General features: G+C 71.1%; 51 protein-coding genes, 2 tRNA genes and 2 pseudogenes (1 of these 55 only partly in view). 24 read left to right on the top strand and 31 right to left on the bottom strand.

Annotated elements, in window-relative coordinates; genetic code table 11:
• From K4G64_RS09695 to pdhA, 4 genes are all read right to left on the bottom strand, one after another.
• Positions 1–801, bottom strand: partial view of an NTP transferase domain-containing protein gene (locus K4G64_RS09695; RefSeq protein WP_221755612.1) — the 5' portion only. The gene continues 246 nt to the left of window position 1, outside the view; only the first 801 of its 1,047 coding nucleotides appear in the window; its start codon is at positions 799–801; the stop codon falls past the left edge of the window.
• A 347-nt stretch (positions 802–1,148) separates the two neighbouring features.
• Complete coding sequence (locus K4G64_RS09690; RefSeq protein WP_221755611.1) at positions 1,149–2,615, bottom strand: dihydrolipoamide acetyltransferase family protein; 1,467 nt, start codon at positions 2,613–2,615, stop codon at positions 1,149–1,151.
• Positions 2,615–3,619 (bottom strand): alpha-ketoacid dehydrogenase subunit beta, encoded by a 1,005-nt coding sequence (locus tag K4G64_RS09685; RefSeq protein ID WP_221755610.1) that lies wholly within the window; start codon positions 3,617–3,619, stop codon positions 2,615–2,617. Before K4G64_RS09685 ends, K4G64_RS09690 begins: the two co-directional genes overlap by 1 nt.
• Positions 3,616–4,761, bottom strand: coding sequence for a pyruvate dehydrogenase (acetyl-transferring) E1 component subunit alpha (pdhA, locus tag K4G64_RS09680; protein ID WP_221755609.1), 1,146 nt, complete (start codon positions 4,759–4,761; stop codon positions 3,616–3,618). Before pdhA ends, K4G64_RS09685 begins: the two co-directional genes overlap by 4 nt.
• Before the next feature lie 190 nt (positions 4,762–4,951).
• Here pdhA and K4G64_RS09675 point away from each other — a divergent pair, with 190 nt between their 5' ends.
• The gene (locus K4G64_RS09675) at positions 4,952–5,437 is read left to right on the top strand and encodes an Lrp/AsnC family transcriptional regulator (RefSeq protein WP_221755608.1); all 486 of its coding nucleotides are present in this window, start codon (positions 4,952–4,954) and stop codon (positions 5,435–5,437) included.
• Between the two features lie 21 nt (positions 5,438–5,458).
• Here K4G64_RS09675 and K4G64_RS09670 read toward each other — a convergent pair whose 3' ends face one another.
• Both K4G64_RS09670 and K4G64_RS09665 read right to left on the bottom strand, forming a co-directional pair.
• Complete coding sequence (locus K4G64_RS09670; RefSeq protein WP_221755607.1) at positions 5,459–6,049, bottom strand: TetR/AcrR family transcriptional regulator; 591 nt, start codon at positions 6,047–6,049, stop codon at positions 5,459–5,461.
• The gene (locus tag K4G64_RS09665; protein WP_221755606.1) at positions 6,046–7,566 is read right to left on the bottom strand and encodes a 3-hydroxyacyl-CoA dehydrogenase; all 1,521 of its coding nucleotides are present in this window, start codon (positions 7,564–7,566) and stop codon (positions 6,046–6,048) included. Before K4G64_RS09665 ends, K4G64_RS09670 begins: the two co-directional genes overlap by 4 nt.
• 160 nt (positions 7,567–7,726) lie before the next feature.
• Between K4G64_RS09665 and paaN the strand changes: the two genes are divergently transcribed.
• Positions 7,727–9,418, top strand: coding sequence for a phenylacetic acid degradation protein PaaN (gene paaN / locus K4G64_RS09660; protein WP_221755605.1), 1,692 nt, complete (start codon positions 7,727–7,729; stop codon positions 9,416–9,418).
• A gap of 96 nt (positions 9,419–9,514) precedes the next feature.
• On the opposite strand, the gene K4G64_RS09655 is transcribed toward paaN, so the two are convergent.
• From K4G64_RS09655 to K4G64_RS09645, 3 genes are read right to left on the bottom strand one after another with little or no spacing between them, the layout of a single operon-like run.
• Positions 9,515–10,264, bottom strand: a complete 750-nt coding sequence (locus K4G64_RS09655; protein ID WP_221755604.1) for an RNA methyltransferase — start codon at positions 10,262–10,264, stop codon at positions 9,515–9,517.
• A complete protein-coding gene (locus K4G64_RS09650) occupies positions 10,261–11,472 on the bottom strand; it encodes an HTTM domain-containing protein (protein ID WP_221755603.1) in 1,212 nt (403 codons plus the stop codon). The genes K4G64_RS09655 and K4G64_RS09650 overlap by 4 nt, the downstream gene beginning before the upstream one ends.
• Positions 11,469–12,398 (bottom strand): DUF5819 family protein, encoded by a 930-nt coding sequence (locus K4G64_RS09645; protein ID WP_221755618.1) that lies wholly within the window; start codon positions 12,396–12,398, stop codon positions 11,469–11,471. Before K4G64_RS09645 ends, K4G64_RS09650 begins: the two co-directional genes overlap by 4 nt.
• Positions 12,399–12,776: 378 nt before the next feature.
• Here K4G64_RS09645 and K4G64_RS09640 point away from each other — a divergent pair, with 378 nt between their 5' ends.
• Positions 12,777–13,910 (top strand): acyl-CoA dehydrogenase family protein, encoded by a 1,134-nt coding sequence (locus K4G64_RS09640; RefSeq protein ID WP_221755602.1) that lies wholly within the window; start codon positions 12,777–12,779, stop codon positions 13,908–13,910.
• A gap of 38 nt (positions 13,911–13,948) precedes the next feature.
• Here the strand turns inward: K4G64_RS09640 and K4G64_RS09635 are convergent, their stop codons facing one another.
• The 4 genes from K4G64_RS09635 to K4G64_RS09620 form a co-directional block, all read right to left on the bottom strand.
• Positions 13,949–14,278, bottom strand: a complete 330-nt coding sequence (locus K4G64_RS09635; protein WP_030846909.1) for a rhodanese-like domain-containing protein — start codon at positions 14,276–14,278, stop codon at positions 13,949–13,951.
• 66 nt (positions 14,279–14,344) lie between these two features.
• The gene (locus tag K4G64_RS09630; protein WP_221755601.1) at positions 14,345–15,196 is read right to left on the bottom strand and encodes a hypothetical protein; all 852 of its coding nucleotides are present in this window, start codon (positions 15,194–15,196) and stop codon (positions 14,345–14,347) included.
• A 95-nt stretch (positions 15,197–15,291) separates the two neighbouring features.
• Positions 15,292–16,713, bottom strand: a complete 1,422-nt coding sequence (locus tag K4G64_RS09625; protein ID WP_221755600.1) for a DUF2252 domain-containing protein — start codon at positions 16,711–16,713, stop codon at positions 15,292–15,294.
• Between the two features lie 188 nt (positions 16,714–16,901).
• A complete protein-coding gene (locus tag K4G64_RS09620; RefSeq protein ID WP_221755599.1) occupies positions 16,902–17,585 on the bottom strand; it encodes a ScbR family autoregulator-binding transcription factor in 684 nt (227 codons plus the stop codon).
• A 177-nt stretch (positions 17,586–17,762) separates the two neighbouring features.
• Here K4G64_RS09620 and K4G64_RS09615 point away from each other — a divergent pair, with 177 nt between their 5' ends.
• Positions 17,763–18,779: a ScbA/BarX family gamma-butyrolactone biosynthesis protein gene (locus K4G64_RS09615; protein WP_260460232.1), complete on the top strand. Its 1,017-nt coding sequence runs from the start codon at positions 17,763–17,765 to the stop codon at positions 18,777–18,779.
• The gene (locus K4G64_RS09610) at positions 18,776–19,711 is read left to right on the top strand and encodes an NAD(P)-dependent oxidoreductase (protein WP_221755597.1); all 936 of its coding nucleotides are present in this window, start codon (positions 18,776–18,778) and stop codon (positions 19,709–19,711) included. The genes K4G64_RS09615 and K4G64_RS09610 overlap by 4 nt, the downstream gene beginning before the upstream one ends.
• On the opposite strand, the gene K4G64_RS09605 is transcribed toward K4G64_RS09610, so the two are convergent.
• The 4 genes from K4G64_RS09605 to K4G64_RS09590 all read right to left on the bottom strand — a co-directional run bounded on the left by K4G64_RS09605 (position 19,708) and on the right by K4G64_RS09590 (position 23,922).
• Positions 19,708–20,988, bottom strand: coding sequence for a cytochrome P450 (locus K4G64_RS09605; RefSeq protein ID WP_221755596.1), 1,281 nt, complete (start codon positions 20,986–20,988; stop codon positions 19,708–19,710). The genes K4G64_RS09610 and K4G64_RS09605 overlap by 4 nt on opposite strands.
• 174 nt (positions 20,989–21,162) lie before the next feature.
• Positions 21,163–21,876: a ScbR family autoregulator-binding transcription factor gene (locus K4G64_RS09600; protein WP_221755595.1), complete on the bottom strand. Its 714-nt coding sequence runs from the start codon at positions 21,874–21,876 to the stop codon at positions 21,163–21,165.
• 125 nt (positions 21,877–22,001) lie between these two features.
• Complete coding sequence (locus K4G64_RS09595; RefSeq protein ID WP_221755617.1) at positions 22,002–22,661, bottom strand: response regulator transcription factor; 660 nt, start codon at positions 22,659–22,661, stop codon at positions 22,002–22,004.
• Positions 22,651–23,922 (bottom strand): sensor histidine kinase, encoded by a 1,272-nt coding sequence (locus tag K4G64_RS09590; RefSeq protein WP_221755594.1) that lies wholly within the window; start codon positions 23,920–23,922, stop codon positions 22,651–22,653. The genes K4G64_RS09595 and K4G64_RS09590 overlap by 11 nt, the downstream gene beginning before the upstream one ends.
• Positions 23,923–24,092: 170 nt before the next feature.
• Between K4G64_RS09590 and K4G64_RS09585 the strand changes: the two genes are divergently transcribed.
• From K4G64_RS09585 to K4G64_RS09575, 3 genes are all read left to right on the top strand, one after another.
• Positions 24,093–24,818 (top strand): ABC transporter ATP-binding protein, encoded by a 726-nt coding sequence (locus tag K4G64_RS09585; protein WP_221755593.1) that lies wholly within the window; start codon positions 24,093–24,095, stop codon positions 24,816–24,818.
• Entirely contained in the window at positions 24,812–27,250 is a 2,439-nt protein-coding gene (locus K4G64_RS09580) for an FtsX-like permease family protein (protein ID WP_221755592.1), read from the top strand. Before K4G64_RS09585 ends, K4G64_RS09580 begins: the two co-directional genes overlap by 7 nt.
• A gap of 62 nt (positions 27,251–27,312) precedes the next feature.
• Positions 27,313–27,846 (top strand): helix-turn-helix domain-containing protein, encoded by a 534-nt coding sequence (locus tag K4G64_RS09575; protein WP_221755591.1) that lies wholly within the window; start codon positions 27,313–27,315, stop codon positions 27,844–27,846.
• 244 nt (positions 27,847–28,090) lie between these two features.
• On the opposite strand, the gene K4G64_RS09570 is transcribed toward K4G64_RS09575, so the two are convergent.
• Positions 28,091–29,671 carry an alpha/beta hydrolase gene (locus K4G64_RS09570; RefSeq protein ID WP_221755590.1) on the bottom strand — a complete coding sequence of 527 codons (1,581 nt, stop codon included), beginning with the start codon at positions 29,669–29,671 and terminating at the stop codon, positions 28,091–28,093.
• Positions 29,672–30,140: 469 nt separating this feature from the next.
• Between K4G64_RS09570 and K4G64_RS09565 the strand changes: the two genes are divergently transcribed.
• A complete protein-coding gene (locus K4G64_RS09565) occupies positions 30,141–30,647 on the top strand; it encodes a hypothetical protein (RefSeq protein WP_221755589.1) in 507 nt (168 codons plus the stop codon).
• A gap of 34 nt (positions 30,648–30,681) precedes the next feature.
• Positions 30,682–31,047: a hypothetical protein gene (locus tag K4G64_RS09560; protein WP_221755588.1), complete on the top strand. Its 366-nt coding sequence runs from the start codon at positions 30,682–30,684 to the stop codon at positions 31,045–31,047.
• A 271-nt stretch (positions 31,048–31,318) separates the two neighbouring features.
• Here the strand turns inward: K4G64_RS09560 and K4G64_RS09555 are convergent, their stop codons facing one another.
• The 3 genes and pseudogenes from K4G64_RS09555 to K4G64_RS09545 all read right to left on the bottom strand — a co-directional run.
• Complete coding sequence (locus K4G64_RS09555) at positions 31,319–32,314, bottom strand: hypothetical protein (RefSeq protein ID WP_221755587.1); 996 nt, start codon at positions 32,312–32,314, stop codon at positions 31,319–31,321.
• A gap of 290 nt (positions 32,315–32,604) precedes the next feature.
• Entirely contained in the window at positions 32,605–32,943 is a 339-nt protein-coding gene (locus K4G64_RS41355; protein ID WP_374206392.1) for a hypothetical protein, read from the bottom strand.
• A pseudogene (locus K4G64_RS09545) lies at positions 32,919–34,234 on the bottom strand (NAD-binding protein); the annotation flags it as partial. The gene K4G64_RS41355 and the pseudogene K4G64_RS09545, both read right to left, overlap by 25 nt.
• Positions 34,235–34,351: 117 nt before the next feature.
• Between K4G64_RS09545 and K4G64_RS09540 the strand changes: the two are divergent.
• The 3 genes and pseudogenes from K4G64_RS09540 to K4G64_RS09530 all read left to right on the top strand — a co-directional run.
• A complete protein-coding gene (locus K4G64_RS09540) occupies positions 34,352–34,867 on the top strand; it encodes a hypothetical protein (protein WP_221755586.1) in 516 nt (171 codons plus the stop codon).
• A 104-nt stretch (positions 34,868–34,971) separates the two neighbouring features.
• On the top strand, positions 34,972–36,504 hold the full coding sequence (locus K4G64_RS09535; RefSeq protein ID WP_221755585.1) for a flotillin family protein: 1,533 nt from the start codon (positions 34,972–34,974) through the stop codon (positions 36,502–36,504).
• A 156-nt stretch (positions 36,505–36,660) separates the two neighbouring features.
• Positions 36,661–36,843 (top strand): annotated as a pseudogene (locus tag K4G64_RS09530) (sensor histidine kinase KdpD); the annotation flags it as partial.
• Between the two features lie 389 nt (positions 36,844–37,232).
• Here K4G64_RS09530 and K4G64_RS09525 read toward each other — a convergent pair.
• Positions 37,233–37,319: transfer RNA gene (locus K4G64_RS09525), tRNA-Leu, on the bottom strand.
• Between the two features lie 480 nt (positions 37,320–37,799).
• Here K4G64_RS09525 and K4G64_RS09520 point away from each other — a divergent pair.
• The 7 genes from K4G64_RS09520 (at position 37,800) to K4G64_RS09490 (ending at position 47,237) form a co-directional block, all read left to right on the top strand.
• The gene (locus tag K4G64_RS09520; RefSeq protein WP_221755584.1) at positions 37,800–38,660 is read left to right on the top strand and encodes a DUF3662 and FHA domain-containing protein; all 861 of its coding nucleotides are present in this window, start codon (positions 37,800–37,802) and stop codon (positions 38,658–38,660) included.
• Positions 38,661–38,670: 10 nt separating this feature from the next.
• Positions 38,671–39,186, top strand: coding sequence for an FHA domain-containing protein (locus K4G64_RS09515; protein WP_142161889.1), 516 nt, complete (start codon positions 38,671–38,673; stop codon positions 39,184–39,186).
• A 140-nt stretch (positions 39,187–39,326) separates the two neighbouring features.
• Entirely contained in the window at positions 39,327–40,880 is a 1,554-nt protein-coding gene (locus K4G64_RS09510; protein WP_260460231.1) for a Stp1/IreP family PP2C-type Ser/Thr phosphatase, read from the top strand.
• 22 nt (positions 40,881–40,902) lie between these two features.
• On the top strand, positions 40,903–42,351 hold the full coding sequence (locus K4G64_RS09505) for an FtsW/RodA/SpoVE family cell cycle protein (RefSeq protein WP_221755582.1): 1,449 nt from the start codon (positions 40,903–40,905) through the stop codon (positions 42,349–42,351).
• Entirely contained in the window at positions 42,348–43,826 is a 1,479-nt protein-coding gene (locus tag K4G64_RS09500) for a penicillin-binding protein 2 (protein ID WP_221755581.1), read from the top strand. The genes K4G64_RS09505 and K4G64_RS09500 overlap by 4 nt, the downstream gene beginning before the upstream one ends.
• A gap of 169 nt (positions 43,827–43,995) precedes the next feature.
• On the top strand, positions 43,996–46,014 hold the full coding sequence (gene pknB, locus K4G64_RS09495; RefSeq protein ID WP_221755580.1) for a Stk1 family PASTA domain-containing Ser/Thr kinase: 2,019 nt from the start codon (positions 43,996–43,998) through the stop codon (positions 46,012–46,014).
• Positions 46,015–46,205: 191 nt separating this feature from the next.
• Positions 46,206–47,237: a restriction endonuclease gene (locus K4G64_RS09490; protein WP_221755579.1), complete on the top strand. Its 1,032-nt coding sequence runs from the start codon at positions 46,206–46,208 to the stop codon at positions 47,235–47,237.
• 94 nt (positions 47,238–47,331) lie between these two features.
• Here the strand turns inward: K4G64_RS09490 and K4G64_RS09485 are convergent, their stop codons facing one another.
• The 6 genes from K4G64_RS09485 to K4G64_RS09460 are packed head-to-tail and all read right to left on the bottom strand — an operon-like array spanning position 47,332 to position 51,552.
• Positions 47,332–48,081, bottom strand: a complete 750-nt coding sequence (locus K4G64_RS09485; RefSeq protein WP_221755578.1) for a class E sortase — start codon at positions 48,079–48,081, stop codon at positions 47,332–47,334.
• 13 nt (positions 48,082–48,094) lie between these two features.
• On the bottom strand, positions 48,095–49,225 hold the full coding sequence (locus K4G64_RS09480) for a class E sortase (protein ID WP_221755577.1): 1,131 nt from the start codon (positions 49,223–49,225) through the stop codon (positions 48,095–48,097).
• Positions 49,222–49,860, bottom strand: coding sequence for an aminodeoxychorismate/anthranilate synthase component II (locus K4G64_RS09475; protein WP_221755576.1), 639 nt, complete (start codon positions 49,858–49,860; stop codon positions 49,222–49,224). Before K4G64_RS09475 ends, K4G64_RS09480 begins: the two co-directional genes overlap by 4 nt.
• Positions 49,857–50,054, bottom strand: a complete 198-nt coding sequence (locus K4G64_RS09470) for a hypothetical protein (protein ID WP_033309918.1) — start codon at positions 50,052–50,054, stop codon at positions 49,857–49,859. The genes K4G64_RS09475 and K4G64_RS09470 overlap by 4 nt, the downstream gene beginning before the upstream one ends.
• Before the next feature lie 17 nt (positions 50,055–50,071).
• The gene (locus K4G64_RS09465; RefSeq protein WP_221755575.1) at positions 50,072–50,749 is read right to left on the bottom strand and encodes a class E sortase; all 678 of its coding nucleotides are present in this window, start codon (positions 50,747–50,749) and stop codon (positions 50,072–50,074) included.
• Positions 50,750–50,769: 20 nt separating this feature from the next.
• On the bottom strand, positions 50,770–51,552 hold the full coding sequence (locus K4G64_RS09460; protein ID WP_221755574.1) for a DUF881 domain-containing protein: 783 nt from the start codon (positions 51,550–51,552) through the stop codon (positions 50,770–50,772).
• A gap of 139 nt (positions 51,553–51,691) precedes the next feature.
• Between K4G64_RS09460 and crgA the strand changes: the two genes are divergently transcribed.
• Positions 51,692–51,946 carry a cell division protein CrgA gene (gene crgA, locus K4G64_RS09455; protein ID WP_221755573.1) on the top strand — a complete coding sequence of 85 codons (255 nt, stop codon included), beginning with the start codon at positions 51,692–51,694 and terminating at the stop codon, positions 51,944–51,946.
• 254 nt (positions 51,947–52,200) lie between these two features.
• Here crgA and K4G64_RS09450 read toward each other — a convergent pair whose 3' ends face one another.
• Together K4G64_RS09450 and K4G64_RS09445 are read right to left on the bottom strand one after the other, a co-directional pair.
• Entirely contained in the window at positions 52,201–53,091 is an 891-nt protein-coding gene (locus K4G64_RS09450) for a rhomboid family intramembrane serine protease (protein WP_221755572.1), read from the bottom strand.
• Positions 53,092–53,179: 88 nt separating this feature from the next.
• Positions 53,180–53,707: a peptidylprolyl isomerase gene (locus K4G64_RS09445; RefSeq protein ID WP_221755571.1), complete on the bottom strand. Its 528-nt coding sequence runs from the start codon at positions 53,705–53,707 to the stop codon at positions 53,180–53,182.
• Between the two features lie 337 nt (positions 53,708–54,044).
• Between K4G64_RS09445 and K4G64_RS09440 the strand changes: the two genes are divergently transcribed.
• Positions 54,045–54,746 carry a DUF5324 family protein gene (locus K4G64_RS09440; protein ID WP_221755570.1) on the top strand — a complete coding sequence of 234 codons (702 nt, stop codon included), beginning with the start codon at positions 54,045–54,047 and terminating at the stop codon, positions 54,744–54,746.
• A 160-nt stretch (positions 54,747–54,906) separates the two neighbouring features.
• Here the strand turns inward: K4G64_RS09440 and K4G64_RS09435 are convergent.
• Positions 54,907–54,979, bottom strand: a tRNA-Ala gene (locus K4G64_RS09435).
• 181 nt (positions 54,980–55,160) lie between these two features.
• On the opposite strand from K4G64_RS09435, the gene K4G64_RS09430 reads away from it, so the two are divergent.
• Together K4G64_RS09430 and K4G64_RS09425 are read left to right on the top strand one after the other, a co-directional pair.
• Complete coding sequence (locus K4G64_RS09430; RefSeq protein ID WP_190900819.1) at positions 55,161–55,709, top strand: DNA-binding protein; 549 nt, start codon at positions 55,161–55,163, stop codon at positions 55,707–55,709.
• A 299-nt stretch (positions 55,710–56,008) separates the two neighbouring features.
• Positions 56,009–56,937: serine/threonine-protein kinase (locus K4G64_RS09425; protein ID WP_221755569.1), on the top strand; the 929-nt coding region annotated here is incomplete at its 3' end.

Raw genomic sequence — 56,937 nt, 5'->3', positions numbered from 1 at the left:
CGCGTAGCCGACGAGGAAGGTGGTCAGCGGCGCCGCGGGCCGGGCCACTCCGTGGGCGGCGTCGCGGGCGAGGTCGAGCAGGCCGCGGGTGTCGACATCGAGGTCGATCCCCAGTTCGTCCTTGACGGCGGAAATCCATTCATCCAACACGTGCCCATGCTCCCTGATACGTGCCCTGGCGGTGGCGATGTCGTCCCAGGTGTCGCAGTCGAAGGACGCGACGGGGTCGGAGATGCGGGTGAGGTCCAGCTCGGCGGTGAGACGCCGCAGGGGGAGACCGGCGAGAGCGCCGTGCGCTCCGGCGAGGAGCGCGAGCTCCTCACGCAGCCGCGGCGCGCGGTAGGCGGCCACGAGCGGCTGGTCACGGCCACCGGGGTCGGTCAGCAGCACGCCGTCACGGCCACTCGCCCGCAGCGCGCCCAGCAGGCGGCCCACGGTCGGCTCCTGAAGGAACGGCAGGTCGGCGGAGAGCACCACGACGTGCTCGGCCGTGGTGTGGCGGAGCCCGGCGTCGAGCGCGGCGAGCGGTCCGCCGCCGGGCGGGTCCTCGCGGGCCCAGGTCACGGGCCGTGCGGTCGGCCGGGGCGCGGCGACGACGACGGTGCTGCGGGCACCGCCGCAGGCGGCGAGGACACGGTCGAGCAGGGCCCGGCCGCCCACGCGCACCCCGGGCTTGTCCGTGCCGCCGAGGCGCCGGGAGGCACCACCGGCGAGCACGACGGCGTCGTATCCGGCGGGGTCCGCGCCCTGTGCGGGGCCGGCGCCGGTGCGGGATACGCCGGTGGGCTCGTAGGCGGTCACCCCCCGAGTATGCGTGCCCCCGCGATCACAGGGAACGTGGGGGAACCGATGCGATCACGGGGTCCGGTGCGCGGGACGAAAGGCAATCACGGCGTCCGCGGGGTGCCGGGGCGGCGGCTGCCCGATCCGCGCGGCGGCGGAGAGACAGCCGCCGGGCCCGCGGGCGGCGGAGACCACCAAGCCCGCACGACGGCAGGGAAGCGACCGCCAAGCCCGCACGACGACCGAGAAGTGACCACCAAGCCCGCACGACGGCAGGGAAGCGACCGCCAAGCCCGCACGACGACCGAGAAGTGACCACCAAGCCCGCACGACGGCAGAGCGGCTGCCACCGGGCCGGTGCGGGATCAGAGCGTCCGCAGCAGCACCGCCGGTTGTTCCACGCAGTCCGCCACGTACCGCAGGAAGCCGCCCGCCACGCCCCCGTCGCACACCCGGTGGTCGAAGGTGAGCGAGAGCTGCACGACCTGGCGCACCGCCAGCTCGCCCTCGTGCACCCACGGCTTGGGGACGATGCGGCCGACGCCGAGCATGGCGGCCTCGGGGTGGTTGATGATCGGTGTGGAGCCGTCGACGCCGAAGACGCCGTAGTTGTTCAACGTGAAGGTCCCGCCGGTGAGTTCGCCCGGTGTCAGCGTCCCCGTGCGGCCCGCCTCGGTCAGCCGGGCGAACTCGGCGGTCAGCGACTCGGCGTCCCGCGCGTGCGCGTCCCGTACGACCGGGACGACCAGGCCCCGGTCGGTCTGCGCCGCGAAGCCCAGGTGCACATGGTCGAACCGGACGATCTCCCTGGCCTGCGTGTCGACCGTGGAGTTGAGCTCGGGGAAGCGGGCGAGGGCCGCGGTGCAGATCCGGGCCAGCAGGGCCAGGAGGGAGATCTTCGGACCGCCGGCCGCGTTCATGGCCGTGCGCGCCCGCATCAGCTCCGTGGCGTCGGCGTCCACCCAGCAGGTGGCGTCCGGGATCTCGCGGCGGCTGCGCGCCAGCTTGTCGGCGACGGCGCCCCGGATGCCCTTGAGCGGGGTGCGGATCTCGCCGGGGACCGCCGGCGCCGAGGACCGGGACGCGAGGTCCAGGGCCGGTGCCTGCGGTACGCGCGGGTGCTGCTCGGCCGCCGGTGCCTCCGTGGCGCCCTGGTCCGCGGCGCGCAGGGCGTACTCGACGTCCGCCCGCAGGATCAGCCCGTCGGGGCCGGACCCGGTCAGCTCCCGCAGGTCCAGGCCGTTCTGCCGGGCCAGGCGGCGCACCAGGGGTGAGATCACGGGGACGGGGCCGTCGTCCGCCCCGAGGCCGGTGGCCTGCCCGTTCACCCGCGCCGAGGGCTCGCCCGCCTGCGTGGTCACCGCGGCAGCGGGGCCCGCGGCCGGCGCGTGCTCCGGAGGCGCGGCGGCACCGGTCGGGCCGGCAGTCTCGAAAGCGCCGGTCGGCCCGGCTGTCGCGGACGCGCCGGACACTGGCCGCTCCTGCCGCACCCGGCGGCGCCGCGCGGGCGCCTCGGAGGTGCCGTATCCGACCAGGACGTTGCCCGACCCCTCGGAGGCGGTGTCGTCGGCGCCGGAGGCCGGCCGCTCCCCCACCGCCACCGTGATCAGCGGTGCCCCGACGGGCAGTTCCGTGCCCTCCTCGCCGAAGCGGGCCGTGACCACACCACCGTAGGGGCACGGCACCTCGACCATCGCCTTGGCCGTCTCGACCTCGACGACCGGCTGGTCGATCGCGACCACGTCGCCGACCTCGACCAGCCAGCGCACGATCTCCGCCTCGGTGAGGCCCTCACCGAGGTCGGGCAGCTTGAACTCCAACACCTGTGCCATCAGCTCTCGGCCTCCCACTGCAGGCGCCCCACGGCGTCCAGGATCCGGTCCACACCGGGCAGGTGGTGGCGCTCCAGCATCGGCGGCGGGTACGGGACGTCGAACCCGGCCACACGCAGCACCGGCGCCTCCAGGTGGTGGAAGCAGCGCTCCGTGACCCGGGCCGCGATCTCCCCGCCCGGGCCCCCGAAGGAACCCGACTCGTGGACGACGACCGCGCGTCCCGTCCGGCGCACCGAGGCGCACACCGTCTCGTCGTCGAACGGCACCAGGGAGCGCAGGTCGACGACTTCGAGGTCCCAGCCCTCGGCCCGGGCCGCCTCGGCCGCCTCCATGCAGACGGGTACCGACGGTCCGTACGTGATGAGCGTGGCGCTCCGGCCGGGGCGCCGCACCACCGCGCGGCCTATCGGCTCAACGGGCGTCGGCTCCTCGGGGTTCCAGGAGTCCTTCGACCAGTACAGCCGCTTCGGCTCCAGGACGACCACCGGGTCGTCGGAGGCGATGGCGGCGCGCAGCAGCCCGTAGGCGTCGGCGACCGTGGCGGGCGTGACGACATGGAGCCCCGGAGTCGCCATGTAGTACGCCTCGGAGGAGTCGCTGTGGTGCTCGACGCCGCCGATGCCGCCGCCGTAGGGGACCCGGATGGTGATCGGCAGGGGCATCTTGCCGCGGGTGCGGTTGCGGGTGCGGGCCACGTGCGAGATGAGCTGCTCGAACGCCGGGTAGGCGAACGCGTCGAACTGCATCTCCACGACCGGGCGCAGGCCGTACATGGCCATGCCGACGGCGGCGCCGAGGATGCCGGCCTCGGCGAGGGGGGTGTCCGTGCAGCGGTCCTCGCCGAACTCCTTGGCGAGGCCGTCGGTGACGCGGAAGACGCCGCCGAGGGTGCCGACGTCCTCGCCCATGACGTGCACGGCGGGGTCGGCGGCCATGGCGTCGCGCAGCGCGCGCGTGAAGGCCTGCGCCATGGTGGCCGGCTTGACGGCGACGGTGCTCATCGGTGCGTGCCCCCCTCGGTGTCTGCCTCGGCCTCCAGCTCGGCCCGCAGCTGGTCCTGCTGTTCGCGCAGCTGCGGGGTGGGCTCGGCGTAGACGTGGGTGAACAGGTCCATCGGGTCCAGGACCGGGTCCTGGTTCATCTGCTCGCGCAGCGCCGCCGCCATGGTCTCGGCGTCCTGGCGGGCGGCCTCGATGCCCGCCTCGTCGAGCAGGCCGCGCCCGGTCAGCTCGCGCTCCAGCAGCCGGATCGGGTCGTGCTCGCGCCAGGTCTCGACCTCGGCGTCGCCGCGGTAGCGCGTCGCGTCGTCGGCGTTGGTGTGGGCGTCGACGCGGTAGGTGATCGCCTCGACCAGGGTGGGGCCGCCGCCCGCGCGGGCGTGGCGTACGGCGTCGGAGAGCACCTCGTGCACGGCGGCCGCGTCGTTGCCGTCGACCAGGCGGCCGGGCATGCCGTAACCGACGGCCTTGTGGGCCAGCGACGGGGCCGCGGTCTGCTTGGCCAGCGGGACGGAGATCGCGAAGCCGTTGTTCTGCACGAAGAAGACGACCGGGGCCTGCCAGACGGCGGCGAAGTTCAGCGCCTCGTGGAAGTCGCCCTCGCTGGTGCCGCCGTCGCCGACCATGGCCAGCGCGACCACGTCGTCGCCCTTGAGGCGGGCGGCGTGCGCGAGACCGACGGCGTGCGGCAGCTGGGTGGCGAGCGGGGTGCACAGGGGGGCGACCCGGTGCTCGTGCGGGTCGTAGCCGGTGTGCCAGTCGCCGCGCAGCAGGGTGAGCGCCTCGACGGGGTCCACGCCCCGGGCCACCACGGCGAGGGTGTCGCGGTAGCTCGGGAAGAGCCAGTCCCGCTCCTCCAGCACGAGCGCGGCGGCGACCTCGCACGCCTCCTGGCCGGTGGTGGAGGGGTAGACCGCGAGACGGCCCTGCTTGGTGAGGGCGGTGGCCTGCGCGTTGTAGCGGCGGCCCTTCACCAGCTGTGCGTACAGCGTCCTCAGCAGCTCGGGGTCGACCTTCGCGGCCGCCTCGGTGCCGAGGACGCGGTACGGCTCGGCGTCGGGCAGCAACGGCGCGGGATCCGTCCGGGGCTGCCAGGCGGGCGGCGGGGTCGGCTTGTACGCGCCCCGCTGCTCCATGACCGTCATGACGGCACCTCCTCGTGGGAGCGGCTCGAAGAGGCGCGTCGGCTGTGACCCGCCTCACCTACCGATTGTTCGGTCGACGGCACAATTTGGCTATGGGTGGCCTCAGGCTGTGGACAAACGGTTCTCCACAGCCTGAGATGGACGCAGTACGTCCATGGCAGAGAGGCGGGGGCGGGTGGCATCTGAACAAATGGCCGAGAGCCAGGACGACAGCGGTGTGCTTCCGGCGCCGCGGCCCCTGGACGCCATCGATCAGGACATCCTGCGCATGCTGCAGGCGGACGGCCGCGCCTCGATACGGTCCGTCGCCGACCGGGTGCACGTCTCGCGCGCCAACGCCTACGCCCGCATCAACCGGCTCGTCGAGGACGGCGTCATCCGCGGCTTCGGCGCCCGGGTCAACCACGAGAGGGCAGGTCAGGGCACCTCCGCGTACATCACGCTGAAGATCGTGCAGAACTCCTGGCGCACGGTGCGCGAGGAGCTCAGACAGCTGCCCGGCGCCTCGCACATCGCCCTGGTGGGCGGCGACTTCGACGTGCTGCTGCTGGTGCACGTGTCCGACAACCGGTCGCTGCGGGAGCTGGTGCTGACCCGGCTCCAGGCGATCCCGCAGGTGCTCAGCACGCGCACGCTGCTGGTGTTCGAGGAGGAGGACCTGGAGCCGCAGGGCTAGGGAGTGGGGGGCCGGCCCTGGTCAGGAGGCCTTGCGCAGCCCGCCAAAGGCGAGCTGGACCACCGCGTCGGCCACCTCGCGCTCGTTCATACCGCGGCCGTCCGGCCGGTACCACTCGACGATCGAGTTGATCATTCCGAAGACCAGCCGGGTCACCAGCCGCACCTCTATGTCGGCGCGCACGTCCCCGTCCGCCGAGGCCGCCTTGAGCAGGTCGGCGACCCGGTGGTCGAAGTCGCGGCGCCGCTCCAGGGCCCACCGCTCGGTGTCGGTGTTGCCGCGCACCCGCAGCAGCAGCGTCACGTAGGGCAGTTCGGCGATGAGCACCTCGACCATGCGCCGCACGACGTACTCCAGGCGGTCCGAGGCGCGCCCCACGCGCGCGTGCTCCTCGTCGAGGATCCCGAAGAGGCCGTCCAGGGCCCGGCTCACGGCCCGGCGCAGCAGCTCCTCCTTGCCGGCGACGTGGTGGTAGATCGACGACTTGGAGATGCCGGCCGCCTTGGAGAGGTGCTCCATGGAGGTGCCGTCGTAGCCACGCTCGTTGAACACCTGGACGGCGACGGACAGCAGCGTGTCCGGGGTGTAGGTGTCGCGCTTGGCGGTGGTCATGAGGTGCCCTCCCGCGAGTCGGAGGCGTGGGCGTGGCGGTACAGGGCCAGGGACGGCGCGTAGCGGCCCGAGGGGTCGCGCCGGTGCAGGTCGTCCAGGAGCACGTAGGCCCAGGTGCGGCCGAGGCGGCGGCTCCACTCGAAGGGGCCCAGGGGGTAGTTGACGCCGAGGCGCATCGCGGTGTCGATGTCCTCCTCGGTGGCCACGCCCTTGGCGACCGCGTCGTGCGCCAGGTCGATGATCCGCGCGACCGTGCGCGCGACGATCATGCCGGGGACGTCGCCGATGACACTGACCCGCTTGCCGAGCGCCTGGAAGAGGCCGATGGCCTCGGCGAGGACCTGCGGGGAGGTGTCCTGGGAGGCTGACAGGGCGATCCGGCCGGCCACGCGGTAGTCCAGGGCGAGGTCGAAGTAGACGAAGTCCCGGTACTCCCCGGCGGTCTGCCCGTCGGCGAGGACGAGCCGGCCGCCGCTCGGGAGGAGCAAACACGCGCCCTGGTCCTCGTCGTCGCCGTCGTCACGGACCGGGATGCCCGCCTCGCGGATCAGCTCGAGCAGGTCGGACGCCGGGCCCAGGTCACCCTCGGCGACGACGTACGCGGGTGGCTGCCGCTTCTCGGCGGTGTCCGGCTCGGGGCGCTCGGCGTCCTCCCCGTGGTCGTACCAGCCGTGGCCCGTCTTGCGGCCGAGCCGGCCGGACTCGACCAGGCGCCGCTGGGCGAGGGACGGCGTGAAGCGCACGTCCTGGAAGAAGGACTGCCAGACCGACTGCGTGACGGACTCGTTGACGTCCTGGCCGATCAGGTCGGTCAGCTCGAAGGCGCCCATCCGGAAGCCGCCCGACTCGCGCAGCACGGCGTCGATGGTGGCCGGGTCGGCGACCTGCGCCTCGTGGACCGCGAAGGCCTCGGCGTAGAAGGGCCGGGCGATGCGGTTGACGATGAAGCCGGGGGTGTCCGCGCAGGCGACGGGTGTCTTGCCCCAGGCGCGGGCGGTCTCGTACGCGCGCGTGGCCGACGAGACGTCCGTGGCGAAGCCGGAGACGACCTCGACCAGCGGCAGCAGCGGCGCGGGGTTGAAGAAGTGCAGGCCGACGAACCGGCCGGGGTTGCGCAGGGCGCCGCCGATGGCGGTGACGGACAGCGACGAGGTGTTGGTGGCGAGCAGGCAGTCGTCGGCGACGATGCCCTCCAGCGCGCGGAACAGGTCCTGTTTGACGTCCAGCCGCTCCAGGACGGCCTCGACGACGAGGGCGCAGTCGGCGAGCTCGGGGAGGTCCTCGGCGGGCAGCAGCCGGGCGCGGGCGGCGTCCCGCTCGGCGTCGCTGAGCCGCTCCTTCTCGACGAGCCGGTCCAGGCGGGCACCGATCGCGTCGGCCGCCTCCCGGGCCCGCCCGGGGAGCGTGTCGTACAGCCGTACGGGATGGCCCGCGACCAGCGCGACCTGGGCGATTCCCTGGCCCATGGTGCCGGTGCCGACGACGGCCACGGGGCTGCTGAGGTCGAGTGCTGTCATGTGCGCGATCCTCCCGCACGGGGTTTTCCACAGATGCGGCGGACCCCCTTGAACCGACCGATCGTTCGGTTACTCTAGCTCTGTCCGAGTGTTCCTGCCCAGGTTTCTGCCCAGGTCATGAACTCGACGAAGAGTTCTTGAGACGAGGAGATGGTCACCCATGACCGCCGCACTCTCGGCGCACGAGCTGATCGCCCGGCACCGGTCCACCCTCGACCAGGCGCTGGAAGCGATCCGCACGCGCGCCTACTGGTCCCCGCACCCCGAGCACCCCAAGGCCTACGGGGAGAACGGCAGCCTGGACATGGCGGCGGGCAAGGCCGCCTTCGACGCCCTGCTCGGCTCCCGCCTGGACCTCGGCCAGCCGGGCACGGACGACTGGGTGGGCGGCGAGACGTCCCCGTACGGCATCGACCTGGGCGTGACGTACCCGCACGCGGACCTCGACGTGCTGCTGCCCGCCATGAAGGCCGGCCAGCGCGCCTGGCGGGACGCGGGCGCCGAACAGCGCGCCGTGGTCTGCCTGGAGATCCTCAAGCGCATCAGCGACCGGACGCACGAGTTCGCGCACGCGGTCATGCACACCTCCGGCCAGGCGTTCATGATGGCGTTCCAGGCGGGCGGGCCGCACGCGCAGGACCGCGGCCTGGAGGCGGTGGCCTACGCCTACGTCGAGCAGGTGCGCACGCCCGACAACGCCGAGTGGACCAAGCCCCAGGGCAAGCGCGACCCGCTGGCCATGAACAAGCAGTTCACGCCGGTCCCGCGGGGCATCGCCCTGATGATCGGCTGCAACACCTTCCCGACGTGGAACGGCTACCCGGGCCTGTTCGCCTCCCTCGCCACCGGCAACGCGGTCCTGGTCAAGCCCCACCCGCGCGCGGTGCTGCCGCTCGCCCTCACCGTGCAGGTCGCGCGCGAGGTGCTCGCGGAGACCGGCTTCGACCCGAACCTGGTCGCGCTCGCCGCCGAACGCCCCGGCGAGGGCATCGCCAAGACCCTCGCGCTGCGCCCCGAGATCCGGATCATCGACTACACGGGCTCGACCGAGTTCGGCGACTGGCTGGAGGCCAACGCCCGCCAGGCGCAGGTCTACACGGAGAAGGCCGGCGTCAACACGGTCGTCGTCCACTCCACGTCCGACTACAAGGGCATGCTCGCCAACCTGGCGTTCTCGCTGTCCCTGTACAGCGGCCAGATGTGCACCACCCCGCAGAACCTGCTCGTCCCCCGCGAGGGCATCTCCACGGACCAGGGCCCCAAGTCCTACGACGAGGTCGTCGCGGACCTCGCCCAGTCCGTCGACGGGCTGCTCGGCGACGACGCCCGGGCCAACGCGCTGCTCGGCGCGATCGTCAACCCGGACGTGAAGGCCCGGCTGGAGGCCGCGGCGGGTCTCGGCGAAGTCGCCCTGGCCTCCCGCGAGATCACCAACCCGGACTTCCCGGGGGCGGTCGTCCGTACGCCGGTGATCGTGAAGCTGGACGGCGCCAAGCCGGACGACGAGGCCGCCTACATGAGCGAGTGCTTCGGCCCGGTGTCCTTCGCCGTCGCGGTCGACTCGGCCGAGGACGCGGCGGAGCTGCTGCGGCGGACCGTCCGCGAGAAGGGCGCGATGACCGTCGGGGCGTACACGACCGACCCGGAGGTCGAGCAGGCCGTGCAGGAGGTCTGCCTGGAGGAGGCGGCGCAGCTGTCGCTGAACCTCACGGGCGGGGTGTACGTGAACCAGACGGCCGCGTTCTCCGACTTCCACGGGTCCGGTGGCAATCCGGCGGCCAGTGCGGCGCTGTGCGACGGGGCGTTCGTGGCCAACCGGTTCCGGGTGGTCGAGGTGCGGCGGGACGCGTAGCCGGGACTCGGGGGCGCCCACGAGTTCGGGGGTTCTCGTCGGCGCGCGGGTGCCGGCCGGTTGCCGGTTGTGGTTGTCCGGCTGTTCCCCGCGCCGCTATCGGGGCGCTCCAGAACCCGCGCTCCAGTGGTACAGGGTCATCGCCACGCTCGTCGCCAGGTTGTAGCTGCTGACCTGGGGGCGCATCGGCAGAGACAGCAAGTGGTCGGCCCGGGCGCGCAGTCCGGCCGACAGGCCGGTGCGCTCGGAGCCGAAAGCGAGGACGGCGTCGTCCGGGAGCTTGACGCCCCGGATGTCGTCGCCCTCCGGGTCCAGGGCGAACAGCGGGCCCGGCGGCAGCTCCTCGACGGCCAGCCGCTCCACCGTCGTCGCGTAGTGCAGCCCCGCCCCGCCCCGCACGACCGTCGGGTGCCAGGGGTCCATCGTCCCGGTCGTCACCACGCCGGTCGCCCCGAAACCGGCGGCCAGGCGGATCACCGCCCCCGCGTTGCCCAGATTGCGCGGGTGGTCGAGGACCACGACCGGGGCCGTTCGGGGCACGCGCGCCAGCTTCTCCAGGTGGGAGGCGCGGGCCGGCCGTACGGCCAGGGCGGCCACGGCGGTGGGGTGCGGGCGCGGCACGAACGACGCGTACGTCGCCTGCGGCACCTCCGTCAGCAGCCCGGCCAGCGCGTCCCGTACGTCCGGGGCCAGCTCGTCGGCGAGGGCGAGGGCGGCCGCCCGGTCGGCCGTGACCGCCACCGGCACCTCGGCGCCGAAACGCAGCGCGTGCTTGAGCGCGTGGAACCCGTCGAGCAGGACGGTGTCGCCGGCGAGCCGGTGCCAGACGGTCAGGGGGTCGGTCATGTCCCGAAGCCTACGTGCGTGGTCTCGGAGCTCCCCTCGGTGCGCTGCCCGGGCAGGGGCGTACGCCCGCCCCCGCGCCGGAGCCGGTCGCGCGCGCGTGCCGCCAGGTCGCCCAGGCGGCGCAGGAAGCCCGTCGGCAGGAACACCGCGTCCGCCGCGATCATCGCCAGCGAGAAGAACGGCAGCCCCAGGACCACGGCGATCACCGCGTGCTCGGTCATCATCACCGCCAGCAGGACGTTCTTCACCCGCCGGTTGAACAGGGTGAACGGGAAGGCGACCTGTACCAGGACCGTCCCGTAGGTCACCAGCATCACCATCGTGCCGCTGGCCGACAGCAGGTCGGCGAGCGCCGGCCAGGGCGAGAAGTACTCCAGGTGGAGCGGATAGTAGACCGCGGTGCCGTCCTGCCAGCGCGATCCCTGGATCTTGTACCAGCCGGCCGTCGCGTAGATCAGACACGCCTCGGCCATGATCACGAGCAGGGCGCCGTTGTGCACGACGTTGGCGATCACGTCCAGCATGATCCGCGGCTCACCGGTCCCGGCCCGGCGCCCGACCAGCCACCACAGGGCCTGCACGACCCACACCGTCCACAGCAGGGCCGGTATCAGCCAGTCGCCCTGCATCCGGCCGACCAGGGTGACCGCGACCAGCACGAACCCGAGCACGCCCCACAGGGCCGGGCCGGTCCGGTCGGTGACCCGCTCGCCCCGCGCGCGGGCCGCCCTCTGCCGCACAGCCCGCCGGGCGTCCAGCGACCACCCCTGGGCGCACCGCGTGAACACCAGGTAGATCGACATCAGGTGCAGCACGTTGTCGCCGCCGTCGCCCATGAAGACGCTGCGGTTCTGCAGCGACAGCACGCCGACCATGAACAGCACCGACATGGTGCGGGTGCGCCAGCCCAGCATCAGCAGGGCAGCGGAGAGCACCGCCAGCGCGTAGACGATCTCGAACCAGATCCGGCCGTCCGACCACATCAGGACGGTGAAGGAGCCGTTGGACCCGACCAGCTGCTGGGCGAGATCCCAGCTCCAGGGGCCGTCGGGACCGTAGAGCTCGTGGCGGTGGGGGAGCTCGCGGAGCAGGAACAGCAGCCAGGTGGCGCTGAACCCGATGCGGATGACGGCCGTCTGGCAGGGGCCGAGGGCGGCCTCGGTGACGCGGGCGATGGCGCCCGAGACGGCCAGCGAGAAGCGGTTCACCGCACGCCTCCCCGGGCCTCGTCCCGCGGGACCCTCCACCACGGCAGCTCCCGGTAGGACGGTGTCGTGGAGACCTTCTCCCGGCTCCACTCGGGCGGCGGCACGTTGCTGGTCCGGGAGCGCACCTGCACCCGCTCGATCACCCCGGAACTCCCGGTCGCGGCCCGCACCGCGTCGTCACGGTCGAGGCGCAGCACCATGATCCGGCGCAGATACGACTCCGACAGCGAGCCGCGCAGGCCCACCGGGCGGTTCTCGCTGTCGTGCGTGGCGACGAAGAAGTCCCAGGCGCGGCGCAGCTCGTTCTGCTGGGTGTGGCTGGGCAGCAGGTTGCCGTCGATGGCACGGCCGTCCTCGGCGGACAGGTCGTACCAGCCGGTGGTCACTGTCATGCCGTCCGGCCCGCGGACCCCGGCGCGGACCTGGATCGAGATGTTCTGCTGGAGCGGGTTCGGAGCGAACAGCTTCCAGTTCTGCTCGAACTCCGGGTAGATCCAGTCGTCCACGGCCTCGCCGTGCTCCCGGGTGACCGTGTTCGCCGGCGCGACGTGCAGGAACGTCATCCCGATGTGCACACACACGCCGATGGCGACGACCGCGAGCGCCAGGGCGACCCCGACCTGATAGCGGGGGGAGAGCGCGGCGATGCCGGTACGGGGTTCGCCGGGCGGGTACGGCCCGGGCGGTGCGAGTGACGCGACCGGCTCGGGCTCACGTCTGGGGGGCACGACGGGCTCGGGCTCACGTCTGGGGGGCACGACCGGCTCGGACTCAAGCCCTGGGGGCACGACGGGCTCGGACTCAGGCCCCGGGGGAACCTCCGGCTCGGCCGGGCCCGCCGGGGCGCTTCGCTGCGCGGGCGGGGCCGGGCGGCTCGGCGCGTGCGGGCCGTGCCGGGCGTTCGAGCCCTCGTCGTACGCGTCCATTCCGCCCCGTTCCACGATCCCGGTCCGTCGTTCCGTCCGCCCGGCCGCGAGGGCGTCGTACCGCCCGCGCGGCCTGCGCGGCGTCGGCACGGGCACGGTACTCAGGACACCCACCCGGGCACAGCCCCTGTCCGTACCTCCCGCCGTGGCCGTCGCCACACCACGAAGGCCGACCGTACGGCGAGTGCGACCGTCCGGGAGCCGCGGTCCCCCTGGTCCACAGGGGACCCCCGCAGGTTATCCACAGGGCGCCCCGGCCGGTCATCCACCGGAGTGACACCCTACGGCGCCCGCCCGTACACCCATTCCCTTCTTCTAGAACCTGTTCTATCTTGACGCCCCGTCAGCTCAACGGGATCCGCCGGAAGGACAGGCACCGTGGACTTCACCTTCAGCGAGGAGCAGCAGGCGGCGGCCGAGGCGGCGAAGGGCGTGTTCGCCGGCGTCGCGCCCGACGCCGTGCCCAGCCCTGCCATGACTTCGGGCGCCGTCGCCGAGACCTGCGACCGCGCCCTGTGGGCCAGGCTCGCCGACGCGGACCTGCTGAGCCTGCTGCTCGACGCCCGCTACGGCGGGGCCGGTCTGGACGCCGTCGCGCTCTGCCTGGTGCTGCGGGAATCGGCGAAGGTCCTGGCCAGGGTGCCCCTGCTGGAGAGCTGCGCGGCAGCGGCGGCCGTCCAGGCCCACGGCGGGGAAGAGGCGAAGGCGGACCTGCTCGCCCGGGCCGGCCGGGGCGAGATCGTCCTGACCGTCGCCGCGCACGGCCGCACCGGCCACGACCCGGCCGAGCAGTCCGTGACCGCCCGGCAGGACGGCGACACCTGGGTGCTGGACGGGGTGCAGACGGCCGTGCCCTGGGCCTACGACGCCGACATCACCGTCGTCCCCGCGCACACCGCGACCGGCCGGACCGTGCTCGCCCTGGTGCCGCGCGGGCACGAGGGCGCCGTCCTCGCGGAGCAGTTCTCCACCAGCGGCGAGCGCCTCGGAGAGCTGCGGCTGGAGTCGGTCCGGCTGCCCGCCCGGGACGTCATCGACACCGACGGGGCGTGGGAGTGGCTGCGGGACCTGCTGGCCACCGGGACATGTGCGCTGGCCCTCGGGCTGGGCGAGCGCGTGCTGCGGATGACCGGGGAGTACACGGGCAAGCGGGAGCAGTTCGGCTTCCCGGTCGCGACCTTCCAGGCCGTCGCCGTCCAGGCCGCCGACCGCTACATCGACCTGCGCGCGATGGAGGCCACGCTGTGGCAGGCCGCGTGGCGGATCGCCTCCGGGGCACCGGGCCCGCTGCCCGCCGCCGGGGACGTGGCCGTCGCCAAGATCTGGGCGGCGGAGGGCGTACGCCGGGTCGTGCAGACCGCGCAGCACCTGCACGGCGGGTTCGGCGCCGACGTCGACTACCCCCTGCACCGCTACCACGCCTGGGCCAAGCACCTGGAACTGTCACTCGGCCCGGCCGCGGCCCACGAAGAGGCCCTGGGCGACCTGCTGGCGGCCCACCCACTGGCCTGACCGCGCGGGCCGGGGGCCGGCTGACGACCGACCGGGTGCTAGAGGACGAACCCCTGCTGCCCGTCGTCCGTCACCACGGGACGGCCCACCGCCTCCCACACCTGCATGCCGCCGTCGACGTTCACGGCGTCGACGCCCTGCTGGGCCAGGTACATCGTGACCTGGGCGGACCGGCCGCCGGAACGGCAGATCACGTGGACCCGGCCGTCCTGCGGGGCCGCCTCGGTCAGCTCGCCGTACCGGGCGACGAACTCGCTGATGGGGATGTGCAGCGCCCCTTCGGCGTGACCGGCCTTCCACTCGTCGTCCTCCCGGACGTCCAGCAGGAAGTCACCGTCCTTGAGGTCCGCGACCGCGACCGTGGGCACACCAGCTCCGAAAGTCATGCGTCCGACGCTACCCGAACCGGCCGGAGCACCGGCCGGCTACGCGGCTCAGCCGTGGCCCCCGCCGTTACCCCGGCTCTGGCCCTCGCCCTCGCCGACCAGCGCGGCCAGCTCCGTCTCCCGCTCGGAGACCTGGGCGAGCAGGCCCTGCCCGATCTCGTCCAGGAGCCGGTCCGGGTCGTCCGGGGCGAGCTGGAGCATATGGCCGATGGCGCTGTCCTCCAGTTCCCTGGCGAGCAGGGCGAGCAGCTCCTTGCGCTGGGCGAGCCATTCGAGGCGGGCGTAGAGCTCCTCGGCGCGGCTCGGGCCCCGCTTCAGCTCGGGCCCCTTCGCCCACTCCGCGGCGAGCTCGCGCAGCTCCGCCTCGTCGCCCCGGGCGTAGGCGGCGTTGACGCGCGTGATGAACTCCTCGCGCCGCCCGCGCTCCTTCTCCTCCTGCGCCAGGTCCGGGTGGGCCTTGCGGGCGAGGTCGCGGTAGAGCTTGCGGGCCTCCTCGCTGGGGCGGACCCGCTGCGGGGGCCGCACCGGCTGGTCGGTGAGCATCGCGGAGGCCTCCGGGAAGAGACCGTCACCGTCCATCCAGCCGTGCAGCAGTTCCTCCACGCCCGGGATGGGGGCGAGCCGCGCCCGGGCCTCGTCCGCCCGCTGCCGGTCCGCCGGGTCGCCGCTGCGAGCCGCTCTGGCCTCCAGGATGCGGGCGTCCAGCTCCTCGAGCCGGGCGTAGATGGGGCCGAGTTTCTGTTCGTGCAGCCGGGAGAAGTTCTCGACCTCGACGCGGAAGGTCTCCACCGCGATCTCGTACTCGATCAACGCCTGCTCGGCGGCCCGCACGGCCCGCTCCAGCCGCGCCTCGGGCCGTGCGGCGTCGTCGCCGTCCTGCTCAGCTTCCGGGGTCGTCACCCGACCAGCCTAGGCGACGAACCGACGGCACCCGGCCCCCGGAGGCCAGGACCGGGGAGCGGCCCGTCCGGGGCTGCCGGACGGCCCGAGTAGCCCTACACCCCCATCTCCGCCGCGATTTTCCCCGCCTTCACCCCCGCCAACAGCTCCGCGTGATCCGCCTCGGTCCGGTCCGCGTAGGCCACGGCGAAGTCCGCGATCGCCTCGTCCAGCTCCTCGTTCTTCCCGCAGTACCCGGCGATGAGCCGCGGATCGGCGCTGTGGGAGTGCGCGCGGGCCAGGAGCGCGCCGGTCATGCGGCCGTAGTCGTCCAACTGGTCGGAGGCCAGGGCGGCCGGATCGACGCTGCCCTTGCGGTTGCGGAACTGGCGGACCTGGTAGGGGAGCCCGTCGACCGTCGTCCAGCCCAGCAGGCTGTCGCTCACGACCTGCATCCGCTTCTGCCCCAGCACGACCCGACGGCCCTCGTGACCGGCGCGAGGCGCCTCGAAACCGGCCGTCACCAGATGCGGCACCAGGGAGGACGCCCGGGCCTCCTTCACCTGGAGCACCAGCGGCTCGCCCTGGTGGTCCAGGAGCAGCACGACGTAGGAGCGGGTGCCGACACTGCCGGTGCCGACGACGCGGAAGGCGACGTCCAGCACTGCGTGCCGGGCGAGGAGCGGCAGGCGGTCCTCCTGGAGGGTGCCGATGTACTCCTCCAGGGACACGGCCACCGCGGCGGCCTCCGCGTCCGGGACGCGCCGCAGAACCGGAGGAGCGTCGACGAACCGGCGTCCACCGTCCTCGGTGACCTCGGTCGACTTGGCCGCGAAGCGGCCGCTGGTGTTGCGGCGGGCCTTCTCGGAGACGCGCTTGAGCGTGCCGCGCAGATCATGGGCGTCCGTGTGGGAGACGAGCTCCTCGTCCGCGATGGCGTTCCACGCGTCCAGCACCGGGAGTTTGGAAAGGAGCCGCAGGGTCCTGCGGTACGCGCCCGCCGCGTCGTACGCCGCCTTGCGGCACCGGTCCTCGTCGGCACCGGCCACCCGGCCCGCGAGCACAAGGGAAGCCGCGAGACGCTTCAGGTCCCACTCCCAGGGGCCGACCACGGTTTCGTCGAAGTCGTTCAGGTCGATGACCAGGCCGCCGCGCAGGTCCCCGTACAGGCCGAAATTGGCCGCGTGGGCGTCGCCGCAGAGCTGGGCCCGGATCCTGGTCATGGGCGTGCGCGCCAGGTCGTAGGCCATGAGGCCCGCCGAGCCGCGCAGGAAGGCGAACGGGGTGGCGGCCATGCGGCCGACCCGGATGGGGGTCAGCTCGGCCAGCCGTCCGCGGCCGGACTCCTCGACGGCGCTCAACGCGTCGGGCCGGGACGCGTCCAAGTCGAGCGTGGCGTGCGCGCTGCGCGGGATCCGCTTGCGCAGGGCCCTGCCCTCGTCCTTGGGCGAGCCCTCGCTCGGCCACTCGGCGAAGCCACGCACCCGGGGCAGCCGGCGCGACGCCCCCTTCTTCGCCGTGGCCCCGTCCTGCGTCATGGCACCGTCCCTCCCCATGGCTCCGCCCTCGTCCTGAGCTCCAGCCCTGGTCATCCCGGCCGCCTCCCCCGCACGCGCACGAACATCACTCGTGCCGACCGTACAACCGGCGGCCGAAACGCGTCAGACCCTGTGGACAACTCCACGGCTGTGGACAATGCCTGCCGGGGCCGCAGGACGGTGGCGGCCTACGCCCCCGAGGGCACGGTGGCCCTCTCCGGCACCGGCGCCGCGGCCTCCTCCGTCCGCACCTGCGCCAGCAGCCGCTCGGCCCGGCCCACGGAGACGTCGAGCCGGGCCAGTACCGCCGGAACGGTGATGCTGGGCAGGAAGTGCTCGAACAGCACGACGACCCGGCGCTCCAGATCCTGCCGCTGGCAGCGCAGCTGGGACAGCAGCTGCACCCCGGAGAAGCTGCCGACCAGCAGCTCCGCCGTCTCGGCCACGTCGACGTGCTGCAACAGCTCGCCCCGCGTCTTCGCCTCGCCCAGCATCTGCGTGTTCTGGTCGATCCACATCCGGAAGGCCGGGGTGCGGTCGAGGTCCATGGCTCCCTGGTCGAGGGCGAGCCCCACACTGGCGCGCACCAGCGGTTCGGACCGCAGCCGGCGGGCCATCACCAGACCGGAGTCGACGAGTTCCTGGAGCTTGGTGGACTGCGGCGGGAGCGTGATCGCGAGCTGCTCCTCGAAGACCCCCACCGCCAGCTCCTCCTTGGAGCCGAAGTGGAAGTACAGCGCGCCCTTGGTGACGCCCGCCCGGTCCAGGATCTCGCCGATGGTCGCCGAGGTGTAGCCGCGTTCGTCGAAGACGGCCGCCGCCGCCTCCAGGATGGTCCGCCGGGTGCGGATCGCGCGCTCCTGTCGCGCCATCGGGTGCCTCCTGATCTCCGTCGATCCCTGTGAAGTCGCTGTGTGACGAGGGCGCGAGGGTCAGTCCAAGCGGTTTGGCTCACCCTTTGAAAAAAACCGGTTCGTCCGTATCTTAGTCAGGCGTCGATCTCGGCCAGACAGCCGATCCTGGGGGTTCTCATGCCGCAGACAGGGCCTTTGAGCGCACTCACGGACGATCAGACCGGACGCGGGGGCCGTCCGGCAAACGGAACCGCTACGACCGTCGAGAACCCGCCACAGACCGCCCTCACCGGATCCCCCGCCCCCCACTCCCACAGCACCGTCACCAAGGAACTCGCCCATCGCACCACAGAGACGGACGTCTTCCCCGCCCGGTGGGTCCGAATCTCCGGCACCCGTTTCCGCTTCACCGCGCACTGGCCGGCCACCCACCCCTTCTTCGGCCCCGTGGACGACCGCCACCAGGACCCGATGGTCGTAGGCGAAACGTTGCGGCAGGCCTCCATGGTGCTGGCGCACGCCGAGTTCGGCGCCCCGGCCGACACACACTTCGTCATGTGGGACCTGACGGTCCACGTCGACCCGTCCGCGCTCCTGCTGGCGGAAGCCGCCGAGCCGGTCGAGTTCGACGTCGTGTGCTCCGAGGTGCGCCGCCGCGGCCGCGGCCTGCACAGCATGCGGACCACGATGGAGTTCCGCCGCGCCGGGCGGCTCGTCGCACGCGGCACCGGCAGCACCGCCTGCACCTCCCCGCGCGCCTACCGCCGCCTGCGGGCAGACAGGCTGAACGCCCTGGACACCCCGGTCCCACTGCTGCCCGGCATATCCCCGCGGACCGCGGGGCGGACCCGTGCCGACGACGTCGTCCTCGCACCCGCGGACCGCCCCGGCGTCTGGCACCTGCGCGTCGACATCGGCCACCCGGTGTTCTTCCCACGGCCCAACGACCACGTCCCCGGCATGGTCCTGTTCGAGGCGGCCCGCCAGGCCGCGACCGCCGCGTCCGGCCTGCACCCCTTCCTGCCGATCACGATGACGGCCGGCTTCAACCGGTACGCCGAACTGCACAGCCCCTGCCGGATCGAGACCGAGATCCTCGACGAGCACCCCGGGGAGGTGACCGTAGGGGTGTCGGGGCGGCAGGACGGCGAGCCGGTCTTCACCGCCGCCCTGACCGCCGCCCGGCCGCCGCGGGTACGGTCCCTGTCGTGACGGTCAAGATTCTGGTCACGGGCGCGAGCGGCTTCGTCGGCAGCCGGGTCGCCGCCACGGCACAACGGCAACCGGACGCCCACGTACGCCTGTTGTCCCGGCACGCACCGCACGGCCCCGAGTACGTCCACGGCGACCTCTGCACCCCGCCCTCCCTGCGCGGCGTCTGCGCCGACACCGATGTCCTGGTGCACTGCGCCGCGCGGATCGGCGGCGACGCCGAGACCGCCGAGGCGGTCAACGACCACGGCACCCGTGCCCTGGTCGAGGAGGCCGTGCGCGCCGGAGTGCGCCGGATCGTGTACGTCAGCACGGCCGCCGTCCACGGCCGGGGCCCCTTCCGCGGCGTGGGCCCCGGGGAGGTGCCGATCGCGCCCGCCTCGCCCACCAGCCGCACCCGGGCCGCCGCCGAACGGTACGTCCTCGACGCCGGCGGCCTGGTGCTGCGCCCGCACCTCGTGTACGGCGAGGGCGATCGCTGGGTGATCCCCGGGCTGGTGTGGCTGATGAAGGAGCTGCCGGCCACCACCCTGACCGGCTGCGAGGCGCTCCAGTCGATGATCGACGTCGACACCCTGGGCCGTGCGGTGGTGGCCGCCGCGCTCTCCCCGGCGCCCGGCGGCGGTGTGCACCAGGTCAACCACCCCGAGCCGGTGCCGGTCCCGGACCTGCTGGCGTCCGTGGGCCGGGAGTTGGAGGAGCCCGGCGGCGGGACGGCCGTGGACGTCGCCACCGCTCTGGACCGGGCCGCCGGCTCTCCCCTCGCCCTCCATCACCTCGGCATGCTCACGGTCGACCACTGGTTCGTGGACGACGCGTTCTGGAAGGACTACGACTGCTCGCCCGGCGAGGGGTTCGCGGCCGCGTTCCGCCGCGCGGCGCCCTGGTACCGCGCGTTCCTCCAGGGCCCGGAGAGTCTCCTGACGGCCTAGGCCTGTGCCGCCGCTGGGCATGGGCCGCTGCCCGGATCCCGGCCGTGCAAGAGCACCGGAAGTTCCTCGTGCCCGGTGGAGATGATGGACCGCAGCCGCTCCGGCGGACGCGACGGGTCGGCCAGGGCCAGCCGCGGGAAGCGCGCGAACAGGGACGTCAGGGCCACGGTGGCCTCGGCCATGGCCAGGGGCCGGCCCAGGCAGTGGTGCACGCCGTGGCCGAAGGACACGTGGTCGCGGCTGGTGACACGTGTGACGTCGAAGCGCTCGGCGTCCGGGCCGTGCCGGTCTGGATCGCGCCCGGCGCCCGCGAAGGAGACCACGAGCGGGTCGCCCTTCGGGATGGTCAGGCCCGGCTCGATCTCGATGTCCTCGACGGCGTAGCGCAGACCCGACATGGCGCCCGGCGCCTCGAAGCGCAGCGACTCCTCCAGGGCGTCCTCCCAGGTCGCCTTCCCGGAGCGGACGAGGTCGAGCTGGTCGGGGTGGGCGAGCAGGCTGTGCACGGTGTTGTCGATGAGGTTGACGGTCGTCTCGAACCCGGCGGTGAGCAACAGGATCAGGTTGTCCATCAACTCCTGTTCGATCATGCTCCCTTCGTCGCGCGCGGTGATGAGCGCCGTCGTCAGGTCGTCGGCCGGGTGCTCGCGCTTGTACCGGAGGAAAGCGGTCAGCGTGCCGTAGAGGTCGACGGCGTTGGCCTGGGCGTCCTCCAGGGAGATCGCCGTGTCGAAGAAGCGGCTGATGATGCGGTAGAGGGCCGCGCGCGGACCGTCCTCGCCGGGCGGTACGCCGAAGAGCTCGCACACCACCTCGTGCGGGACGGGCGCCGCGAACGCCGCCCGCAGATCGACGACTTCGCCCTCGGGGACGCGCTCCAGGGCGTCCAGAGCCCGGTCGACGATCTCCCGGACGCGCGGCAGCAGTGCGTCGACGCGGCGCTTGGTGAAGGCGGCGGCCATCGGCTTGCGCAGCCGGCTGTGGTCGGAGCCGTAGGCGGTGACCATGTTGCGCACCGAGACCCAGATGGCGAGCGGCCAGGTGCGGGAGATGTCCCCGTTGATCCAGGCCGGCCAGTGCTGGTAGGCGTCCTTGCTCGTCTCGGGGCCCGCCAGGAGCCGCTTGTTCAGCTCCAGGCCGGTGATCCACCACGCCCGGACTCCGCCGGGGAGTTCGACCTCCACGGCCGGGCCCCGGGCGCGGATCCGGGATATCTCGCCGTAGAGGTCCTGACCGGTCGGATCGATCGACAGGAAGGGGCAGGCCTGCTGTGCCATGACTCATCGCTCCTTGGTCCAGAGGCTGGGGGACCATCGTCCGGGTCGAGGGGCGAAAAAACTTGGCAACCGGTTTGTTTTGGCCATGGCTTCACTCGCGGTCAACGGCAGCAGGCGGCAGTGGCAGTGGCAGGGGCGACAGGCGGCAGGCGGCAGGCGGCAGGCGGCAGGCGGCTACCGCACTGCGAGCCCCACCCGGCCCGCCTCCGCCTGAACGCCCGGCCCTGCCGGCGCGCTCCCCACGGATCCGCTTCCCGTCGGCCCGCTCCCCGCCGACCCGCTCCCCGCGGGATCCAGCGTCCCGGCCAGGCAAGGCGCCGCCAGGCACGGCAGCAGCAGCTGCCACAGGTCGGTCAGTGAAGGCCGGGCGAGCCAGCCGTCGTCCTCGCGGGCCAGCACCTCGATGCCGGTCGTGGCGGCCAGGACGACGGCGCTGGTGCGCCGCGGCGTCACCCCGGCGGCGAGTTCACCCTCGCGCTCCGCCTCGGTCAGCAGCCCCTGCACGCACTGGCGCCACTCCCGGCGCAGGTCCCGCACCCGCCCGGCGACCTGCTCGGCGTTCAGCCGCAGCCCGGCCCGGACCACGACGTCGGCGCAGAGCAGCCGGGCGACGTGGTGGGTGACGTCCACGAGGCGTTGCAGGGCGCTGCCGTCGCCGTCGCGGTGACAGGCCGCCGCCTCGCGCAGGGCTTGTTCGGCCGCGTGCTCGACGGCCTCCGCGACGGCGGCCTTGTTGGCGAAGTGGAAGTGCAGCGCGCCGGGACTGACACCGGCTCCCGCGCTGATCTCCGCCAGGCCGGCCCGGACGTATCCGCGGGCCTCGAACTGCTCGGCCGCCGACCGGATCAGCGCGAGACGGGTCCGGACGGCCCGGTCCTGTTTGGTCACCCGTGGCTCCCCTGCAGGGCTCTGATGGCGACGCCATGAAACCAACTCGCGACGCCATGAAACCAACTCGCTGGTTTTTATACAACGCGTCGACAGCCCAGGGGGCTCGAGTCGGCTCCTGGGCGCTAGGCGCGCAGATACGCCAGCACGGCCAGCACCCGGCGGTGGGTCGCGTCCGCGGGCGGCAGGTCCAGCTTGGTGAGGATGCCGGACACGTGCTTGCCCACGGCGGCCTCGGAGACGACGAGTTCGCGGGCGATCGCGCTGTTGGACCTGCCCTCGGCGATCAGCGCCAGCACCTCCCGCTCGCGCGGGGTGAGCCGCTCCAGCGGGTCGCGGCGGCGGCGCAGCAACTGCCGTACGACCTCGGGGTCGACGACCGTGCCGCCGTCCGCCACCTTGCCGAGCGCCTCGACGAACTCCTCCACCTGGCCGACACGGTCCTTGAGCAGATAGCCGACGCCCGTGCCGTCGCCGGAGTCCAGCAGCTCGGCGGCGTACCGGCGCTGCACGTACTGGCTGAGGACCAGCACGGGCAGCGTGGGCCGCTCCCCGCGCAGCCGCACGGCCGCGTGCAGCCCCTCGTCCTGAAAGCCGGGCGGCATGCGTACGTCCGTGACGACCACGTCCGGGTCGTGCTCCCCGACGGCCACGACCAGGGCCTCGGCGTCCCCCACGGCCGCGACGACCTCGTGCCCGCAGCGCCCGAGCAGTCCGACCAGCCCGTCCCGCAGCAGGACGCTGTCCTCCGCCAGGACGACCCGCAGGGGCCGCTCAACTCGCAGGCTCACAAGGGATCTCCACACGCAGCAGGGTCGGTCCGCCGGGCGGACTGGACAGGGAGAGTCTGCCATCGAGCACCGACACCCGGTCCGCGAGTCCGGTCAGTCCGCTGCCCTGCCCGGCCCGTGCGCCACCGCGCCCGTCGTCGCGTATCCGCAGCAGCAGCCGCCCGTCGCGGTGCCCGCCGCTCACCTCGGCCCGGCTCGCGCCGCTGTGCCGGCCCACGTTGGCGAGCGCCTCGCACACCACGAAGTACGCGGCGGCCTCGACCGCCGGGGAGAGCCGGCCGGGCAGCTCCAGATCGACGTCCACGGGCACGGCCGACCGGTCCGCGGCGTCGGCGACGGCGGCTTCGAGGCCGTAGTCGGCGAGCACCTTGGGGTGGATGCCGTGGATGAGCTCCCGCAGTTCCGCCAGGGCCGTACCCGCCTCCTGGTGCGCCTTGGCGAGCTGGTCGGCGAGCGGGCCGGGCGGGGCGTCGAGACGGGCCAGCCCGAGCGTCATCGTCAGGGCGACGAGCCGCTGCTGCGCCCCGTCGTGCAGATCACGCTCGATACGCCGCCGCTCCGCCTCGAAGGCGTCCACCAACCGCACCCGCGAGCGGGCCAGTTCGACCACCCTGGCCCCCAGGTCGGCCTCCCGCGGCGCGACCAGCAGCCGCGCCAGCCCGGCCCGGCCCCCGGCCACCACGCCCAGCAGATAGGCACCCAGGACGAGCAGGACCAGCCCGAGAACGGCCCACCCGGCAGCAGCCGGCCAGGTCGTGACCAGCCACACCTTGAGGACCTTGGCCTCGCCGAGGACGGCCAGGAGCAGCGGGGTGGCCACCACGGCGAGCGGCCCCAGCAGGAACACGGTGAACGCGAGGGCGTCGACGGGCCACAACAGCCCCGCGAACAGCAGGGCATGGCCCAGCTCCCGCCAGGTGGCCCGCTCCCGCAGCCGCGTCGACAGCCAGGCGCGCAGCCCCGGCTCCCCGGGCGGCCGGTGCGGGTCCGACGCCGGCTCCGCGTCGACCAGCCGCAGCCGCAGCCGCTCCAGTGCCGCCACCGGAATGCCCGCCAGGGCCGTCCCGAGCAGCACCGGCAGCCCCACCAGTGCGAGCGCGAGCACTGAGCCGGCCGTCGCCGAGAGCACGATCCCGACGAGCACGACAGCACCGGTCACCGCGCCGGTGAGCAGGTAACACGCCGACCGCCACGGCCAAGCCGACAGCGGATAGCGGGGGCGGGACAGGGCCTGCCACACGTTGCGAGGGTGCATGGGGATCACCGTAGAAGCCGCTCCGGGGCCCCGGCCATGGGCGCGGACCGAGGCCCGGGGGTATGCCTGGCCCCACCCCGGGTCTAGGTCCCGCCGCACTGCGCGGACCCACCCCCGCCCGGTTTCGTTGGGGCCACACCGACCCAGGCGACACCTACACCGGGGGACCCATGAAACACGACGCCGTCCAGCTGGACTCGGTCACCAGGACCTACGGACGCGTGCGGGCACTCGACGACGTATCGCTCGCGTTCCCCACCGGGACCTTCACCGCCGTCATGGGCCCCTCCGGCTCCGGCAAGTCGACCCTGCTCCAGTGCGCGGCCGGCCTGGACCGGCCCACCTCCGGGTCGGTCACCGTGGGCGGCACCGAACTGACCGGGCTCGGCGAACGGCGGCTGACCCTGCTGCGGCGCGAGCGCGTCGGGTTCGTCTTCCAGGCGTTCAACCTGCTGCCCTCGCTGACCGCCGAGCAGAACGTGGCGCTGCCCCTGCGCCTGGCCGGCCGCCGCGTACCCTCCGCCCGGGTGCGCCAGGCGCTCGCGCAGGTCGGTCTCGCCGACCGGGCCCGGCACAGACCGTCCGAGCTCTCCGGCGGTCAGCAGCAACGCGTCGCCCTGGCCCGGGCGTTGATCACCCGGCCCGACGTGCTGTTCGGCGACGAACCGACCGGCGCCCTGGACACCCGGACCGGCCGCGAGGTGCTCGGGCTGCTGCGCCGCATGGTCGACAGCGAGGGCCAGACGGTCGTCATGGTCACGCACGACCCGGTGGCCGCGGCCTGCGCCGACCGTGTCGTCTTCCTCGTCGACGGCCGTGTGAGCGGGGAGTTGACCGGCGCCGGCGCCGACACCATCGCCACGCGCATGACCCGCCTAGAGGCCGTCCCGTGCTGAGCGTCACCCTGCGCACGCTGCGCATCCGCTGGGCCGGCTTCACCGGCAGCTTCGTCGCGCTCTGCCTGGGCGTGGCACTGCTCACCGTGATGGGCCTGGCCCTGGCCTCGACGGCCGACGCCCCGGAGCGCGGCCCCGAGCGCTTCGCCGCCGCACCGGTCGTGGTCAAAGGCCAGGACACCCTGCGCGTAGCGACCCCGGTCGGCGACCGCGAGTCCCCGCTCGCCCACCCGCGTCCCGTACCGGCCGCGACCGTCGCCCGGCTGCGGACGCTGGGCCCGGTCGTCGAGGACCGTGCGTTTCCCGTCCGGGCGCCGGGCGGCCCCGCGGACCTGGTGGGCCACCCCTGGTCCACCGCCGCTTTCGCCCCCTACGAACTCACCACCGGCCGGGCACCCCGCGCGTCGGGCGAGGTGGTGGTCACCGGTGACTGGGCGCAGCCGGGGCAGAAGGCGCGCACCGACAAGGGCTCGGTGCGCGTCGTCGGCACGCTCACCGCACGCGGCTTCGAGAACGCCGTGTTCTTCACCGACGCCCACGCCGCCCGACTGGCCCCGACCGTCACCCAGTTCGTCGTGCGGGCCGACCCGGCGTCGGTAGGTAAAGCGGTGGGCGGCAGCGCCCAGGTCCTCACCGGCGACGCCCGCCGTCTCGCCGACGCCGACCCGGGCCGGGACGGTGAGGCGCTCACCGCGATGAACGCCCTGTTCGGCACCGCCGGTGGCGTCACCGCCTTCGTGTCGGTCTTCGTCGTGGCCTCGACCTTCGCCTTCGCGGTCGCCCAGCGCCGCAGGGAGTTCGCCCTGCTGCGCACCGCCGGGGCGACCCCGGCCCAGATCCGCCGGAGCGTCCTCGCCGAGGCCCTCGCCGTCGGCACCCTCGCCTCCGCCGCCGGCTGCGTGCTCGGCTCCCACGCGGCACCACTGCTGGCCGCCCGCGTGGCCGACGAGGGCCTCGCCCCGGCCTGGTTCACCATCGGCGAGCACACCTGGCCCTACCACGCGGCCTTCTGGACAGGCCTGCTCGTCGCCCTGTGCGGAGCGACCGCGGCCTCCTGGCGGGCCGGCCGCACCGCCCCCACCGAGGCCCTGCGCGAGGCCGCGGCCGACCGGGGGCCCCTGACCCGGGGACGCCTGCTCTGCGGCGTGGCCCTCCTGCTCGCCGCCGCCGTGACCCTGGCCCTGGCCCTCACCGCGGACCCGTCCGACCTGCTCCACCGCAAGACGTACATCAGCCGCCCCATGCTGCTGATCACCGCGACCGCCCTGCTCACGCCCCTCGCGCTGCGGCCCCTGACCCGCCTGCCGGCCTGCTTCCCGACGGCCGTCGGCATGCTGGTCCGCGCGAACACGGCCACCGGAGTGCGCCGCACCGCAGCACTCGCGGCCCCCGTCCTCGTCACGGTCGCGCTCGCCGGTTCACTCCTCGGCGCCACCGCGACCCTCAACGACGCGAAGACCACCGAGACGAGCGACCGCACCACCGCCGCCTTCGTCGTCACCCCGGCCGCCGGAACGGCCTTCGACACCGCCACCCTGCACCGGCTGGACGCGGTACCGGGCGCACGGATCTCACCGACGGCGTCGACGACCGTGCACGTCCTGGAGGACGGCGTGGCCCTGATCCGCTCCGAGGCCCGCGCCGCGACCCCCGGCACCCTGGCCGCCACGACCCGCCTGCCCCTCACCGCCGGCAGGCTGAGCGACCTCGACGACGGCTCGATCGTCGTCAACGAGGAGTGGCAGCGGCACCGGGTGGGCGACCGGGTCCGGGTGTGGCTCGGAGACGGCACACCGCGCACCCTCCGCATCGCCGCGGTGATGCCCACCGGCACCGGCGGCAACGGCGTCTACGTCACCCCGCGCAACGCCCCGGGAGCCGGAGTCGACCGCGTGGACGTGGCCCTCGACCGGGGCACGGCCCCGAGCCCCGTCGCCACCGCCCTGCGCGAGGCGATCGGCGCGGGCGGCGGCCAGGTCCTCACCCGGGACGCGTGGATCCGGGCCACCCACCCCGAAACCAACCGCACCACCCGCCTCGGCCTCCTCCTGGTCCTCGGCATCGCCCTGCTCTACACGGGCATCTCCGTGGCCAACACCACGGTCATGGCGGCCGCCGACCGGGTCCGCGACCTGGCCGTGCTGCGGCTGGCCGGAGCCACCCGGTGGCAGGTGCTGCGGCTGACCGCGGCCGAGGCCCTGACGGCCGTCGCGGCCGGCGCGCTCCTCGGCCTGCTGGTCACCGGCGTCAACCTGGCCGGGATCTGGGGCGCCCTCGCCCTGCTGTCGGTCCGGCCCACCGTCACCCTCCCGTGGCAGGCCCTCGGCACGACGGCGCTCGCCTGCGCCCTCCTCGCCGTGGTCTGCGCGACGGTCCCCGCCGCCCTCGCCCTGCGCCGCCGCCCGGCTGACCTCGCCGGGATCCGCGAATAGCCCTGCGGACCGGGTCGATCTCATCATGAGACCAGCCGGGGCAACCCGCCTACAATGGGGCCATGAGACGGACCTCGTTCGGCAACTGGCCCTGCTCGATCGCCCGCACCGCCGACATCCTGGGCGACGCCTGGACCCTGCTGGTCCTGCGCGAGGTCTTCTACGGCGAATCCCGCTTCGACGGCTTCATCGGCACGCTCGGCATCGCCCGCAACACCCTCACCGACCGGCTGCGACGCCTGGAGGCCGAGGGCCTGCTGCGCCGGCACGTCTACCAGCGCGACCCCGTCCGCCACGAGTACCTGCCCACGGACAAGGGCCGCGACTTCTTCGGTGTGCTCGCCGCGATCAACGCCTGGGGCGACCGCTGGCTGGCCGGCGAGGAGGGCGCCCCGGTGGTCCTGCGCCACACGCCCTGCGACCACGACACCGAGGCCCGGGTCGTCTGCTCCGCCTGCGGCGAGCCCCTGCGGCAGCGGGACATGACCGCCCGGACCGGACCGGGCTACCCGGCCCGCCTCTTGGACGACCCGGTCGTACGGGAGCGCTTCGCCCCGGGGCGGACGCTCGGCGACGGCCCGGCCGACCAGGCCTGAGAGCTTCCTCACACGCGGAATCCGGGTCGGGCCCGAGAGAACCGTCACACCCGCCCACACGAAGAACGGGCGGCATCTGATCGATGCCGCCCGTTCCGACGGTGGGGCACCGACGGAATGCGCTGGTCAGCGCCGACACGGGGCCCCAAGAACGTTTCCCGCGCTCGGGGTGATCGTTTCCCACCGCGCAGGTAGCCCCCACGTTGCCTCCCGCAGGCGGAGGACCTCCCAAGGCGGCCGGCGGTCAGAAGCGGCTGACCATCCCCGGGATGCCGGGGGGTGCCGGGACCGGCAGCCGGTTGGGGCTGCGGCGTTCGCCTGCGGCCGGAGCGGCCTTGCAGGTGATGTCCTTCGCGGGGAGCTTGCCGGTGGTCAGGTAGGTGGTGGCCGTCTTGTCGGCGCACGACTTGGTGCCGTAGATGCCGTGTCCGACACCTCCTGCGACCGTGACCATCTTGGAGCCCTTCAAGGCGCGGCGCAGGCCCTGGCCGCTGGTCAGCGGCGTCTGGGAGTCCCACTCGTTCTGGAGGATCAGCGCGCCCACCTTGTTGTCGATCCGGGTCGCGGGCTCGCTGCCGTTCTTCTTCCAGAAGGCGCACGGCTTGATGTGGGAGGCGAAGTCGCCGTACAGCGGGTACCTGCCCTTGTCCCGGATCGCGTCCTTGCGGTACTGCTCGGGATCTCGCGGCCAGGCGCGGGTGTCGGCGCAGACGACGGCCCAGAAGCCGGCGTCGTCGTTGTCCTCGGGCACGGTCCGCCCGAAGGACGGCGGAACCGGCTCGGGCGTCCTGAGTGGCCCGTCGGCGGACGGGGAGGCTCCGGCAGCAACCTTCTTCAACTCGGCGACGGCTTCGGCGGCGTCGCGCGTGCCGAAGAACATGCCCCGGAGGCCGTTTCGGATGTCGTCACCGGTCATCAGCGTGCCGTCGAGGTCGATCGGTTTGCGGTCGGCCTGGGCGACCAGGCCGTAGAAGGTCTTGCGGACCGCCTCGGGGGTCCGGCCCAGCTTGTAGGTGGCGTGCCGCGCGGCGGTCCACTCGGTCCATCGAGTGAAGGCGGGCTCGGCGCCCTCCGCCCAGACCTGGATCATCCCGCGCCAGACCCGGGCCGGGTCGACGGCGCTGTCCAGCACGAAGCGGTCGCTGCGCTTGGGGAACATGTGCGTGTAGACGGACCCGAGGTAGGTGCCGTAGGAGTATCCGAGGTAGGAGATCTTCTTCTCGCCGAGCACGGCGCGGATGACGTCCATGTCCCGGGCGGTGTTGCGGGTGGTGATGTGCCGCAGCTTGTCGCCCTGCTTTCTGTTGCATTTCTCGGCGACGGTCCGGGCCCATTTCACGTCCTTGGTGAACGTCTCGGCCTTGTACGGCCGTTCCCAGTTCCGCTCGTCGGACGTCAGGCCACAGCCGACAGGGGAGCTTCGGCCGATGCCCCGCGGGTCGAAGCCGACGAGGTCGTACTTGTTCTTCACGGCCTTCGGCAGCTCGTCGGCCATGTACTGCGGCATGTCGACGCCAGGCGCGCCCGGGCCACCCGGGTTGAGCAGAAGCACACCGCGCCGATCCTTCTTGGTGCTCGTCTTCATCCTGGATATCGCGAGGTCGAGTTTCTTGGCGCCCGGTCTGCCGTAGTCGAGCGGCACCTTGATCGTGGCGCACTGAAGGGAGGCGGGCGATTCCGTGTCGCAGCGGTGCCAGGACGGTTTCTGCTGGAGGTAGGGGCGGAGGGGGTTCTCCGCGGCGGATGCTGTGGCGGGGGTCAGCGCGGGGACCAGCGTGGTGACGGCGCTGACCGCCAGGAAAAGAGGTATTCGACTGCTGCGCACGTGCGTTGGGTCCTTGGGTCGATGCGTACGGGACGCACCCACCCTGCCGCGCGCGGAGTGCGGATTGATCACTCCACCGGTCCGTGTTTCTCCCACCTTGGACGTACGGGGAGTTGGGGCGGATCGTGCTGGAGTCGGACAACCGCGACTGGCTCTTTGCCATCTACCTCAAGTGGCGTTTTTGAAATTAAGTTGAGCCGTGTACCATCCCAAATGATTCGCGCTTCAAGGACTTTCCTCGCTCCTTTGCGGTGCCAGTTGGGATTCCACCGGCGTCTTCGACAAGAGGCCTGATTCAAGCGGGGCGTTCCGGTCGGTAGTCGTGATCCTTTTCACGCATCTCCCCTTATGCCGGATCTCCCTTGGGATGTCAGAGTCTCGTTCGTGATCACCTCCATGATCTGGAGGTGGGACCACGGAACCGTCTCCCTGACCTGGAGACGAATGAACGACTACTGGGGAATCCACCATGCGTAAGACCACCACGCGCCGCGTCTCTCTGGCCGGGATAGCCGCCGTCACCAGTGCCGCCCTGCTCGCCACCGCGGCTCCCAGCGCCACGGCCGCCGACGACAGCCGGGGCACGGCTCGCGTCGTGACTGCCTCGGCCACGACGCAGTCTCCTGAACTGACGTCAGAGCAGCGCCAGTTCATCGAGCAGGAGATGGGCCCGGAGGCCCTGGCCGAGATCGAGAAGGCCATGAGCCGCAACGGCGGCTTCGCCTTCCCGATCGCCGCGGCGGCCATCGGTGCCGCGGCATGGTGCGCGAAGGGCGCGCTGGCCAGCATTCCCACCTCGGTGCTCAGCGACATCGCGGCAGGCAAGGCCTCCAGCAAGAAGACCTACGTCAGGAACGCCGTCATCGGCTGTCTCGGGGGCGAGATCGGGGGCGTCGTCTGGAAGTTCCTGCCGGGGTGGGTCAAGAACAAGGCCATCAACATGACGATCGCCTTCATCATCAAGTACATCCGCTGACGTTGCTCGGCACCGCGCGAATCCTGGGGCATCCATGGCCTACATCTTCATCTTCGGTTGCTTCCTCCTGTTGGGCGCGGCCAGTTCGCTGGCCGCACGCACGGGGTACCGGGGCAAGGTCTGTGACCGGTCCGACGGGTACGAGGTCCCCGCGGAGGTGAAGTCCGACCCCGGACTGAGGAAACGGGCGAACGACCTGGTGGCCTTCTGGTGCACCGGGGCCGCGGTGCTCAGCTTCGCCCCACTGGTGCCGATCGGCACGGTCATCATGAGCGGCGGTGGCCGAACGGTCGGCACCTGGGGACTTGTGGTCCTCGCCCTCTACGGCCTGGCCGTGGTGACCGTGGGCGCCTACCCGTTCGAGAAGATCAAGAGTCTGGGCCGATCAGCCGAGCGGTGAACAGAGCAGGGACTGCCGCTTCGTGCGCCCGGCTCGAGCGGCCGCCCCGGGCACCGGGTCGGGGCGGCCGACGGACCTGACCTGTGGCGAAGGCCGTGATGGTGCCCGTGTGTGCCTTCAGGGAGCTCGGCCGCGCCTGTCCGCCGGCGGCGCCGCCGACAGACAGTGGACCGCCACGACGTCGGCATCAGGGCAGTCCGGTGGCCGGTACCGCTGGGTGCCCGGCCGCCCTTTCGTGTGCCTCCTGTCTCCTGTGCCTCCGCGTTTCGGTCTACTGGTGGCCGGCCACCCGGGCCAGGCTCTCGCCGAGGCCTTCGCGTCGGATGCGCTGGTCGATGTAGAGCAGAGTGCTGACCAGCTGTATGAAGGCGGTGGCGAGCAGCTGCACCACCATCGTGACGACGACGGTGAGGACCAGATACGTCCACAGGCCGGGCAGCGCGTCGCCGTACACGTCGGTGAAGAACTCGCCGATGTCTGCTGGCGGTTCGTCGTACGGGCCGTAGGCGTCGTACGAGGGCTGCGGACCAGCGAACAGCAGCGGGATCTGAACGATCCACCCCGCGATGCCCACCATGCCCCCGGTGAGCAACAGGATGCCGAACGTGCGCCACCATGCACCGCGGACCAGCCGGAACGAGCGCTTCAGGGCGGTGATCGGGCGGGCCGCCTCAAGGACCGCGGCGGCGGGCGCGAACGAGAAGGAAACCACCAGCCAGGTCACCAAGGGCAGGATCAGCAGCCCGAGCAGGAACACGAGCCCCGGCGCCACCAGGGGGCTCTCGGCCGCCACCAGAAGGGCGATCAGGCTGACCCAGACCAGGAAGAAGAGGGCGACCGGGATCGCGACCAGCAGGTACATGAGGAGTGTGACTCCGAGCACCGACGGTGTACGGGCCCAGGCGCGGCGCCATACCGCACCAAAGGTGGTGCGCCGGCCCAGCACGGCGTGTTCCAGGACCACCGGGCTGACAGCGGAGAGGAACGAGTTCACCACCAGGGTGAGCAGCATGAGCACCACGTACGCCGCTACGACGGAGACCACGATCGGGCTGACCATGGCCCAGGTCGGTTCGTCGGCATGGACCAGCACCTGCCAGTCGTCCTCGACGCTGAGGTAGGCCAGCGTGAAGGCTCCGGCCGCCGCGGCGAAGAGCAGGGCGAGGCCCGCCCCCATCGCGCCGAACAACTGCCGCGCGTACCGCCCCATCGTCGAGAACGCACCGCTGTAGACGGCCCCGAGTCCGAGCGGTGCCAGCGGTATCACGCCCGGTCTGGGCGGTGGCGGCCGCCAGCCGCCCCAGCCGTAGGGACCATATGGCCCCTGCGGACCGTACGGTCCTTGCGGCCCGTTCGTCCCCTGCGGTCCCCACCCCTGCTGCGCCACGCCGTATTCCGTTCTCCTGTTCGGGACGGCATACGTTAGCCCGGCTGGGGCCAGCCGGGGAGGCAGGCGGCTTCGGCCAGGGCTGCCCCGCGGCCTTCGCGGCAGATGCGCTTAGCCGGGAAACCTGCACTTGTCCGCACCCGTCGGCTCCGGCCGGAGGGGGTTCCTTTCTACCTGGCCCGCTTACGCGTGTTGTAGTGGATCGCTCCCGCGGAGAGGACGATCAGAACGGCAGGGACGTAGTACGGGACGGTAGTCCGTACCCCCCACGCAGCGGACACCACGACCATTGCCGCGATGGCGACCGCCGCTATCGCGTACGCCAGCGTGACGGTCACCTTGCTTCTCAACGTCTCGCCTTCCAGGGGTACGCGTACCCCGTGTAATAGCAGAAGTGGGTGTAGCCGGACATTGTCGGCCGCGGCCCGGCGTCCGGCTACCACGGCATCTGCCCTCGAGCTGCTCTCTTCGTCGTTGGGGATGCCTACCAGATCCTCCACATCGAACATGCGGGCGATCGCACGTCCGTAGAGCTGTGCGCGGTGATCGAGAACGCGTTGCACACCGCAATCAGTGTGTAGGCCTGCTGGGCCTGCGGAATGCCGGACTGCAGCACAAGCAGACCGTAGACCACCGAGGCGAAGCCCTTCGGCCCGAACCAGGCGGCGGTCAGCTTCTCCCGGCGGTTGAAGTGCGTGCCGATCAGGGAGATCAGCATGGCTGAAGGCCGGATCAGCACGATCGCCAGCACCACCGCCGCATACCCGCCCAGCGAGAGGTCCCCGAACAGTTGCGGTGTCAGCAGTGCACCGAAGGCCTCCAGCACGCCCTCCCGGGTGGCGTCGCCGAGGACGGTGGGGACGCGCAGGCGGCGGGCCAGTGGGATGCCGCGCGCTTCCGGGTCCTCTTCGACGCACACCACGGGGATGTCGAGCTCCCGGAGACGGGCCAGGACCCGGGTGCCGACCTTGCCGAGGCCGACCAGGACGACGTGGCCGGACAGGCCTGGGGGTGGCCTGCGCAGCGCGGAGGCCGTGCGGAACGTCCCGAGCGCCTCCAGGACGGCCGCGAGCAGCACGGGCATCAGCAGCAGACCGGCCAATCATGCGAGGAGCTGGAGCACTTGACGCGCGGTGGGCTCGCCGAGGGCTGGGTCGCCAATCGCGAACAGGTCGAGCAAGGTGAGGTAGGCGGCGTGCAGCGGGTGGTCGCCGGTGGTCGACCAAGTCGCGACGGCCACCCCCAGGACGCAACCCAGGAGCCCGGCCAGTGACCAGCGCAGCCGGTGCGAGAACAGGGAGCCGAGCGGTAGTCCCCGCCCCGCCAGCCGTCGCAGTGCGTAACCGGAAGCCGTGTGCGTGACCGTTTCGAGGGCCACCGTGCCACGCCCGGTGGCGCCCGCGACCGTGTCGTCGTCCGGCAGCAGAATCGGCGCCTCCCGGCCGCTGGCGTCCGAACCTTCCGCTCCAGCCGGGTCGTTGGTGGTCGACGACAGCAGGGCCAGGGTGCACAGGCCCGGATCGGCAACCCCCGGCCGTGGCCGGGTGGAGTGCGTTCCACGGCGCGCAGCAGCAGTCCGTCGGCCTGGACGACCTTGCTGGTGCCCGCGACGGCGGTGGCCGCGAGCGCGGGTGCCGCGGTGTCGGCGTCCGACAGGACGGTGGTGGATGTGTCCAGGGCCTCGGGGTTCAGGCCGGGGACGGCGAGGGTGGCGGCCTGGTCGAGGAGTTCTTCCAGGTGCTGTCCGAGCTTGCGGTCGTAGAGCCGGATGACCAGGCGCAGCCGGCCGTCCAACTGTCGTGGTACGGCATTAAAGACGCGTAAATATTGCCGGAATCAGGCAATGTCCCGTCCGGTGTCCGCGTGTGACGATGCCTGCCACAACGGGGGATGGGCAAGGAGAGGCGGTGTGCGCGGATGGCCTGGTTTCTCGGGCTCGGCATAGCGGGGGTCGTCCTCCTTGCCCTGTCGTTCGTCCTTGACGGCGTACTCGAAGGACTACTCGACGGAGTCGCCGTGGTGGACGGCCTGCTCGATGGGCTGCTGTCGCTGCCGGTGATCGCCGGGTTCTTGTCCATGTTCGGTTTCTCCGCGGCGATCGTCATGGGGGCAACCGGACTGGGGCCGGTGGGAGCCGCGGTGATCGGGGTGCCGACCGGTGCCCTCACCGGCTGGTTCGCCTACCGCCTGAGCCTTGCTCTGATGCGTGACTCCTCCAGCGCCGCTCCGCGTGACGCCGACCTGGTCGGCGCGTCCGGCTCGGTGGTGACCGCGATCCCCGCCGAGGGCTACGGCGAGGTGCTGGTGCACGTGGCCGGGCAGCCGAGGAAGTTTGCAGCCAAGAGTTCGGTTGCCGTGACCCGCGGAGCCGACGTCTGGGTCGAGCAGGCGCTGTCGCAGTCGGCCGTGTCCGTACGCCCCGTCGAACGCTGACCCGGCGAAACGGTCCTCCTTTCCGGCACCCGGCCGAGGTGCCGTTCTCATCCACACACCCTTTACCGAATGCCGTCCTCTGGGAGGGCTGAGGGGACATCACCATGAGCTCTGTTGCCATCGCGGTGGGAGGAGTCTTCGTACTCCTCGTACTGCTCGCGCTGGTCGTCGTCAGCCGGTACAAGGTCGCCGGGCCCAGCGAGGCGTTCATCGTCACCGGGCGGCGCGGCAAGAAGGCCACCGACCCTGAGACCGGGCGGGTGTTCACCGACAACAGCGGCCAGAAGGTCGTGGTCGGCGGTGGCGTGTTCGTCGTGCCGTTCGTGCTGCAGAGGTTCACGCTCGACCTGTCCTCGCGGCACATTCCGGTCGCGGTGCGCGGCGCGGTCACGCTGCGCGGTGTGAAGGCCAACCTGGAGGGTGTCGCCATCGTCAAGGTCGGCGGCGGCGAGGACGCCATCCGGGCCGCCGCCCAGCGGTTCCTGATGCAGCAGGACGGCATCGTCGGCTTCACCCAGGAGGTGCTCTCCGGCGCGCTGCGCGCCATCGTGGGCCGGATGTCGGTGGAGGACATCATCCGGGACCGGGCCGCGTTCGCCGGACAGGTGGCGGAAGAGGCGGAGGCGAGCCTGTCCGGGCAGGGCCTGGTGCTGGACGCCTTCCAGATCCAGGACATCACCACCGAGGGCTCCTACCTCGAGGACCTCGGCCGGCCCGAGGCCGCCCGCGCCAAGCAGGAGGCCGACATCGCCGAGGCGGTCGCCCGGCGCGCGGCCGAGCAGGCGCGGCTGAAGGCCGAGGAGGAGATCGCGATCGCGCAGCGGACCTTCTACCTCAAGCAGGCCGAGATAAAGGCCGAGACCGACGAGGCCGCGGCCCGGGCGGCGGCCGCCGGCCCGCTGGCGGAGGCCGCACGTCAGCAGGAGATCCTCGCCCAGCAGGAGAAGGTCGCCGAACGGCAGGCCGAACTCACCGACCGACAGCTCGACACCCAGGTCCGCAAGCCCGCCGACGCCCAGCGCTACGCCGCCGAACAGGAGGCTGAGGCCAAGCGCGTCGCCCGCGTGAAGCAGGCCGAAGCGGACAAGGCGGCCGGCATCGCCGCCGCACAGGCGGAGGCCGAGCGGGCCCGGCTCACGGGTGAGGGCGAGAAGCAGCAGCGCAGCGCCCTGGCCGAGGCCCACGCGATCGAGGGCCTCAAGCAGGGCGAGGCCGAACGGTCCCGGCGTGCGGCGATCGCCGAGGCGGTGCGGCTGGAGGGCGAAGCCGAGGCGGCGGCGATCGGCGCGAAGGGAGAGGCCGAGGCCGAGGCGATGCGCAAGAAGGCCGACGCCTTCGCCCAGTACGGCGACGCGGCCGTGCTGCAGATGCTCGTCGAAGTGCTGCCGCAGGTCGTCGCGAAGGCGTCCGAGCCGCTCAGCGCGGTGGACAAGATGACGGTCATCTCCACCGACGGCGCCAGCCAGCTGTCCCGCACCGTCGCCGACAACGTGGCCCAGGGCGTCGAACTCCTCAGCTCGACCACGGGAGTCGACCTCGCCGAGCTGCTGAAGAACATCACCCAGCGCAACAGCGACGTCCAGCCCTCGACCACGCCGGCCACCGCCGAGGCCAACGGAAAGATCCAGATCGGCTGAGAGTAGGCAGCCGGCACAGGGGCCCGCGCGGCAGTGTGCCGCCGGGCCCCGTCCTGTGGCGATCGCGGCAGACGGCGCTGCCGGCCCCTTCAGCGGCTGCTGGCTCCTCCGGTGGTTCCACGCCGAAGCCCTCCCGAGCACACGCGGCGCGACACCTCCCTGCGCCGCCGGATGGCACACGGCAACATCTACAAGCCGGACAAGATCGACGCGGCCCTCTCCAACCACTTCCGGCCCGGCAACCTAACCGCCCTGCGAGAGCCGGCGCTGCTGTGGGTGGCCGACGGGGTGGACGAATACCTGCAGCAGTACAGGGGCGAGCACGGCGTATCGAAGATCTGTGCGGCATCGCCGCCCAGACCCTCCTCCTGGCCTTCCCGCTCGCCCACGCCAACCGCCGCAAACTCGCCTCCTGGGCCGACGCCATCGCCCTTGGCGGCGAACGGCCCCGCCGACGGCCCACTCGCCGCCGCAGGACCAAGCCCCTGGGCACGTGGACCCCCAAGGGCCACATCACGCAGCGCTGAGACCTTCCTCACAGAGCGCGCACCCCGAGAACCGGTCAAGCAAGATCCACACACGAAAGCGGACCGGGCCCTCAGTCACCGACGATCCGCTTCACCATGCCCAGAGACGGACATCACACCGCAGAAACAGGAATGGGCGGCATCGCCATCGCGATGCCGCCCATTCCGTCGGTGCAGCTAGAGCACTTTCTCGGTGCTCCATGGTGCGCGAGGGGGGAGTTGAACCCCCACGCCCTTGCGGGCACTGGAACCTGAATCCAGCGCGTCTGCCTATTCCGCCACCCGCGCATTGGGTGTGTCCTGGGCGTCTGCCCCTTGGGGCGGGCGCCTTCCGACACCCAGAACATTAGCACGCTGGAAGGGGTGGGTTCACATCCCTTGTCCCCGCAGGCAGACCCCCCACCGAACCCTCGATGTCCCTGCCACGTATCAACCCGTACCGGTTCACGTATCAACCTCGTACCGGTACCCGCCGTCTCCGCAGGAGGGGGTCGGGGTCCACAGTCAGGTGCGGGACACTGGTCTTCGGACGCCTCTACGATCCTTGCAGGCATACCGGAGGCGGTTACGCGCAGCAGTACCACCGGAGGAGTTCGAAGAGGAGCCCCACAGGGAACTTCGTCAGGCGTCGACACCCGTCGGCCGCGCTGACAGGGGGAACCAGCCGATCGACCGACGCGTGGATACGATCAGTAAGCAGTACCAGCAGAACCCGGCAAGCGGCCCGCAGGGCAGTACACAGGACGGCAGCCAAGGAGGAGGTGCCCCATGGGAGTCCTGAAGAAGTTCGAGCAACGTCTCGAAGGTCTGGTCAACGGCACCTTCGCCAAGGTGTTCAAGTCCGAGGTCCAGCCCGTGGAGATCGCGGGAGCGCTGCAGCGCGAGTGCGACAACAACGCCACCATCTGGAACCGCGACCGGACGGTCGTGCCCAACGACTTCATCGTCGAGCTGAGCACCCCCGACTTCGAGCGGCTCAGCCCCTACTCCGGCCAGCTCGGCGACGAGCTCGCCGGCATGGTCCGCGACTACGCCAAGCAGCAGCGCTACACCTTCATGGGCCCGATCAAGGTGCACCTGGAGAAGGCGGACGACCTCGACACCGGCCTGTACCGGGTGCGCAGCCGCACGCTCGCCTCCTCCAGCAGCCAGCAGGCCGGCCCCGGAGGCGGCGCCGCCGCACCCGCCGCCCCGCAGGGCTCACGCCCCGGCGGCTACGGCTACCCGCCGTCCGCGGCACCCTCCGGCGCCCCGCCCATGCCGTCCGCGCCGCCCCCCGGCGGCCGTCCCGGCGGCTACGGCTACCCGCCCGCCGCGAGCGGCCAGCGGCCCCCGGCCGCCGGCGGACGCACCCGCCACTGGATCGAGATCAACGGCACCCGCCACCAGATCTCCCGCGCGACGCTCGTGATGGGCCGCAGCACCGACGCCGACGTGCGGATCGACGACCCCGGCGTCTCCCGCCGGCACTGCGAGATCCGGACCGGAACGCCCTCGACGATCCAGGATCTCGGATCCACCAACGGCATCGTGGTGGACGGGCAGCACACCACCCGCGCTACGCTCCGCGACGGCTCGCGGATCGTCGTGGGCAGCACCACCATCATTTACCGGCAAGCCGAAGGGTGAAGCGGGGGCAATGTCAGAGCTGACCCTCACGGTCATGCGGCTGGGTTTCCTGGCCGTACTGTGGCTGTTCGTGATCGTGGCCGTGCAGGTCATCCGCAGCGACCTGTTCGGTACGCGTGTCACGCAGCGCGGTTCGCGCCGCGAGGCAGGCAGGCAGCAGCAGGCCGCCGCCGCCCGCCAGGCGCCGCCGCAGCAGCGCCAGCAGCCCGCCGGAGGACGGCGCGGCCGCAACGCCCCCACCAAGCTGGTCGTCACCGAGGGCACCCTCACCGGCACCACGGTCGCGCTCCAGGGCCAGACCATCACCCTGGGCCGGGCGCACGACTCGACGATCGTGCTGGACGACGACTACGCCTCCAGCCGCCATGCCAGGATCTACCCGGACCGCGACGGCCAGTGGATCGTCGAGGACCTCGGCTCCACCAACGGCACGTACCTGGACCGGTCCCGGCTGACGACTCCCACACCGATTGCGCTGGGCGCGCCGATCCGCATCGGCAAGACCGTCATCGAGCTGCGGAAGTAGTGCTACATCATGGATAGGCGCGAGCGGAGCGAGCACGCAGTGGCGGGCCCCACCCCGGCCCCCCGCGCGCTCCCGACCGGAGGGTGGGCAGTGTGGCTCGACACGACCGGCTGTACCCGGAGCCGACAGGCGAGGTGCGCATGAGTCTGTCACTGCGCTTCGCGGCCGGATCGCACAAGGGCATGATCCGGGAGGGCAACGAGGACTCCGGTTACGCCGGCCCGCGCCTGCTCGCCATCGCCGACGGCATGGGCGGCGCCGCGGCCGGTGAGGTCGCCTCCTCCGAGGCCATCTCCACCATCGTCGCCCTCGACGACGACGTCCCCGGCTCCGACGTCCTCACCTCGCTCGGCACCGCCGTGCAGCGCGCCAACGACCAACTGCGCTCGATGGTCGAGGACGACCCCCAGCTGGAAGGCATGGGCACCACCCTGACCGCCCTGCTGTGGACGGGTCAGCGCCTCGGCCTGGTGCACGTCGGCGACTCGCGCGCCTACCTGCTCCGCGACGGCGTCCTCACCCAGATCACCCAGGACCACACCTGGGTGCAGCGCCTGGTCGACGAGGGCCGGATCACCGAGGAAGAGGCGACCACGCACCCGCAGCGCTCGCTGCTGATGCGCGCCCTCGGATCCGGCGACCACGTCGAGCCGGACCTGTCCATCCGCGAGGTCCGCGCCGGCGACCGCTACCTCATCTGCTCCGACGGCCTGTCCGGCGTGGTGTCCCACCAGACCCTGGAGGACACCCTCGCCAGCTACCAGGGCCCCCAGGAGACCGTCCAGAACCTCATCGAACTGGCGCTGCGCGGCGGCGGCCCGGACAACATCACGGTCATCATCGCCGACGTCCTCGACCTCGACACCGGCGACACCCTCGCCGGGCAGCTGTCCGACACCCCCGTCGTGGTCGGCGCCGTCGCCGAGAACCAGCACCAGTTGCACGACAACGGCATCATGCAGACCCCCGCCGGCCGCGCCTCCGGGCTCGGCCGCCAGGGACACGGCCGCAGCGGAGGCGGCGAGTTCGGCCCGCCCGGATCCGGCGACACCACCGGCTACATCCCGGCCACCGGCTTCGACTACGGCGACGACGACTTCACCAAGCCCCGTAAGAAGGGCCGGTGGCTGAAGAGATCCCTCTACGGCGCCCTCGCGCTCGCCGTCATCGGCGGCGGCCTCTACGGCGGATACCGCTGGACGCAGACGCAGTACTACGTCGGCACCGAGGACGAGCACGTCGCCCTGTACCGGGGCATCAGCCAGGACCTCGCCTGGGTCTCGCTCTCGAAGGTCGAGAAGGACCACCCCGAGATCGAACTCAAGTACCTGCCGCCCTACCAGCAGAAGCTGGTCGAGGCGACCATCCCCGAGGGCGGACTCAAGGACGCCCAGGCGAAGATCCAGGAACTGTCGGTGCAGGCCTCCGCGTGCAAGAAGGAGGCGCAGCGGCGCGACGCCGAGAGCAAGAACAACTCCAAGACCGGCGAAGGCGAGGCCGGGGGCACCACGGGAACCACTCCCGCCTCCTTCACGTCCAAGGCCACACCGACGCCGAACCCGTCCAGCCCGTCGGGTTCACCGTCGGCCCCGGAGAAGTCCACGCCCCCGACCACGACCGCACCCACTCCCAGCCCCGGCCCCAGCCTCTCGGAGGAAGAGCAGAAGGTCGTCTCGCTGTGCGGTAAGCAGTAGCCGTGAGAGGCCCTGTCACACGATGAGCGGTACGAATACGTCGCACTCGCCGACGAACCACACGTCCACGATCGGCGCCATCGGCGCGCCGAGCCGGCGCAACACCGAGCTCGCACTGCTGGTGTTCGCCGTCGTCATCCCGGTGTTCGCCTACGCCAACGTCGGCCTGGCCCTCCACGACTCGGTGCCGCCGGGCCTGCTGAGCTACGGGCTCGGGCTCGGCCTGCTCGCGGGCGTGGGCCATCTCGCCGTACGGAAGTTCGCGCCGTACGCCGACCCGCTGATGCTGCCGCTGGCGACGCTGCTCAACGGGCTCGGTCTGGTCATCATCTGGCGCCTGGATCAGTCGGAGAAGCTGCAGGCGAGCAAGCAGTTCGTAGAGGCGGCTCCCCGGCAGCTGCTGTACTCCGCGATGGGCGTCGCCCTGCTGGTGGTCGTGCTGCTCTTCCTCAAGGACCACCGGGTCCTGCAGCGCTACACGTACATCTCCATGGCCGGTGCGCTGTTGCTGCTGGTTCTGCCGCTCGTGCCCGGACTCGGCGCCAACATCTACGGCGCCAAGATCTGGATCAAGATCCCCGGCCTCGGCACGCTGCAGCCCGGTGAGTTCGCGAAGATCGCCCTCGCGGTGTTCTTCGCCGGCTACCTCATGGTCAAGAGAGACGCCCTGGCCCTGGCCAGCCGCCGCTTCGTGGGCCTGTACCTGCCGCGCGGCCGCGACCTCGGTCCGATCCTCGTCGTCTGGGTGATCTCGATCCTCATCCTCGTCTTCGAGACCGACCTCGGTACGTCCCTGCTGTTCTTCGGGATGTTCGTCATCATGCTGTACGTCGCCACCGAGCGGACCAGCTGGATCGTCTTCGGTCTGCTGATGTCCGCGGTCGGCGCCGTCGGCGTGGCGAGCTTCGAACCGCACATCCAGACCCGTGTGCAGGCCTGGCTGGACCCGATGCGCGAGTTCGAGCTGAGCCGGGCGGGCGAACTGGGCCACACCGAGCAGGCCATGCAGGCCCTGTGGGCCTTCGGCTCCGGCGGCACGCTCGGCACCGGTCTCGGACAGGGCAACTCCGACCTCATCGGCTTCGCCGCCAACTCCGACTTCATCCTCGCCACCTTCGGCGAGGAACTGGGCCTGGCCGGCGTCATGGCGATCATGCTGCTCTACGGCCTGATCGTCGAGCGCGGCGTGCGCACCGCCCTCGCGGCCCGCGACCCGTTCGGCAAACTGCTGGCCATCGGCCTGTCCGGCGCCTTCGCCCTCCAGGTCTTCGTCGTGGCCGGCGGTGTGATGGGCCTCATCCCGCTGACCGGTATGACGCTGCCGTTCGTGGCGTACGGCGGATCCTCCGTGATCGCCAACTGGGCCCTGATCGGCATCCTGTTGAGAATCAGCGACACGGCCCGCCGCCCGGCACCCGCTCCCGCCGCCAACCCCGACGCCGAGATGACCCAGGTGGTCCGCCCGTCATGAACAAGCCCCTGCGCCGGATCGCGATCTTCTGCGGCCTGCTCGTCCTGGCCCTGCTGATCCGTGACAACTGGATCCAGTACGTCCAGGCCGACGAGCTCAGGACCGACAAGAACAACCGCCGCGTCATCATCGAGCGCTACGCCTCCCCCCGCGGCGACATCATCGTCGACGGGAAGCCGATCACCGGTTCCGCCGAGACGCCGGGCAGCGACTTCAAGTTCAAGCGCACCTACAAGGACGGCCCCATGTGGGCGCCCGTCACCGGCTACGCTTCGCAGGCCTTCGGCGCCAGCCAGATCGAGAACCTCGAGGACGGCATCCTCACCGGCAACGACGACCGGCTGTTCTTCCGCAACACGCTCGACATGCTCACGGGCAAGAAGCAGCAGGGCGGCAACGTCGTCACGACGCTGAACGCCGCCGCGCAGAAGGCCGCGTACAACGGCCTGAAGCGACAGGGGGGCAAGGGCTCCGTCGTCGCCCTGGATCCGTCCACGGGCAAGATCCTCGCCCTCGCCTCCTACCCGTCCTACGACCCCTCCTCCTTCGCGGGCAACTCCACGTCGAAGGACGGCGGGGCCTGGAACAAGCTGCAGAAGAAGAACAACCCGAACGACCCGATGCTCAACCGGGCGCTGCGCGAGACCTACCCCCCCGGCTCCACCTTCAAGGTCGTCACCGCGGCCGCGGCGCTGGAGGACGGGCTGTACACGTCCGCCGACGCCAAGACGAACTCGCCGGACCCGTGGGTCATGACAGGCACCACCACCAAGCTGCCCAACGAGGGCAACATCCCCTGCGAGAACGCGACGTTGCGGGTCGCCCTCCAGTACTCCTGCAACACCGTCTTCGGCAAGATCGGCGCCGACCTGGGCAACGACAAGATGCTGGACATGGCAAAGAAGTTCGGCTTCGGCGAGGAGCACTTCACCCCGGTCCGCGCCAACGCCTCGGTCTTCTCCGACGACATGAACCCCTCGCAGACCGCGCTGTCCTCGATCGGTCAGTTCAACACCGCCGCGACCCCGCTGCAGATGGCCATGGTCGCCTCGGCCGTCGCCAACGACGGCAAGCTGATGAAGCCGTACATGGTGGACGAGCTCCAGTCGCCCGGCCTCGACCCCATCGAGAAGACCGACCCGAAGGAGCTGAGCCAGCCGCTGTCGGCGGAGAACGCCCAGATCCTGCAGTCGATGATGGAGACCGTCGTCGAGAAGGGCACCGGCTCCAACGCCAAGATCGACGGCGTCAAGGTGGGCGGCAAGACCGGTACCGCCCAGCACGGCGTCGACAACAGCGAGAACCCCTACGCCTGGTTCATCTCCTACGCCAAGGGCGAGGACGGCAGCTCGCCGGTCGCCGTGGCGGTCGTCGTCGAGGACGACAACGCCGTCCGTGACGACATCTCCGGCGGCGGCCTCGCGGCGCCGATCGCGAGGAACGTGATGGAGGCGGTCATCGACAGCAAGAAGTGACCCCGCTCACGCCTGCTTCACATCGGTGCACGTTGCGATACCGGTCCTGTATCGGCTGACGGGCTTGGCCAGGTCACACAAAGCGAGCCGGGTACGGTAGGCCCGGACGGCAGCCTCCGACCGTACAAGCGTGCCGGTCGGGACCGACGGAGAGGGCTGGTAGGTAGCTATGGAAGAGCCGCGTCGCCTCGGCGGCCGGTACGAACTGGGCCAGGTGCTCGGGCGTGGTGGCATGGCGGAGGTCTACCTCGCGCATGACACCCGCCTCGGCCGCACCGTGGCGGTGAAGACGCTGCGCGCGGATCTCGCGCGTGACCCTTCCTTCCAGGCACGGTTCCGCCGGGAGGCCCAGTCGGCCGCCTCGCTCAACCATCCCGCGATCGTCGCGGTCTACGACACGGGCGAGGACTACATCGACAACGTGTCGATCCCGTACATCGTCATGGAGTACGTGGACGGCTCGACGCTGCGTGAACTGCTGCACTCCGGCCGCAAGCTCCTGCCGGAGCGTGCCATGGAGATGACCATCGGCATCCTCCAGGCCCTCGAGTACTCCCACCGCGCGGGCATCGTCCACCGCGACATCAAGCCCGCGAACGTCATGCTGACGCGCAACGGCCAGGTCAAGGTCATGGACTTCGGCATCGCCCGCGCCATGGGCGACTCCGGCATGACGATGACGCAGACCTCCGCGGTCATCGGCACCGCCCAGTACCTCTCGCCGGAACAGGCCAAGGGCGAGCAGGTCGACGCCCGGTCCGACCTGTACTCGACCGGCTGTCTGCTCTACGAGCTGCTGACCGTCCGTCCGCCGTTCGTCGGCGACTCCCCGGTGGCCGTGGCCTACCAGCACGTCCGCGAGGAGCCGCAGTCCCCGAGCGTCTTCGACCCCGAGATCACGCCCGAGATGGACGCGATCGTGCTGAAGGCCCTCGTCAAGGACCCGGACTACCGCTACCAGTCGGCCGACGAGATGCGCGCCGACATCGAGGCCTGCCTGGACGGCCAGCCGGTCGCCGCCACCGCCGCCATGGGCGCCGTGGGCTACGGCGGCTACCCCGACGACCAGCCGACGACGGCCCTGCGCGCCGACTCCGGCGCCGGCGCCACATCCATGCTGCCCCCGATGAACCCGGACGACGGCGGCTACGGCTACGACGACCGCCCCGACCGCCGCCGCGGCCAGCAGCGCAAGTCCAACACCTCCACGATCCTGCTGGTGGTCGCGGGCATCCTCGTCCTGGTCGGAGCGATCCTGATCGGCCGGTGGGCGTTCAGCGGCGACGGAGGCGCGAGCAACGACAAGCTCGCGGCGCCCAACTTCGTCGGCGAGAAGCTGGCCGACGCCCAGCAACTGGCGAAGAACAGCGACCTCAAGCTGAGCACCACCAAAGAGCCCTGCGACGACCAGATCAAGGGCAACATCTGCAAGCAGAACCCGGAGCCCGGGGTCGAGGTCAACAAGGGCGACACCATCTCCCTGGTCGTGTCGACCGGGGCGCCGAAGGTGACCGTGCCGGACGTCACGGGCCTGACCTACGACAAGGCCAAGGCCCAACTCGAGGACAAGGGCTTCGAGGTCGAGCAGAAAACCGAGGAGTCCGACCGCACCCCCGGCGTGGTCACCGACCAGGATCCGAAGGGCGACACGGAGCAGGAGAAGGGCTCCACGATCACCCTGACCGTCGCCAAGGAGGCGGAGAAGTCCACCGTCCCGGACGTACTCGGCCAGAGCTGTGACGCCGCCAAGCAGCAGATGCAGGCCAGCGACCTGGTCGGCAACTGCACCGAGGTGGAGACCGACGACGACAACCAGGTCGGCAAGGTCATCCAGACCACCCCGCAGGCCGGCACGTCGGTCGACCCGAACTCCTCGGTCAACATCCAGATCGGCAAGAAGAAGCAGCAGCAGAAGGTCAAGGTCCCCCAGGTCGTCGGCCAGACCGTCGGCCAGGCCAAGCAGATCCTCGCGCAGCAGGGCTTCACCAACATCCAGTTCGCGGGCGGCAGCGACCAGAGCGACAACGCCCTGGTGGCCGGCCAGAACCCGGGTCCGAACCAGGAGGTCGACGACCCGGCGGCCACCACGATCACCCTCCAGACCGTCGGCGTCGGAGGCAACAACAACGGCGGCAACGGCAACGGCGGCATCTTCGGCGGCCTCAGCGGCAGCAACGAGGACGACTGACCCGCCCGCACCACACCGACCCACCCCAGAGCCCCCGGCCCCACAGAGACCGGGGGCTCTGCCGTGCACGGCCGACGACAGACCCGCAAAAGCGTGCGTCCATCGATCGTGTCTTCATATGTCCCGACTCGTTCACCGGGTGGGGTGGGGAATCGCAACCCGCCCCGGCCACACGAGCCGAAGGGCAGAACGTGATCAACGAAACGGCCTTGCTGGAATCACCGACCTTGCGCGGCAGCGTGCTCGCCCGCACGGACGTACTCGACAGGGTCAAGGCACTGTCGCTGCTGCCGGACGGGATGCATGTGACGACCGCGATGGTGGCGTCGTACTTCTCGGTGACGGTAGAAGTCATCCGCGCTCTCGTGCACGACCACCGTGCAGAACTCGAAGCGAGCGGCTATCGAGTTCTGACAGGGACAGAACTGAGTGACTTCAAGCAACTCAGTGGAATCCAGTCACGCACCCGATCCCTGGCCCTCTTCCCCCGGCGCGCCGTCCTCAACATCGCCATGCTCCTCCGAGACAGCGACGTCGCACGTCAGGTGCGTGTGTACCTCCTCGACACGGAGTACCTGACACGCACACAGCCTGTGGAAAACCCCGCCCCGATGGACGCCGCCTCCCTCGACGCCCGCATCGACCAGCGCATCACCCACGTCCTGGGCACAACCGTCGTCCCCATGTTCAACGCCCTGATCGAAACCTCGGGCGAGCACCGGCGAGAGCTCATCGCCCTCCGGGCAGGCGTCCAGCACATCGAAAAGCGACTCCGGCAGCACCACACCCGGCTGCAGCGGCTGGAAAGCCCACGGGAGGACCGTCCCCTCGCCGGAGTCATGGCCGCCATGGACGCCATGAACGGGCGCGAGTTCGAAGAACACGTCGCCGGACTGCTCCGCCGTGACGGCTGCACCGACGTCGTCCTGCAAGGCGGCGGAAGGGACCGGGGCATCGACATCACCGCGCGCACGGCCGACGGGCGGCGCCTCGTCGTCCAGTGCAAGAGGTTCGCACCCCACCTCTCCATCACCAGCCCCGAAGTCCAGAAGTTCCTCGGCGCCGCCAAGGTCCTGCACGACTCCGAGGCGGCCCTGTTCGTGGCGACATGCCCCTTCACCCGCGACGCCCTCAACATCGCCGCCGAAAGCGGCATCACCACCGTCCACCGCGGGCTGCTCGAGGAATGGAGCGGCGGGACGCCCCTAGACGTCCTGGAGTAGCGGCCCGAGCGCCGAAAAGGCCCGAAGTCGCAAGAGAAAGTTGCGGCTTCGGGCCTCCGTCATGCTAGCGGCCCAACGCCCCCGAAGAAGGCGGTCAGCCCAGTTCCTTCGGCGGTGTCCGATCCCCGTCCACCTTCTCCACCCGCTCCAGCTCGCCCCACACGACATACCGGTACGTGCTCGTGTACAGCGGCGTGCAGGTCGTCAGCGTGATGTAGCGGCCCGGCTTCTTCCTGCCGGACTCCTTCGGGATCTTGGAGAGGACCTCGACGTTGAACTTCGAGGTCTCGGGGAGGATGCCGTAGACCTTGTAGACGAACCACTTGTCCTTCGTCTCGAAGACGATGGGGTCGCCCTTCTTGATCTTGTCGATGTTGTGGAACTTCGCCCCGTGCCCGTCGCGGTGGGCGGCGAGGGAGAAGTTGCCGTCCTTGCCCGACATCGGCAGCGTCGCCTTGACGGGATCGGTGTAGTAGCCGGCCACGCCGTCGTTGAGGATCTTGTTCGACGTGCCCTTCTCGACCAGGACCTCGCTGCCACTCATCGCGGGCACGTGCAGAAAGCCGATGCCGTTCTTGGTGTCCAGCGCACCAGGGCCGCCCCGGCCGTGCGCCCAGTCCTCACGGACCTTGTCGGCCTGCCTGCCCGCCGCGCGGTCGGCGACCACGTTCGTCCACCACAACGAGTAGACGACGAACAGGCCGAGGACCAGGCCCGCGGTGATGAGGAGTTCCCCGAAGAAGCTGACCGCCATGGCGATCGGGCCGGGCCTGCGACGTGCCGCAGGCGGCCGGGACGCCCCGCCGGTGTGCTTCTCGTGGTCGGTGTCGGTGGTCGCTGCCACTGGTCATCTGCCCTTAACTGACGAGCGCATCCGGCTTGCCCTTGCTGCGCGGCCGTTCCTCGACCATCTTGCCCCAGACGATCATCCGGTACTTGCTGGTGAACTCCGGCGTGCACGTGGTCAGCGTGATGTAGCGGCCGGGCTTGGTGAATCCGGAACCCGTGGGCACCGGATTCAGGACACTCGTGTTGCTCGGCGACGTCACCGGCAGGATCGACGCCATCTTGTAGACGAAATACTCGTCCTGCGTCTCCACGACGATCGGATCGCCCGGAGCGAGCTTGTTGATGTACCGGAACGGTTCTCCGTGGGTGTTGCGGTGACCCGCCAGCCCGAAGTTCCCGCTCTTATCGCCGGGCATCGCCGTCTTCAGCGCACCCTCGGCGTAGTGACCGACCATGCCCCGGTCGAGCACGCCCTTGCTGCCGGTGCCCTCGGCGATCGGAACGACCACGTCCAGCTTCGGGATGTGCAGGATGGCGAAGCCCTGCCCCGGTTCGAACGCCCCAGGGTTGCGCTTGCCGCTCGCCCAGTCGTTCTGAAGACTGCTGGCCTCCTGGCCGGCCTGGGCATGCGCCCGGACGTTCGTCCACCACAGCTGATAGGTGACGAACAGCAGCATCAGCACGCCGGTGGTGATGAACACCTCTCCTATCGCCCGGCTCGCGACGACCGCCGCACCCGGCTTGCGCGCCCGCGCCTGCCGCCGAGCCTCGACCCGCGACAGCGGCGCCCGCGACGAGCTGCCCGCGCCGGTGTCGCGGCCGCCGTGAGCGGCCGACGGGGCGTCCGAAGCACCACCATGGCGCCCGTGACGGCGCTTGGCGGCCTTCCTGCGGGCCGCGCGCCCTCCATGGGCGGGCCCGTCCTGCCGCGAGGCGGAAGAGCCCGCAGAACCCCTTGTGGAGTCGCCGGCCTCCGGCGGTGGATCCGGTAGCCGCAGCGCCACCGTCTCCTCGTCGGCGGGCGGCAGATACGCCTCCTCCGGGACGGGTGCGTACGACGCGTACGGCTGCTGCGGCTGCGACTGCGGGGACACACCGTACGTCTCCCCGCCCGACCACTCCTCGAACGCACCCCGCGCCCCGTACGACTGCTGCCCGTACGAGGTGTCGGACTCGCGCTCGGGGCGCAGGGCGGTCACGCCGAAGCCCTGCCCACCACCGGGGCGAGCCCGGCCGACCTCGCCACCGCACCCTGGTCGCCGCACTCCACCAGCCAGTTGGCCAGCATCCGGTGCCCATGCTCGGTCAGCACCGACTCCGGATGGAACTGCACGCCCTCGACCGGCAGTTCCCGGTGCCGCAGGCCCATCACGATGCCGTCGTGCGTGCGCGCGGTGACCTCCAGCTCCGCCGGGACCGTGGCGGGCTCGGCGGCCAGCGAGTGGTAACGCGTCGCCGTGAAGGGAGAGGGCAGGCCGGCGAAGACACCGCCACCGTTGTGCTCGACCAGGGAGGTCTTGCCGTGCAGCAGCTCGGGCGCCCGGTCCACCACACCGCCGTACGCCACCTGCATCGACTGCATGCCCAGGCAGACACCGAAGACCGGGACACCCGTGCCGGCGCAGTGCCGGACCATGTCGACGCACACACCGGCCTGCTCGGGCGTGCCGGGACCCGGAGAGAGCAGGACCCCGTCGAAACCGTCCTGCGCGTGCGCCGTCGACACCTCGTCGTTGCGCAGGACCTCGCACTCGGCACCGAGCTGATAGAGGTACTGGACCAGGTTGAAGACGAAGCTGTCGTAGTTGTCGACGACGAGAATGCGCGCGCTCACTGGTTGTCCACCGTCACATCGTTGAAGGGCAGCAGCGGTTCCGCCCACGGGAAGACGTACTGGAAGAGGACGTAGACCACGGCCACGACCAGGACGAGTGAGATCACTGCCTTCACCCACGTGTTCCCCGGCAGATGCCGCCAGATCCAGCCGTACATGCCGTCCCTTCCGTCGTACCACGGCACCAGACCCACGCCGTACAGCCACCAGACTAACGGCGCAGCGCCTCCGGTTTCCCGGCCTCCACGGGCTGGGTGGAGTCCAGGTGCGCCCAGACGATCAGACGGTGACTGTGCCCCCACTCCGGTTCGCACGTGGTCAGCGTCAGATAACGGCCCGGCCGCTCGTACCCGGATGTACGTGGGACAGGGTCGATCACCTCGATGTCCGAGGGCACTGTTTTGTAGGGTCCTTTGTCGATCCGATACGTGAACCAGGTCGTGCCGTCCGTCAGCACCACGGCGTCACCCCGCCTGAGCTCGGGAAAGTCCTTGAACGGGTCGCCGTAGGTGCGGCGGTGACCGGCGACCGCGAAGTTCCCCCGCTGCCCGAGCTGGGCCGTCTCGGCGTAATGGCCCAGACCCTTCTTCAGCGTGCCGGTGGCGGTGCCTTCGAGCACGGGCTTGTTCCACGTGAAACCGAGCCGCGGGATGTACATGATCGCGAAAGGCCTGCCCTTGGCATAGGGCGCGGGTTCCGCCGGACCCACAGGGGAGCCGGCGGCCGGCGTCCGGGGCCGGGACCACTCCTTCCGGAGCAGGTCGATCTGGTCGTCCATGACGCCGTCGGCCTTCACACCGGTCCAGAAGAGCACATAGACGACGAACAGCACGATCAGGCTGCCGACGGTGATACACAGCTCGCTGACGGTCCTGACGATCACGCGCACCGGCAGCTCCCCCGGTCCGGCTACTGCTCCACGGGCTTCGCGTAATGCAGATCCACTGTGCCCGAGTAGCCGGGCAGAGTCACCGGCCCGTTCTCCTCGACCTTCCAGCCGAGCCCGTAGACATTGACGTAGACCATGTAGTTCTGGATCGCCGGGGAGGCCGCAAGCGCCTTCTGCAGCTTGCCCGGATCACCGACCGCCGTGATCTTGTACGGCGGTGAGTAGACGCGGCCCTGGAGGATCAGGGTGTTGCCCACACAGCGCACGGCGCTGGTGGAGATCAGCCGCTGGTCCATGACCTTGATGCCCTTGGCCCCGCCCTGCCACATCGCGTTCACCACGGCCTGCAGGTCCTGCTGGTGGATGACCAGGTAGTCGGGCTGCGGCTCGGGGTAGCCGGGCAGCTTGGCGGTGGCGTCCGGCGGGGCGTCGTTGAGCGTGACCGTGAGCGATTCACCCTTGAGCTGCTGCGTGCCCGCACGCTTTTCCAGGGCCGAGAGCTTGTCGTCCTCCGCCTTGGTGCTGCCGTCGTCACGCTCGGCGAGGGCCTCTATGTCCTGGCGCAGCGTGCCGTTGGTCTCGTCCAGCTCGCCGTTCTCCCGGCTGCGCTCGTGGATCAGGTCGGACAGCTTCAGCAGCGAGCTGTCAGTCCGGATGTTGGTGCCCTTGGCGGTGTCGAAGCTGGTGAAGAAGATGAGCCCCGCGAGAGCGAACACCGCCGCCGTGAGGACACGCACGGGCCGAAAACGGCGCTCACGCTCAGGGGTGGATCCCGTCCCGGGGGAGTCGGCAGAATTGCTCAACGTACCCTTATCTCCTTCGGCGCGGCGGAAGCACTACGCTAACGGACGCCCGGGGGAGCAATCGGAGTCCCCTCACGCTGCCCCGAGACCGACCCAGTTACCTGCGCGGCCACGCAGCGCATCGACAGGAGAGACCCTCGTGCCGAAGTCACGTATCCGCAAGAAGGCCGACTACACGCCGCCGCCTGCCAAGCAGACGACCGCCATCAAGCTGACCAACCGTGCCTGGGTCGCGCCGGTCATGCTGGCCATGTTCCTCATCGGTCTGGCCTGGATCGTCGTCTTCTACGTCACCGACGGATCGCTGCCCATCGACTCGCTGGGCAACTGGAACATCGTGGTGGGCTTCGGCTTCATCGCCGCCGGATTCGGTGTCTCGACCCAGTGGAAGTAGCGGTCACCGCACGGTGAACGCAGCTCTGCCCAGGGGTGTTCGTTGAGTTATCCACAGCGGTTTTCCACATGGGGATAATGAAGACGATCTGTGGATAACCAGTTGGACGTTGACGCCGGTATGACGGAAGTACCGGCACTCGAAAACTTGTTCGCCCCCTGCGTGACCTGCGGAAACGCAGGCCGGTGACAGGGGGCACATGTGTTCCCGCACCGTATGCACAAGATCCGACACCCGCTGTGGACAACGCCTGGTCAGACGAGCTGCGCCGTCCTCAGAACGGTCATGAGCACGACCACACCCAGGACCAGGGCGCAGGTGCCGTACTGGACCAGTGCGCGGCGCTCCCGCGGGGCGTGGACCATGGCGTATCCGACGACAACACCGGCGACCAGGCCTCCGATGTGGGCCTGCCAGGAGATGTTGAACCCCGGGCTGAAGGTGAAGATCAGGTTGATCACCAGCAGCGCGATGATCGGCCGCATGTCGTAGTTGAGCCGGCGCATCAGCACGGCGGTGGCACCGAACAGGCCGAAGATCGCGCCGGAGGCGCCCAGGGTGGCCGTGTTCGGGGACGCGAGCAGGTAGGCGAGCGCGCTGCCCGCGAGGCCGGAGATGAAGTAGAGCGCGAGATAGCGAGCACGCCCGAGGGCTGCCTCGAGCGGGCCGCCGAGCCACCACAGGCTGAGCATGTTGAACGCGATGTGCCAGATCTCCTGGTGCGTGAACATCGACGTCACCATGCGGTACCACTCGCCTCCCGCCACGCCCTGTGTGGGCGTGAAGGGCGCCGGCGGCCAGGCGCCGAGCAGGACGATGTCGTTGAGCAGCGACTCGTGGACCTGGACGGCGATGAACACGGCCAGGTTGATCCCGATGAGGATCTTGGTCAGCAGTCGGGGGTCGGCGGCGATGGAGCCGCCCGCGATCGTGCGGGGCATGGCGGCCGTGGGCGAGTGGCCCGTGCCGGAACCGGTGCGGACGCACTCGGGGCACTGGAAGCCGACGGAGGCGTTGACCATGCACTCGGGGCAGATGGGGCGCTCGCAGCGCGTGCAGCGGATGCCTGTCTCGCGGTCCGGGTGGCGGTAGCACATGGGGACGCTGTGGGCGTCCTGCGGGCTGCCCGCAGCCTGGTCGTCCATGGTCTCCCCTAGGTCGTGTGAGAAAAGCCCGCCCCGCCCATCCTTACGGATGAGCGGGGCGATTGGTTCCCTGCGGAAGCCGTCGCTCTCAGCGGGTCTCGATGACGACCGACTCGATGACCACGTCGTTCAGCGGCCGGTCGGTGCGCGGGTTCGTCTGGGTCGTGGCGATGGTGTCCACGACCTTCTGGCTGGCCGGGTCGGTGACCTCGCCGAAGATGGTGTGCTTGCGGTTCAGCCACGCCGTCGGGGAGACGGTGACGAAGAACTGCGAGCCGTTGGTGCCGGGGCCGGCGTTGGCCATGGCCAGCAGGTAGGGCTTGTCGAAGCGCAGGTCCGGGTGGAACTCGTCCTCGAACTGGTAGCCGGGGCCGCCGGTGCCGTTGCCCAGCGGGTCACCGCCCTGGATCATGAAGCCGCTGATCACCCGGTGGAAGACCGTGCCGTCGTAGAGCTTGTCCGTGGTCTTCTGGCCCGTCTCCGGGTGGGTCCACTCCCGCTCGCCCTGGGCGAGCTCGACGAAGTTCTTGACCGTCTTGGGCGCGTGGTTCGGCAGAAGCCGGACTTCGATGTCGCCGTGATTGGTCTTCAGGGTGGCGTAGAGCTGCTCGGCCACGATCTGCCTTCCGTTGTCTTTCCGTGACCCCCTGATCCTCGCACGGTCCGGCTGTCGCGTCGCCCGGCCTCGGTGCAGCGGGGGAAACCCTCGGCGGGTGTCCGCGGAAATTCTGGCCAGTCGTCCCGGGGCGGGGGCGCTGGGCGGCGATCCGTGGCATTGTCGACGACAAGCTCCTGTTGCCCCCTATTCATCCGCTATTGCGCGTGATCGGCTCCGGATGCCGACTTGCGTGACCCGGATGCCCTTCCGCGCATGCCTGGTCGTGCGCCAGGAGGCATGATCCGTAAAAGGGTGGAAAGTCGAAATACCGTACGCCACCGAGGAGGAGGAACCCGTGACCCGCATCGACAGCGTGCGCGCCGCGACTGGTTCGGCGAAGGACAGCGTGCTGCACGCCGCGGAAGTGGTGGCGCCCTACGCCGACACGGCCAAGGACAGGGCCGCGCACTACGCACACGAGGCACGCGTACGGCTAGCGCCCAAGGTGACGCAGGCCGCAGGGCAGGCGCGCGTCCAGTACGGCACGTATGTGCAGCCGTATCTGGAGCAGGCCCGCACGCATGTGCCGCCGAAGGTCGACCAGGCCGCCCAGGACGCCGCTGAACGAACCCGCAAGGCCGCCCGCCAGGCGGCGGAGTACTCCAGGCCGAGGATCGAGCAGGCGGTGGCCGCGGCCGTGCCCGTCACGACCGAGGCCGCGGCCCGGAGTGCGGCCGCCCTGGCCGCGCTGCGCGGCCAGGTCACGTCCAAGGAGATCCAGAAGCTGGTCCGCAAGCACGAGCGGCGGGCCAGGGCCGGCAAGGCCATGAAGACGCTGGTGATCTTGGGCGCTGTCGCGGGCGGTGCTTTCGCCGCGTGGAAGTGGTGGGACAAGCAGGCCAACCCGGACTGGCTGGTGGAGCCGCCGGCGGCGACGGAGGTCCCTGAGTCGGGGCACCTGTCGTCCGTGGACGGCACCGGCCCGTCGGTCCTGGACCCGGAGGTCGAGGCCAAGCAGGCTGAGGACGAGGCCTCTCGGGGCGACGACCGGTCCTGAGGGCGCACCGGATTCAACAGCTCGGCGGGGCGGGAGACTTGAGGGTCTCCCGCCCCGCCGAGCTGTTTCACGTGAAACACCGGCCGCCCGGGGCCGCCCCGGTACGTGAAAAATGCCCTCCGATACTGCGTTTCCGCAGTTCGGAGGGCATTTCCGGAGGTGGAGCCTAGGGGAGTCGAACCCCTGACATCTGCCATGCAAAGACAGCGCTCTACCAACTGAGCTAAGGCCCCGTGAGGGTACGTCCGGCCGGAGAAACCGCATCCCGGCGGGCGTCGGAGACCAGAGTACCGGGTCACCCCCGTGGTTCCGCAAAAAGATTGGGGGTCCCCGTCGCCGACCACTCTCCGTAAGATGCTCGGCGTGGTTCGCTACCGCGAACCGCCGTACATGGGGAAGCGATGGGGAGACGCAATGGACGCCGCACAGCAGGAAGCGACCGCAAGAGCGCGGGAACTGCAGCGGAACTGGTACGGGGAGCCGCTGGGGGCGCTCTTCCGTAGGCTCATCGACGATCTTGGTCTCAACCAGGCTCGTCTCGCGGGGGTTCTGGGACTGTCCGCGCCGATGCTGTCGCAGCTGATGAGCGGTCAGCGGGCTAAGATCGGCAATCCGGCTGTCGTGCAGCGGGTGCAGCTGCTGCAGGACCTGGCGGGGCAGGTCGCGGACGGGAGCGTGAGTGCCGCCGAGGCCACCGAGCGCATGGAGGAGATCAAGAAGTCACAAGGGGGGTCGGTGCTCAGCAACACCACTCAGACGACGAGCAGTTCGGGGGCGCCCACGGTCAAGCGGGTCGTCCGCGAGATCCAGTCGCTGCTGCGGTCGGTGGCGGCGGCGGGCGACATCATCGATGCCGCCGACACCCTCGCCCCGACCCATCCGGAACTGGCAGAGTTCCTCCGGGTCTACGGCGCGGGCCGCACCTCGGACGCCGTCACGCACTACCAGTCCCACCAGAGCTGATCCCACCGCCCGGCGCCGAAGGGGGTTCGGCAGCGGGCTGAGGGTGAGGTGACGGGGGACGCGTCGCGGACGGACGGGCACGAGGGGGCGTGTTCCGTACGGGGGACCGGTCGACGCGAGGGGGATGTACCGCTCGTCGAAGGACTCGGGGGAGTCGGGGAAGTCGGGGGACTCTCGCGATCCAAGAGATCCAGGGGTTTCAGGGGTTTCAGGGGGCTGTTTCGCCCGTCGGGGAGTCGTAGCGCTCGCCGAGGGGGAGGCAAGGGGGGAAGCCGCAGGGGGAGGAGCGACGTACAGCCATGGGTGAGGTCTTCGCCGGCCGGTACGAACTGGTCGACCCGATCGGACGCGGAGGGGTCGGCGCCGTCTGGCGCGCCTGGGACCATCGCCGCCGTCGCTACGTGGCCGCCAAGGTCCTGCTCCAGAGCGACGCGCACTCGCTGCTGCGCTTCGTCCGGGAACAGGCCCTGCGGATCGACCATCCCCATGTACTGGCTCCCACCAGTTGGGCCGCCGACGACGACAAGGTCCTGTTCACCATGGATCTGGTCGCGGGCGGTTCCCTGGTCCATCTCGTCGGGGACTACGGTCCCCTCCCACCGGCCTTCGTCTGCACCCTGCTCGACCAGTTGCTGGCGGGCCTGGCAGCGGTGCACGCGGAGGACGTCGTGCATCGTGACGTGAAACCCGCCAACGTGCTGCTGGAGGCCACCGGCACGGGCCGGCCGCGGCTGCGGCTGTCCGACTTCGGTATCGCGATGCGGCTGGGCGAGCCCCGCCTGACGGAGACCAACCTCGTCGTCGGGACGCCCGGTTATCTCGCGCCCGAGCAGATGATGGGCGCCGAACCGGACTTCCCCGCCGACCTGTTCGCCGTGGGGCTGGTCGCGCTGTATCTGCTGGAGGGGGCCAAGCCGGACAGCAAGGCGCTCATCCAGTACTTCGCCGAGCATGGGACGCCCGGTGCGCCCAAGGGCATCCCGGAGCCGTTGTGGCAGGTGGTGGCCATGTTGCTCCAGCCGGATCCGGCGGCCCGGTTCCGTACGGCCACGGGGGCACGCAAGGCGCTCGCCGCCGCCGCGGAGCTCCTGCCGGAACCGGGGCCGGACGACGAGCTGATCGAGATCTTCGACCAACTCGGCCCGCTTCCAGGGGGGTTCGCTCCCGAGGGGCCGCTGGAGAGGGCGAAGGGGCTGGGGCCGAGGCAGGGGCTGCCCGGCTCCTCGGG

It is taken from the genome of Streptomyces sp. WAC04114, from assembly GCF_019733245.1.
In the GTDB taxonomy this organism is placed as follows: domain Bacteria; phylum Actinomycetota; class Actinomycetes; order Streptomycetales; family Streptomycetaceae; genus Streptomyces; species Streptomyces massasporeus_A.
The sequence above is the reverse complement of the archived record's forward strand: the minus strand, read 5'-3'. Positions and strand labels throughout refer to the sequence as shown.

What these genes read in the sequence shown, in the direction of transcription:
- K4G64_RS09690 (WP_221755611.1), bottom strand. Translation starts at nt 2,615, where the DNA reads ATGGCACAGGTGTTGGAGTTCAAGCTGCCCGACCTCGGTGAGGGCCTC.
- K4G64_RS09685 (WP_221755610.1), bottom strand. Translation starts at nt 3,619, where the DNA reads ATGAGCACCGTCGCCGTCAAGCCGGCCACCATGGCGCAGGCCTTCACG.
- pdhA (WP_221755609.1), bottom strand. Translation starts at nt 4,761, where the DNA reads ATGACGGTCATGGAGCAGCGGGGCGCGTACAAGCCGACCCCGCCGCCC.
- K4G64_RS09675 (WP_221755608.1), top strand. Translation starts at nt 4,952, where the DNA reads ATGGCCGAGAGCCAGGACGACAGCGGTGTGCTTCCGGCGCCGCGGCCC.
- K4G64_RS09670 (WP_221755607.1), bottom strand. Translation starts at nt 6,049, where the DNA reads ATGACCACCGCCAAGCGCGACACCTACACCCCGGACACGCTGCTGTCC.
- K4G64_RS09665 (WP_221755606.1), bottom strand. Translation starts at nt 7,566, where the DNA reads ATGACAGCACTCGACCTCAGCAGCCCCGTGGCCGTCGTCGGCACCGGC.
- paaN (WP_221755605.1), top strand. Translation starts at nt 7,727, where the DNA reads ATGACCGCCGCACTCTCGGCGCACGAGCTGATCGCCCGGCACCGGTCC.
- K4G64_RS09655 (WP_221755604.1), bottom strand. Translation starts at nt 10,264, where the DNA reads ATGACCGACCCCCTGACCGTCTGGCACCGGCTCGCCGGCGACACCGTC.
- K4G64_RS09645 (WP_221755618.1), bottom strand. Translation starts at nt 12,398, where the DNA reads ATGGACGCGTACGACGAGGGCTCGAACGCCCGGCACGGCCCGCACGCG.
- K4G64_RS09625 (WP_221755600.1), bottom strand. Translation starts at nt 16,713, where the DNA reads ATGACGCAGGACGGGGCCACGGCGAAGAAGGGGGCGTCGCGCCGGCTG.
- K4G64_RS09620 (WP_221755599.1), bottom strand. Translation starts at nt 17,585, where the DNA reads ATGGCGCGACAGGAGCGCGCGATCCGCACCCGGCGGACCATCCTGGAG.
- K4G64_RS09605 (WP_221755596.1), bottom strand. Translation starts at nt 20,988, where the DNA reads ATGGCACAGCAGGCCTGCCCCTTCCTGTCGATCGATCCGACCGGTCAG.
- K4G64_RS09590 (WP_221755594.1), bottom strand. Translation starts at nt 23,922, where the DNA reads ATGCACCCTCGCAACGTGTGGCAGGCCCTGTCCCGCCCCCGCTATCCG.
- K4G64_RS09585 (WP_221755593.1), top strand. Translation starts at nt 24,093, where the DNA reads ATGAAACACGACGCCGTCCAGCTGGACTCGGTCACCAGGACCTACGGA.
- K4G64_RS09575 (WP_221755591.1), top strand. Translation starts at nt 27,313, where the DNA reads ATGAGACGGACCTCGTTCGGCAACTGGCCCTGCTCGATCGCCCGCACC.
- K4G64_RS09565 (WP_221755589.1), top strand. Translation starts at nt 30,141, where the DNA reads ATGCGTAAGACCACCACGCGCCGCGTCTCTCTGGCCGGGATAGCCGCC.
- K4G64_RS09560 (WP_221755588.1), top strand. Translation starts at nt 30,682, where the DNA reads ATGGCCTACATCTTCATCTTCGGTTGCTTCCTCCTGTTGGGCGCGGCC.
- K4G64_RS41355 (WP_374206392.1), bottom strand. Translation starts at nt 32,943, where the DNA reads ATGTTCGATGTGGAGGATCTGGTAGGCATCCCCAACGACGAAGAGAGC.
- K4G64_RS09540 (WP_221755586.1), top strand. Translation starts at nt 34,352, where the DNA reads ATGGCCTGGTTTCTCGGGCTCGGCATAGCGGGGGTCGTCCTCCTTGCC.
- K4G64_RS09535 (WP_221755585.1), top strand. Translation starts at nt 34,972, where the DNA reads ATGAGCTCTGTTGCCATCGCGGTGGGAGGAGTCTTCGTACTCCTCGTA.
- K4G64_RS09520 (WP_221755584.1), top strand. Translation starts at nt 37,800, where the DNA reads ATGGGAGTCCTGAAGAAGTTCGAGCAACGTCTCGAAGGTCTGGTCAAC.
- K4G64_RS09515 (WP_142161889.1), top strand. Translation starts at nt 38,671, where the DNA reads ATGTCAGAGCTGACCCTCACGGTCATGCGGCTGGGTTTCCTGGCCGTA.
- K4G64_RS09510 (WP_260460231.1), top strand. Translation starts at nt 39,327, where the DNA reads ATGAGTCTGTCACTGCGCTTCGCGGCCGGATCGCACAAGGGCATGATC.
- K4G64_RS09505 (WP_221755582.1), top strand. Translation starts at nt 40,903, where the DNA reads ATGAGCGGTACGAATACGTCGCACTCGCCGACGAACCACACGTCCACG.
- K4G64_RS09500 (WP_221755581.1), top strand. Translation starts at nt 42,348, where the DNA reads ATGAACAAGCCCCTGCGCCGGATCGCGATCTTCTGCGGCCTGCTCGTC.
- pknB (WP_221755580.1), top strand. Translation starts at nt 43,996, where the DNA reads ATGGAAGAGCCGCGTCGCCTCGGCGGCCGGTACGAACTGGGCCAGGTG.
- K4G64_RS09450 (WP_221755572.1), bottom strand. Translation starts at nt 53,091, where the DNA reads ATGGACGACCAGGCTGCGGGCAGCCCGCAGGACGCCCACAGCGTCCCC.
- K4G64_RS09430 (WP_190900819.1), top strand. Translation starts at nt 55,161, where the DNA reads ATGGACGCCGCACAGCAGGAAGCGACCGCAAGAGCGCGGGAACTGCAG.